Origin of the sequence: Microbulbifer variabilis, from assembly GCF_020524905.1 — a bacterium.
Lineage (GTDB): Bacteria > Pseudomonadota > Gammaproteobacteria > Pseudomonadales > Cellvibrionaceae > Microbulbifer > Microbulbifer variabilis_A.
This window is the reverse complement of record NZ_JAIVKI010000005.1, coordinates 173,015-227,928: the sequence shown is the minus strand read 5'-3', so window position 1 is coordinate 227,928 and position 54,914 is coordinate 173,015. Positions and strand designations below refer to the sequence as shown.

The 54,914-nt window shown below is 49.7% G+C and carries 58 protein-coding genes and 1 tRNA gene (1 of these 59 cut by a window edge); 30 read left to right on the top strand and 29 right to left on the bottom strand.

What is annotated here, in order from left to right:
• Nucleotides 1–104: 104 nt before the first annotated feature.
• Both LC073_RS08845 and LC073_RS08840 read right to left on the bottom strand, forming a co-directional pair.
• A complete protein-coding gene (locus tag LC073_RS08845) occupies nucleotides 105–383 on the bottom strand; it encodes a hypothetical protein (RefSeq protein WP_226646202.1) in 279 nt (92 codons plus the stop codon).
• A gap of 111 nt (nucleotides 384–494) precedes the next feature.
• Entirely contained in the window at nucleotides 495–941 is a 447-nt protein-coding gene (locus tag LC073_RS08840; RefSeq protein WP_226646200.1) for a 5' nucleotidase, NT5C type, read from the bottom strand.
• A 944-nt stretch (nucleotides 942–1,885) separates the two neighbouring features.
• On the opposite strand from LC073_RS08840, the gene csrA reads away from it, so the two are divergent.
• Nucleotides 1,886–2,074, top strand: coding sequence for a carbon storage regulator CsrA (gene csrA, locus LC073_RS08835; RefSeq protein ID WP_226646198.1), 189 nt, complete (start codon nucleotides 1,886–1,888; stop codon nucleotides 2,072–2,074).
• Between the two features lie 79 nt (nucleotides 2,075–2,153).
• Here the strand turns inward: csrA and LC073_RS08830 are convergent, their stop codons facing one another.
• From LC073_RS08830 to LC073_RS08800, 7 genes are all read right to left on the bottom strand, one after another.
• A complete protein-coding gene (locus LC073_RS08830) occupies nucleotides 2,154–2,585 on the bottom strand; it encodes a GIY-YIG nuclease family protein (protein WP_226646196.1) in 432 nt (143 codons plus the stop codon).
• A gap of 163 nt (nucleotides 2,586–2,748) precedes the next feature.
• On the bottom strand, nucleotides 2,749–2,988 hold the full coding sequence (locus LC073_RS08825; RefSeq protein ID WP_226646194.1) for a hypothetical protein: 240 nt from the start codon (nucleotides 2,986–2,988) through the stop codon (nucleotides 2,749–2,751).
• Nucleotides 2,985–3,494 (bottom strand): type VI secretion system amidase effector protein Tae4, encoded by a 510-nt coding sequence (locus tag LC073_RS08820; protein ID WP_226646192.1) that lies wholly within the window; start codon nucleotides 3,492–3,494, stop codon nucleotides 2,985–2,987. The genes LC073_RS08825 and LC073_RS08820 overlap by 4 nt, the downstream gene beginning before the upstream one ends.
• Before the next feature lie 567 nt (nucleotides 3,495–4,061).
• Nucleotides 4,062–6,836 carry a valine--tRNA ligase gene (locus LC073_RS08815; RefSeq protein WP_226646190.1) on the bottom strand — a complete coding sequence of 925 codons (2,775 nt, stop codon included), beginning with the start codon at nucleotides 6,834–6,836 and terminating at the stop codon, nucleotides 4,062–4,064.
• Nucleotides 6,837–6,983: 147 nt separating this feature from the next.
• Nucleotides 6,984–7,832, bottom strand: coding sequence for a hypothetical protein (locus tag LC073_RS08810; protein ID WP_226646188.1), 849 nt, complete (start codon nucleotides 7,830–7,832; stop codon nucleotides 6,984–6,986).
• A 15-nt stretch (nucleotides 7,833–7,847) separates the two neighbouring features.
• On the bottom strand, nucleotides 7,848–8,279 hold the full coding sequence (locus LC073_RS08805) for a DNA polymerase III subunit chi (protein WP_226646185.1): 432 nt from the start codon (nucleotides 8,277–8,279) through the stop codon (nucleotides 7,848–7,850).
• Between the two features lie 89 nt (nucleotides 8,280–8,368).
• Entirely contained in the window at nucleotides 8,369–9,835 is a 1,467-nt protein-coding gene (locus LC073_RS08800) for a leucyl aminopeptidase (RefSeq protein ID WP_226646183.1), read from the bottom strand.
• 188 nt (nucleotides 9,836–10,023) lie between these two features.
• Between LC073_RS08800 and lptF the strand changes: the two genes are divergently transcribed.
• Nucleotides 10,024–11,154, top strand: a complete 1,131-nt coding sequence (lptF, locus tag LC073_RS08795) for an LPS export ABC transporter permease LptF (protein WP_226646181.1) — start codon at nucleotides 10,024–10,026, stop codon at nucleotides 11,152–11,154.
• Nucleotides 11,147–12,208, top strand: a complete 1,062-nt coding sequence (lptG, locus tag LC073_RS08790; protein WP_226646179.1) for an LPS export ABC transporter permease LptG — start codon at nucleotides 11,147–11,149, stop codon at nucleotides 12,206–12,208. Before lptF ends, lptG begins: the two co-directional genes overlap by 8 nt.
• A 5-nt stretch (nucleotides 12,209–12,213) precedes the next feature.
• Here the strand turns inward: lptG and LC073_RS08785 are convergent, their stop codons facing one another.
• From LC073_RS08785 to LC073_RS08775, 3 genes are all read right to left on the bottom strand, one after another.
• A complete protein-coding gene (locus tag LC073_RS08785) occupies nucleotides 12,214–12,705 on the bottom strand; it encodes an RDD family protein (RefSeq protein WP_226646177.1) in 492 nt (163 codons plus the stop codon).
• Nucleotides 12,706–12,781: 76 nt separating this feature from the next.
• Nucleotides 12,782–13,204: a hypothetical protein gene (locus tag LC073_RS08780; protein WP_226646175.1), complete on the bottom strand. Its 423-nt coding sequence runs from the start codon at nucleotides 13,202–13,204 to the stop codon at nucleotides 12,782–12,784.
• Between the two features lie 492 nt (nucleotides 13,205–13,696).
• Nucleotides 13,697–14,386, bottom strand: a complete 690-nt coding sequence (locus tag LC073_RS08775) for a class I SAM-dependent methyltransferase (protein WP_226646173.1) — start codon at nucleotides 14,384–14,386, stop codon at nucleotides 13,697–13,699.
• A gap of 83 nt (nucleotides 14,387–14,469) precedes the next feature.
• On the opposite strand from LC073_RS08775, the gene LC073_RS08770 reads away from it, so the two are divergent.
• The 4 genes from LC073_RS08770 to LC073_RS08755 all read left to right on the top strand — a co-directional run bounded on the left by LC073_RS08770 (nucleotide 14,470) and on the right by LC073_RS08755 (nucleotide 17,857).
• Nucleotides 14,470–16,104, top strand: a complete 1,635-nt coding sequence (locus LC073_RS08770) for a GMC family oxidoreductase (protein WP_226646171.1) — start codon at nucleotides 14,470–14,472, stop codon at nucleotides 16,102–16,104.
• Nucleotides 16,101–16,904 carry a putative RNA methyltransferase gene (locus tag LC073_RS08765; protein ID WP_226646169.1) on the top strand — a complete coding sequence of 268 codons (804 nt, stop codon included), beginning with the start codon at nucleotides 16,101–16,103 and terminating at the stop codon, nucleotides 16,902–16,904. Before LC073_RS08770 ends, LC073_RS08765 begins: the two co-directional genes overlap by 4 nt.
• Nucleotides 16,905–16,977: 73 nt before the next feature.
• Entirely contained in the window at nucleotides 16,978–17,433 is a 456-nt protein-coding gene (gene tadA, locus LC073_RS08760) for a tRNA adenosine(34) deaminase TadA (protein ID WP_226646166.1), read from the top strand.
• Nucleotides 17,420–17,857 (top strand): ion channel, encoded by a 438-nt coding sequence (locus LC073_RS08755; RefSeq protein WP_226646164.1) that lies wholly within the window; start codon nucleotides 17,420–17,422, stop codon nucleotides 17,855–17,857. Before tadA ends, LC073_RS08755 begins: the two co-directional genes overlap by 14 nt.
• A gap of 12 nt (nucleotides 17,858–17,869) precedes the next feature.
• On the opposite strand, the gene LC073_RS08750 is transcribed toward LC073_RS08755, so the two are convergent.
• Nucleotides 17,870–18,646 (bottom strand): glycosyltransferase family 25 protein, encoded by a 777-nt coding sequence (locus LC073_RS08750; protein WP_226646163.1) that lies wholly within the window; start codon nucleotides 18,644–18,646, stop codon nucleotides 17,870–17,872.
• A gap of 662 nt (nucleotides 18,647–19,308) precedes the next feature.
• Between LC073_RS08750 and LC073_RS08745 the strand changes: the two genes are divergently transcribed.
• Together LC073_RS08745 and LC073_RS08740 are read left to right on the top strand one after the other, a co-directional pair.
• Nucleotides 19,309–20,508 carry a multidrug effflux MFS transporter gene (locus LC073_RS08745; RefSeq protein ID WP_226646161.1) on the top strand — a complete coding sequence of 400 codons (1,200 nt, stop codon included), beginning with the start codon at nucleotides 19,309–19,311 and terminating at the stop codon, nucleotides 20,506–20,508.
• A gap of 112 nt (nucleotides 20,509–20,620) precedes the next feature.
• Entirely contained in the window at nucleotides 20,621–21,265 is a 645-nt protein-coding gene (locus tag LC073_RS08740; RefSeq protein ID WP_226646159.1) for an SGNH/GDSL hydrolase family protein, read from the top strand.
• 84 nt (nucleotides 21,266–21,349) lie between these two features.
• Here the strand turns inward: LC073_RS08740 and LC073_RS08735 are convergent, their stop codons facing one another.
• Entirely contained in the window at nucleotides 21,350–21,853 is a 504-nt protein-coding gene (locus tag LC073_RS08735; RefSeq protein WP_226646156.1) for a lactoylglutathione lyase family protein, read from the bottom strand.
• 94 nt (nucleotides 21,854–21,947) lie between these two features.
• Between LC073_RS08735 and LC073_RS08730 the strand changes: the two genes are divergently transcribed.
• Both LC073_RS08730 and LC073_RS08725 read left to right on the top strand, forming a co-directional pair.
• A complete protein-coding gene (locus LC073_RS08730; RefSeq protein WP_226646154.1) occupies nucleotides 21,948–22,817 on the top strand; it encodes a LysR family transcriptional regulator in 870 nt (289 codons plus the stop codon).
• Nucleotides 22,818–22,852: 35 nt separating this feature from the next.
• Complete coding sequence (locus LC073_RS08725; protein WP_226646152.1) at nucleotides 22,853–23,710, top strand: nucleoside deaminase; 858 nt, start codon at nucleotides 22,853–22,855, stop codon at nucleotides 23,708–23,710.
• A gap of 41 nt (nucleotides 23,711–23,751) precedes the next feature.
• Here LC073_RS08725 and LC073_RS08720 read toward each other — a convergent pair whose 3' ends face one another.
• Nucleotides 23,752–24,654, bottom strand: coding sequence for a LysR family transcriptional regulator ArgP (locus LC073_RS08720; RefSeq protein WP_226646150.1), 903 nt, complete (start codon nucleotides 24,652–24,654; stop codon nucleotides 23,752–23,754).
• 101 nt (nucleotides 24,655–24,755) lie between these two features.
• Here LC073_RS08720 and LC073_RS08715 point away from each other — a divergent pair, with 101 nt between their 5' ends.
• Nucleotides 24,756–25,394: a LysE/ArgO family amino acid transporter gene (locus tag LC073_RS08715; RefSeq protein ID WP_226646148.1), complete on the top strand. Its 639-nt coding sequence runs from the start codon at nucleotides 24,756–24,758 to the stop codon at nucleotides 25,392–25,394.
• A gap of 130 nt (nucleotides 25,395–25,524) precedes the next feature.
• On the opposite strand, the gene LC073_RS08710 is transcribed toward LC073_RS08715, so the two are convergent.
• The 3 genes from LC073_RS08710 to LC073_RS08700 all read right to left on the bottom strand — a co-directional run bounded on the left by LC073_RS08710 (nucleotide 25,525) and on the right by LC073_RS08700 (nucleotide 28,855).
• A complete protein-coding gene (locus LC073_RS08710; protein WP_226646146.1) occupies nucleotides 25,525–26,616 on the bottom strand; it encodes an acyltransferase family protein in 1,092 nt (363 codons plus the stop codon).
• 315 nt (nucleotides 26,617–26,931) lie between these two features.
• The gene (locus LC073_RS08705; RefSeq protein WP_226646144.1) at nucleotides 26,932–27,816 is read right to left on the bottom strand and encodes a DUF4396 domain-containing protein; all 885 of its coding nucleotides are present in this window, start codon (nucleotides 27,814–27,816) and stop codon (nucleotides 26,932–26,934) included.
• 13 nt (nucleotides 27,817–27,829) lie between these two features.
• Entirely contained in the window at nucleotides 27,830–28,855 is a 1,026-nt protein-coding gene (locus LC073_RS08700; protein ID WP_226646142.1) for a patatin-like phospholipase family protein, read from the bottom strand.
• 571 nt (nucleotides 28,856–29,426) lie between these two features.
• Between LC073_RS08700 and LC073_RS08695 the strand changes: the two genes are divergently transcribed.
• A complete protein-coding gene (locus tag LC073_RS08695; protein WP_226646139.1) occupies nucleotides 29,427–31,373 on the top strand; it encodes an aconitate hydratase in 1,947 nt (648 codons plus the stop codon).
• A gap of 71 nt (nucleotides 31,374–31,444) precedes the next feature.
• Here the strand turns inward: LC073_RS08695 and LC073_RS08690 are convergent, their stop codons facing one another.
• On the bottom strand, nucleotides 31,445–32,389 hold the full coding sequence (locus LC073_RS08690; RefSeq protein ID WP_226646137.1) for an alpha/beta fold hydrolase: 945 nt from the start codon (nucleotides 32,387–32,389) through the stop codon (nucleotides 31,445–31,447).
• 176 nt (nucleotides 32,390–32,565) lie between these two features.
• Here LC073_RS08690 and LC073_RS08685 point away from each other — a divergent pair, with 176 nt between their 5' ends.
• A complete protein-coding gene (locus tag LC073_RS08685; protein WP_226646134.1) occupies nucleotides 32,566–33,285 on the top strand; it encodes a helix-turn-helix transcriptional regulator in 720 nt (239 codons plus the stop codon).
• A gap of 198 nt (nucleotides 33,286–33,483) precedes the next feature.
• Here LC073_RS08685 and LC073_RS08680 read toward each other — a convergent pair whose 3' ends face one another.
• Nucleotides 33,484–33,960: an NYN domain-containing protein gene (locus LC073_RS08680; protein WP_226646133.1), complete on the bottom strand. Its 477-nt coding sequence runs from the start codon at nucleotides 33,958–33,960 to the stop codon at nucleotides 33,484–33,486.
• 769 nt (nucleotides 33,961–34,729) lie between these two features.
• On the opposite strand from LC073_RS08680, the gene LC073_RS21665 reads away from it, so the two are divergent.
• The 4 genes from LC073_RS21665 (at nucleotide 34,730) to LC073_RS08665 (ending at nucleotide 36,320) form a co-directional block, all read left to right on the top strand.
• Nucleotides 34,730–34,864 (top strand): hypothetical protein, encoded by a 135-nt coding sequence (locus tag LC073_RS21665; protein WP_264190468.1) that lies wholly within the window; start codon nucleotides 34,730–34,732, stop codon nucleotides 34,862–34,864.
• Nucleotides 34,865–34,908: 44 nt separating this feature from the next.
• Nucleotides 34,909–35,148 carry a hypothetical protein gene (locus LC073_RS08675; RefSeq protein WP_226646132.1) on the top strand — a complete coding sequence of 80 codons (240 nt, stop codon included), beginning with the start codon at nucleotides 34,909–34,911 and terminating at the stop codon, nucleotides 35,146–35,148.
• 326 nt (nucleotides 35,149–35,474) lie between these two features.
• Nucleotides 35,475–36,020: a hypothetical protein gene (locus LC073_RS08670; protein WP_226646131.1), complete on the top strand. Its 546-nt coding sequence runs from the start codon at nucleotides 35,475–35,477 to the stop codon at nucleotides 36,018–36,020.
• 30 nt (nucleotides 36,021–36,050) lie between these two features.
• Nucleotides 36,051–36,320, top strand: coding sequence for a hypothetical protein (locus LC073_RS08665; RefSeq protein ID WP_226646130.1), 270 nt, complete (start codon nucleotides 36,051–36,053; stop codon nucleotides 36,318–36,320).
• 74 nt (nucleotides 36,321–36,394) lie between these two features.
• Here LC073_RS08665 and LC073_RS08660 read toward each other — a convergent pair whose 3' ends face one another.
• The 6 genes from LC073_RS08660 to LC073_RS08635 form a co-directional block, all read right to left on the bottom strand.
• A complete protein-coding gene (locus LC073_RS08660; protein ID WP_226646129.1) occupies nucleotides 36,395–37,045 on the bottom strand; it encodes an MAE_28990/MAE_18760 family HEPN-like nuclease in 651 nt (216 codons plus the stop codon).
• A gap of 76 nt (nucleotides 37,046–37,121) precedes the next feature.
• Entirely contained in the window at nucleotides 37,122–37,859 is a 738-nt protein-coding gene (locus LC073_RS08655) for a DUF262 domain-containing protein (protein WP_226646128.1), read from the bottom strand.
• 244 nt (nucleotides 37,860–38,103) lie between these two features.
• Entirely contained in the window at nucleotides 38,104–38,601 is a 498-nt protein-coding gene (locus LC073_RS08650; RefSeq protein ID WP_226646127.1) for a macro domain-containing protein, read from the bottom strand.
• Nucleotides 38,577–38,858, bottom strand: a complete 282-nt coding sequence (locus LC073_RS08645; RefSeq protein ID WP_226646126.1) for a DUF6881 domain-containing protein — start codon at nucleotides 38,856–38,858, stop codon at nucleotides 38,577–38,579. Before LC073_RS08645 ends, LC073_RS08650 begins: the two co-directional genes overlap by 25 nt.
• A 13-nt stretch (nucleotides 38,859–38,871) precedes the next feature.
• Nucleotides 38,872–39,207, bottom strand: coding sequence for an HYD1 signature containing ADP-ribosyltransferase family protein (locus LC073_RS08640; RefSeq protein ID WP_226646124.1), 336 nt, complete (start codon nucleotides 39,205–39,207; stop codon nucleotides 38,872–38,874).
• Between the two features lie 629 nt (nucleotides 39,208–39,836).
• Nucleotides 39,837–39,923, bottom strand: a tRNA-Leu gene (locus tag LC073_RS08635).
• A gap of 178 nt (nucleotides 39,924–40,101) precedes the next feature.
• On the opposite strand from LC073_RS08635, the gene queA reads away from it, so the two are divergent.
• The 4 genes from queA (at nucleotide 40,102) to secF (ending at nucleotide 45,395) form a co-directional block, all read left to right on the top strand.
• Nucleotides 40,102–41,175 carry a tRNA preQ1(34) S-adenosylmethionine ribosyltransferase-isomerase QueA gene (gene queA, locus LC073_RS08630; RefSeq protein ID WP_226646121.1) on the top strand — a complete coding sequence of 358 codons (1,074 nt, stop codon included), beginning with the start codon at nucleotides 40,102–40,104 and terminating at the stop codon, nucleotides 41,173–41,175.
• The gene (tgt, locus tag LC073_RS08625) at nucleotides 41,172–42,308 is read left to right on the top strand and encodes a tRNA guanosine(34) transglycosylase Tgt (RefSeq protein WP_226646119.1); all 1,137 of its coding nucleotides are present in this window, start codon (nucleotides 41,172–41,174) and stop codon (nucleotides 42,306–42,308) included. The genes queA and tgt overlap by 4 nt, the downstream gene beginning before the upstream one ends.
• A gap of 205 nt (nucleotides 42,309–42,513) precedes the next feature.
• A complete protein-coding gene (gene secD / locus LC073_RS08620; RefSeq protein ID WP_226646117.1) occupies nucleotides 42,514–44,382 on the top strand; it encodes a protein translocase subunit SecD in 1,869 nt (622 codons plus the stop codon).
• A gap of 11 nt (nucleotides 44,383–44,393) precedes the next feature.
• Nucleotides 44,394–45,395 (top strand): protein translocase subunit SecF, encoded by a 1,002-nt coding sequence (gene secF, locus LC073_RS08615; protein ID WP_226646115.1) that lies wholly within the window; start codon nucleotides 44,394–44,396, stop codon nucleotides 45,393–45,395.
• 138 nt (nucleotides 45,396–45,533) lie between these two features.
• Here secF and LC073_RS08610 read toward each other — a convergent pair whose 3' ends face one another.
• The 3 genes from LC073_RS08610 to pyrC form a co-directional block, all read right to left on the bottom strand.
• Nucleotides 45,534–45,728, bottom strand: coding sequence for a hypothetical protein (locus LC073_RS08610; RefSeq protein WP_226646113.1), 195 nt, complete (start codon nucleotides 45,726–45,728; stop codon nucleotides 45,534–45,536).
• A gap of 184 nt (nucleotides 45,729–45,912) precedes the next feature.
• Nucleotides 45,913–46,587, bottom strand: a complete 675-nt coding sequence (gene rnt / locus LC073_RS08605; RefSeq protein ID WP_226646111.1) for a ribonuclease T — start codon at nucleotides 46,585–46,587, stop codon at nucleotides 45,913–45,915.
• Nucleotides 46,588–46,676: 89 nt separating this feature from the next.
• Nucleotides 46,677–47,708, bottom strand: a complete 1,032-nt coding sequence (gene pyrC / locus LC073_RS08600) for a dihydroorotase (RefSeq protein ID WP_226646110.1) — start codon at nucleotides 47,706–47,708, stop codon at nucleotides 46,677–46,679.
• A 320-nt stretch (nucleotides 47,709–48,028) separates the two neighbouring features.
• Between pyrC and LC073_RS08595 the strand changes: the two genes are divergently transcribed.
• The 8 genes from LC073_RS08595 to LC073_RS08560 all read left to right on the top strand — a co-directional run.
• Nucleotides 48,029–49,249: an argininosuccinate synthase gene (locus LC073_RS08595; protein ID WP_226646109.1), complete on the top strand. Its 1,221-nt coding sequence runs from the start codon at nucleotides 48,029–48,031 to the stop codon at nucleotides 49,247–49,249.
• A gap of 199 nt (nucleotides 49,250–49,448) precedes the next feature.
• A complete protein-coding gene (gene ccoN / locus LC073_RS08590) occupies nucleotides 49,449–50,903 on the top strand; it encodes a cytochrome-c oxidase, cbb3-type subunit I (protein ID WP_226646108.1) in 1,455 nt (484 codons plus the stop codon).
• An 11-nt stretch (nucleotides 50,904–50,914) separates the two neighbouring features.
• On the top strand, nucleotides 50,915–51,532 hold the full coding sequence (gene ccoO, locus LC073_RS08585; protein ID WP_226646107.1) for a cytochrome-c oxidase, cbb3-type subunit II: 618 nt from the start codon (nucleotides 50,915–50,917) through the stop codon (nucleotides 51,530–51,532).
• 18 nt (nucleotides 51,533–51,550) lie between these two features.
• Complete coding sequence (locus LC073_RS08580; protein WP_226646106.1) at nucleotides 51,551–51,784, top strand: cbb3-type cytochrome oxidase subunit 3; 234 nt, start codon at nucleotides 51,551–51,553, stop codon at nucleotides 51,782–51,784.
• Complete coding sequence (gene ccoP, locus LC073_RS08575) at nucleotides 51,784–52,692, top strand: cytochrome-c oxidase, cbb3-type subunit III (protein ID WP_226646105.1); 909 nt, start codon at nucleotides 51,784–51,786, stop codon at nucleotides 52,690–52,692. The genes LC073_RS08580 and ccoP overlap by 1 nt, the downstream gene beginning before the upstream one ends.
• Before the next feature lie 141 nt (nucleotides 52,693–52,833).
• Nucleotides 52,834–54,252, top strand: a complete 1,419-nt coding sequence (gene ccoG / locus LC073_RS08570) for a cytochrome c oxidase accessory protein CcoG (protein ID WP_226646103.1) — start codon at nucleotides 52,834–52,836, stop codon at nucleotides 54,250–54,252.
• Nucleotides 54,253–54,335: 83 nt separating this feature from the next.
• On the top strand, nucleotides 54,336–54,860 hold the full coding sequence (locus tag LC073_RS08565) for a FixH family protein (RefSeq protein ID WP_226646101.1): 525 nt from the start codon (nucleotides 54,336–54,338) through the stop codon (nucleotides 54,858–54,860).
• On the top strand, nucleotides 54,857–54,914 hold the start of the coding sequence (locus tag LC073_RS08560) for a heavy metal translocating P-type ATPase (protein ID WP_226646098.1). It continues 2,387 nt past the right edge of the window; 58 of the gene's 2,445 nt are visible here — the first part of the coding sequence; the start codon lies at nucleotides 54,857–54,859; its stop codon lies off the right edge, out of view. The genes LC073_RS08565 and LC073_RS08560 overlap by 4 nt, the downstream gene beginning before the upstream one ends.

The following is a 54,914-nucleotide window of genomic DNA, read 5'->3' as shown; positions in this document are numbered from 1 at the left end:
AGGCAGAAAAAATGGAGATAACTATGTATAGAAAGTAGGATTTCGAGTAAAAAATAGGCACTTTTAGCTATAGGAAGCTTGATACAAGGCTAAAGGCTGATTTTTCAGAGGATCCCTAATACAGTTTTTTCAATAACGTTAGTAGATCCTGCAATGCTTAGCTTAGCAAAATCACAGTCTTCATAAGCAGTATATGAGTCTCCCACTTTAAGTCGAACGTTAATTACAATGGAGTCCGATTCCCCTTGGCCAAAATACTGAAAGCTGTTAATTAATCTCCTTTTATAAGATATATTTTTAATTTCTTCCATAAAGTATTTTCTAATCGAGTTTTCGAGACAGTTAATGCTTATGTCTCTTAAACCTATTTCAACCTCTTCCATATCTTTTCCTTTCTATACTTCGATAAACTGAGGCCCTAACGACCACAACAGGCGCAATTATTATGTATAGCCGCAGGCGATGTGAGATAATTTTCGCTCTGATTGCGTTTGTTATGTGTTATCAAGAACATTGCTTAATACGGCACTCCAATTAGGGAATATACCTTGACCGAAATGAATCAATCTGCCTTCGAAATGCTCTTGTCCCCTACCACTAGCATGATCATCAATTAGAATATCACCCTTGAGCAAACCTTTGTTGCTGCACATTATTAAATTCTTAGTTAGATCATAGTCAAATTTATCTTCAACCCATATCCGCTTTTCTGTATAGGACAGTGGATTTCTAGTAGATGGGGCAGTAAGAATATATAAATCAATATGAGCTTCAGATCTCAATCTTTCAATTGATTCAATTGCCCCATTTATTGGATCTAAATCTTTGAAGAATCCAGGTTTGCTTTGTGGAAATTCTACCTCAGGACTCTTTTCTTTTTCTGATGCTATTGTTGTAGTGTAATCACAGAGAACATCATCCATATCTACGTAAATTATCATTCGTACTCTCTTGCCACATAACAGTGTATTCAAAAGCAGCCGCATTATATCACCAGTCAATATATTCCAAGAGGGAAAAATCCTTCTCGTCAGAAAAAAACATATAAACCAGTATGTTAGCCTACACCGGTGAAATGTTACTCTAGTAGATATATTGCGGCTGCATTATATCTCGATATTTCGCTGCTTATGATCAAAGGCAGCAATCATTCATAAGCAACAATTTAACGATCTTTTTGCTGTGAATATGTGCGGCTGCTCTTAATCTTCGAAATGGAGATTAAGAAAATGCAACAGAATGTATACAAAATCAGCAAAGTGAAGCTGCTAGGGAGGATCTATTGTTTCTGGGTTCCAAAGTGAAAGGCAGTGAGGGGTACCAGTCTTAGCGGCCATTTTTATGCGCAACCGAAATTTTCAAAGCGTGAATCACCAAAATATAGGCACAAAAATAATCTTATTGGATTTTATTAAGTTTGTTTTAGTGTCAAAGCTGCGTAAAATCGGTGGATATTTATCGATATTTGAGTCGTCATTGAGTTGCCTTGTGAAGGCCGATGAGCAAGGCGGTCCAAGAGCTTCAAGAACCCCAAGATTTTTTTAAAAGAACCATTCCCTCAAAGGAGAACGGTAGTGTGACCTAAGAGTAAGTAAAAGGCGCTGACCCAAGGTGCGCTAACACCCGGGGCCAGCTAACCAAATTGATACTATGACTATCAAAATGGCTATATGGATCATACGCTAGAAACCCGCTCGTCTTCAATAAAGTGGAGTCCATTCAGTAGTTTGGGGCGTGTCCCTTGGCTCTGGAAGCGTTGCGTCTGCCTTTTCTACCTCTATGCCTACCGTTCTCGCGCCCCACCTGACACTTCCTTAACAGTTACTTTCAAATCCTTCCATTGAGGGAGGTCTACGTATGATTTGAGTATTAATAGGAAGCAAATATGTTGATCTTAAAGCGCCGGACGGGTGAAAACTTACGGATTGGAGCGAACGTCTCAATTACGGTATTGGAAGTTAAGGGTAATCAAGTAAAGATAGGCATACGTGCTCCAAAATCTCTACCCGTTCACCGTGAGGAAATCTATAGACGTGTCCAAAAGGAGAGGGTGCTGGGGGAAGGAGTTGGTTGAGATTATTTAACGTCGCTAAGATACGGCGTGCGTTGGCGCGTTAAGTCCACGGGGCTTGTTAATAAGAGTGTTAACGCCGTTATGATCGGCGCAGCTTTGCTACGCCCGGCGCCGAAGGCGCATAATTGATGACCTTTTCAGCTGGAAATCTTGCACAGAAGTACTGCTTAAATTCATTGCTTGTGAACCGCTGATTGACAATTGACCGGTGCGCCCTCCACCGATTAAGTACAGGAAAACCTGACTCTACAGTTTTTTTCACCCAGCTCACCTCAGATTCGAGAGATTCATCCTCTGTAGGCTTAACATCTACAATCTCGAATTCGGGATCACAGCCTTCAGAATATAAAAGAAATAAATAAACTTTAATATCAAATGTTTTAGTTTTGGATAAAGACTTTTTAGCTCTACGTATATGTTGCTTTTTCCTCTTTTCAAAGTCTTCAGTCTGACCTACATATACAGGTACACCATCTCTAGGATCTTTAATTCGATATGTTATATATTCCATACTTTAGTCCGTGGTCTTGCTCACGTTTTATAGGCACCTCCATGTTAGGCTGAAACCTAACTATACAATGTGTCTACTAAACGTGAGTAAGCCTTACGCATAACGCCCGCAGCAACGACAGGCAAAATTGGCGCGGGCTTGCAGAATTCGCTCAGAGCCAAGATCAACCTTTGGCATTTCTACTTAGTAGAAAACCCATAATTAGCCATATGGAGAATGACACGAAGGCAAATAGTGGCAAAGTTGTTCCCATTATAAAGCCAGCATTTTCAATGCGTTGATCTTCAGTTAAAAAACTCCTTGTTAAAGAATTATAGCTAAAGGAAAATATTAAAAAATTTATTACCAACAATAAAATTGAAATTAAACCAGACACAATCCATGGATGATTTCTAATGCTCACTTTACCTCCCAAAACCAAATTTCTTTGGATTTATTTAGATCAGAGACGAACCCAAATAGTTCAATTACTGACCTATAAAGCATGGTGCCACTCGTAATTTTACCATCTTTCCAGAGGTCGATATGATCACCGCTCCTGCTTTCAAAGCTCTCACTGCCTCGCTGCCAGTAATCTTTGAAAAAAACGATTCCGTTTTTTCCATTAAGATCACTTTGAAAAGATCCAGGTGATATTTTCTTGGCTTTTTGCAAGCCAGGTAGCGGAGACGTTTTTAGCCAATTGGCGAGTTGTTCGGCAAGTAGTGCGTGCCTAGACCCTGTGTGAGACCAGCATTTATTACCACTAAAGCCATTGAGCGAAGCCCCAGCCTTGATAAGCGCTTCACTTAGCATAATTGCGCAGTAGTCACTAAATGGAGTAGATATTGTCTCCTGCCTGTTGTAGCAGGTTTGTTTAATCACATCCTTTTGTGGATAGCTGTTCCACAACTTCTCAAACGTAAGCATTTTTTCTCCTTATGCTTTCAGTTTACTGGTCCATTGACATTTATAGTCTAATCATTCTGACCACTATTATCATGATTACCACCCTGGAATCAATCTAACGAAGAGGTGCGTAAAAACTTTAAGGGATGAATAAACTACATACAAGACTGAACTATTGTCCCAAATACAAAATGACCACTTTCCCCAATTAATAGACTTTCTCTAACTCACTATCGTACCTAGAACTTTCAATTAATCGGGATCTCTATAAAAAATAACCGTCAAGCCGATTGAAAATCATATTGATTTCTTATCAGGTACTTAGGAGAGTTGAAAAATGGAGTGGTGCTTGAAGCGTTTTAGCGCGCTTTAGGTCGTATACCACTTGGGTATAGCTGATTTTGGAGCTGACAACCCCATAGGCGACGCAGGTACATTGAGCGCATACTCGGGTTTTGAAGTTGTTGGAAAATCGAAAGGTACTAGGGGAAGAATGGGTAGTTTGATTTATATCAAAAAAAGAAAAGGGGGCAGAGCCCCCTTTTTTAAATCAGATCCGCTCTTTAATGGAGCGGATTACCAGAACCATTAAAGGTTACTGATTTCCTCAAGTTGCTGTTGCAAACGCTCTTGGGCACCTTTCATTTCTGCAAGCTTGTCCTTCTCCTTGGCAACAACGGCTTCGGGGGCTTTGTCTACAAACTTGGGATTGTTGAGTTTGCCTTCAACTCGTGCGAGTTCTTTGGAAAGTTTATCAATCTCTTTTTGTAGACGGGCGCTCTCGGCTTTAACGTCGATGAGGCCGGCCATGGGTACCAGCAATTCCATATCGCCTACCAGGGCTGTTGCGGAGGCTGGTGCAGCTTCTCCACTTTCCAGCCAGGTGATTTCTTCTAGGCTCGCCAGTTTGATTAGCAGGCTGCGGGCTTGCGCCAGCAGTTCTTGGTCACGGCTGGAACCGCCGCGCAGGATAAGTGGGATTTTCTTCGCCGGGGAAATATTCATTTCACCGCGAATATTGCGCACGCCTTCGATAACCTGCTTCAACCAGGCAACAGCCGCTTCCGCTTCCTCGTCGATCTTGCTGTTATCGGCTTCAGGGTACTGCTGCAGCATAATGGTGTCACCGTTGGAACCGGCGAGGGTTTTTACACGCTGCCAGATTTCTTCGGTGATAAACGGCATCAGTGGGTGAGCCAGACGCAAAATGGTTTCCAGTACGCGGATCAGGGTACGGCGAGTGCCCTTCTTCACTGCGTCGGAGGCGTTGTCGTCCCACAGTACCGGCTTGGACAGTTCCAGGTACCAGCTGCAGTACTCGCTCCAGATAAAGTCGTACAGGGCCTGGGAGGCGAGGTCGAAGCGGTAGGTGTCCATGGCTTCGTGCACGGTGATTTCGGTGCGCTGCAGCTGGGAAATAATCCAGCGGTCGGCGATGGTCAATTCATAGTCGCTGCTGTTGTCCTGGCCACAGTCCTGCCCTTCACAGTTTTGCAGCACGTAGCGGGAGGCGTTCCAAATCTTGTTACAGAAGTTGCGGAAGCCTTCGATACGGCCCACATCAAACTTGATGTCGCGGCCGGTGGATGCCAGTGAGTAGTAGGTGTAGCGCAGGGCATCGGTACCAAAAGCGGAGAAACCTTCGGGGAAGTCCTTACGGGTTTGCTTTTCGATTTTCTCGCGCAGGTGCGGCTGCATCAGGCCGCTGGTGCGTTTCTGTACCAGGCTCTCCAGGTCGATACCGTCGATCAAATCGATGGGATCGATCACGTTGCCCTTGGATTTGGACATCTTTTGGCCGTGGTTGTCGCGCACCAGGCCGTGCACGTACACGGTGTTAAACGGTACTTCCTTCTTGAAGTAGAGGGTTAGCATCATCATGCGCGCGACCCAGAAGAAAATAATATCGAAGCCGGTGACCAGTACGGAGCTGGGGTGGAAGGCTTTCAGTTCTTCGGTATCTTCTGGCCAGCCCAGGGTGCCGAAGGTCCACAGGCCGGAGGAGAACCAGGTGTCGAGTACGTCGTCGTCCTGGCGCAGGCTGATGTCGGCGCCCAGGTTGTGCTTCTCGCGCACTTCTTCTTCGCTGCGGCCAACGTAGACTTTGCCTTCGTTGTCATACCAGGCGGGGATGCGGTGGCCCCACCACAGCTGGCGGGAGATACACCAGTCCTGGATATCGCGCATCCAGGAGAAATACATATTTTCGTAGTTTTTCGGTACGAATTCAACGCGGCCATCTTCAACGGCGGCGATGGCTTCATCGGCCAGGGGCTGGGTTTTTACGTACCATTGATCGGTGAGCCAGGGCTCGATCACGGCACCGGAGCGGTCGCCATGGGGTACCTTGAGGGTGTGGGGCTCTACTTTTTCCAGCAGGCCGAGGGCGTCCAGGTCGTCGACAATCTGGGTGCGCGCAGCAAAGCGCTCCATGCCGCGGTATTTTTCCGGCACGGCGTCGTTCAGGTGGGCGTCGGCATCGAGGATATTGATCATCTCGAGGTTGTGGCGCTGGCCCATCTCGTAGTCGTTGAAGTCGTGGGCCGGGGTGATTTTTACACAGCCGGTGCCGAATTCACGGTCGACGTATTCGTCGGCAATAATCGGGATTTCGCGATCGGTCAGGGGCAATTTGATGGTCTTGCCGATCAGCTGCTGGTAGCGCTCGTCTTCCGGGTGTACGGCCACGGCGGTATCACCGAGCATGGTTTCCGGGCGGGTAGTGGCAACTACCAAGTGGCCGGAGCCGTCGGAGAGCGGGTAGCGGAAGTGCCACAGGTGACCCTGCTTTTCTTCGTTTAATACTTCCAGGTCGGAAATCGCAGTGTGGAATTTCGGGTCCCAGTTCACCAGGCGTTTGCCGCGATAAATTAGGCCGTCTTCATATAGTTTGATAAAGACTTCCTGCACCGCTTTGTAGAAGCCGTCGTCCATGGTGAAGCGCTCGCGGGACCAGTCGGGGCTGGCACCCAGGCGGCGCAGCTGGCGGGTAATGGTGCCGCCGGACTCTTCCTTCCACTCCCAGACTTTCTCAATAAACTTGTCGCGGCCCAGGTCGTGGCGGGATATGCCTTCGGCGCCTAGCAGGCGCTCTACCACCATCTGGGTGGCGATACCGGCATGGTCGGTGCCCACTTGCCACAGGGTGTTGTCTCCCTGCATGCGGTGGTAGCGAATCAGGGCGTCCATGATGGACTCCTGGAAACCGTGACCCATATGCAGGCTGCCGGTGACGTTCGGCGGCGGGATCATAATGGAGTAGGGCTTGGCTTCTGTATCGCCGGAAGGCTTGAAGTAGCCGTTCTCCTCCCAGGTTTTGTACCACTGCTGTTCGATGGCGTTGGGCTGGTATGTTTTGTCCATGCGGGTGGGAAACCTTGTGTTAACTGACTGCGGGCGCAGCATTTTGGCTCAGGATAGTCTGGCGATTGCTCTGTCTGCGCGGAAAAGGCGGCAATTATACCGCCGGGGGTAGGGTGGGCAAAAGGCAGCTTTGGGGCTAAATCGCACTCAGTCCCAAATCCCCAGGTCGTCGACCACTTTTTCTATCTGGGCACGTAGCTGTTTTTCCAGCTGGGGAAGCTGCTGGGCTACCAGTTCTTCAATCAGGTCGCTGCGCTGGCGATCCTTTTCCGAGGGCTCCAGTTTTTCTGTGGGGCCCTCTCGCTCTGCGATCGCCTGGGCCATCACCAGTGCCTGGGTGCGGGTGCCTGCACTGGCGGTTTCGATCGCTTTGGGCTTGGGTTGGGCCGGCTCCGCAATTGCGGGGATTCGTCCACCGGTCAACCGCGAGCGGATATGGGCGGGCAGGAACGGGTTTTCGGGGGCAGGGGCAAGACGCTCCTCTGAGGTCTCAGCAGCATCAGTGGTATTTGGCTCAGTGTGTCCACTGTCCAGCTGGGTGTCATTGCCTGGCTGATCATCGCTCTCATCCAGCAACTCTACCATTGGGGCTTTTGCCTGGGGCTCGGCGGTCTTACCTGGCAGGTCCTGAAGGGGGCGCAACAGGGCAAGATCTGATTCCGCCAGCTGCACTTTATGTTCACCGGTAAGAGTTTCATCGACCGGGGAAAATAAAATTGGCAAATCCTCTTGTTCCAGGAACTCCTCCTCTGAGTCGTCTTCCATTGTGGGGGGAGTCGGGGATTTCGGCTCGACGGATAACAATGGAATATCTGCGAGAGAAGTGGTTTTTTGTGCTTGTGGCTTGGCCGGACCTGCTATCTGATTGAGCAGGGGAATTGCATCGAGATCGTCACTGTTAAGGAGGTCGTGCAGTGAGTTCAGTTCGTCGAGAAGCTCGCTGGACTGTTTGCGTGGTTGTCCGCGCTGCTTGTGCTTGTTTTTTCGACCGGACATGGTGGTAGCCAGTGATTACATGCTCTGGTTGATCTTGTGGGATTGTAACGGATATCCGCGATCGCGGAAGTGACCAAATCGCGATCGTGAGCGCTGCAGGGCCGTTGTTTCCTGAACAACGATTTCGGCGAGGCGCTCGAAGCGGCTGAACCAGTTGGGAACTTTGCTGCACAGGTTGATCAGTAAGCCGTGGTGCGCCTGTGGATCTTCGCCGCAGTTGATTTCGATCACGGCGAGCTCGCCATCAGCTTGGTTGGCGTGGGGCAGGAAACTGTCCTCGCGGAAGGTCCACAGCAATTGATCGAGATGTTCGGCACGCTCTTGGTTGTCGATCGCAATCAGAACCCGCAGGCCGTTGCGATAGGCCTTTTCCGCCAGGCGACAGGCGAAAATATCCGCTTGCTGGGGCTGGTCGGAGGAGAGAATGTAAAAGTCGATTCGGGTCATGCTGGCTTATATTTGTACTGAGACGACAACGGCCCGCGAGGGGCCGTTTCGACAGCCGCTGGGGGGCGGCTATTGTGCGCTTTTGGCAGCTATTTTCCCAGCAGGTATTCCACCAGGAGCGGTACTGGTCGGCCGGTGGCACCTTTGCACGCACCGGATTTCCATGCGCTGCCAGCGATATCCATGTGTGCCCAGGTGTACTCCTCGGTAAAACGGGACAGGAAGCAGGCCGCGGTAACAGAACCGGCATCGCGTCCGCCAATGTTTTGCATATCGGCAAAGTTGGAATCCAGAGCGGGCTGGTACTCATCCCACAGTGGCATTTGCCAAGCGCGGTCGCCACTTTTTTCGCCAGCTTTGAGCAGGTCTTGGGCGAGTTCTTCGTTATTGGCGTAGAGGCCGCTGGCGTGATGGCCGAGGGCGATAACGCAGGCACCGGTGAGGGTGGCGATATCGATTACTGCGCGGGGCTTGTACTTGCCGGCATAGGTAAGCGCATCGCATAGTACCAGGCGACCCTCGGCATCGGTGTTTAGAATCTCGATGGTCTTGCCAGACATAGACTTGACGATATCTCCGGGCTTGCTGGCTCGGCCGCTGGGCATATTTTCCGCGGCGGCAACCAGGCCCACCACATTGATGGATGGTTGCAGTTCCAGTAGGGCGTTCATCACACCGAAAACACTGGCGGCGCCACCCATATCGTATTTCATTTCATCCATGGCCTGGCCGGGCTTGATACTGATACCACCGCTGTCGAAAGTGATGCCTTTGCCCACCAGCACAATAGGTTTCTCACTGGTTTTACCGCCCTTGTAGTTCATGGCGATCAGAGCCGGGGGCTGGTCGCTGCCCTTGGCCACGCTGAGTAGGGCGCCCATGCCAAGCGCCTGCATTTTTTTCTCGTCGAGTACAGTCGTGGTGAGCTTTGCATGTTTTTTGGCCAGCGCGCGGGCCTCTGCCGCCAGGTAGCTGGGGGTACAGACATTGCTGGGCAGGTCGCCAAGTTCCCGCGCTACATTGCTGCCCAGCGCCTGGCCGGCACCGATGTCCATCCCCTTCTGGATGGCTTTCAGTTGTTTGCGGTCGGTGGCATGCAGGGTGAACTTAGCCAGGGGGTAGGGTTTGGCGTCTGTAAGGAACTGAGTGAAGCGATAGCAGGCCAATCCAGTGGCCAAGGCAATTTGCTGGGCCTGCCAGGTTTTGTCCGCGCCTTTCACTTCCAGCTCACACAGGTAGCTGGTGGCTTCCTTGAACTTTTTCGCAACTGCGGCACTGGCGCTGGCCAGTTTGCGAAATTCCGCCTGGCTGATATCTCCCTTACCGGTGCGTACCACCAGCACTCGCTCACTGGGGCCGTCCAGCAGATCAATTAACTGAGTGCTGCCAGGCTTTGCGCCCAGGTCGCCGCGCTTGAGAATTTTGCCAATGACTCCCCCTGCGAGTTGATCTAGGTTTTTACCACTGGGGCTTAAGCCATTTTTGGCATCTACCGAAATAATGGAACAGGCTGCGCGCTGCTTGGAGATATCCGAGACCTTTGCGGAGAACTGCATTTTTCGCTTTCCTTAAAATCTGACAATAGATTGCATGGCTCTGAACCGAGACATAGCAAGAATTTTTAGTGATAATGCGTCGCACAAGTGTAACCTGCCCGTCTATGGATTGCTGTACCCGGTAGGAAACTTGTTCGACTGGAGTCCAATTTCATCACACCGCTATCACCAAGGAATTCGTTCGCCCTGTGATTATTTTTCGCTATCTCTGCCGCGAGCTGCTGTTTGCCACGCTGGCAGTCAGCGCAGTTTTGCTATTAATGGTGATGAGTGGCCGATTCGTGAAATACCTTGCGGAAGCCGCCGCAGGGAATCTTTCGGCTGATATCCTTTTCTCCCTGATGGCATTTCGCCTGCCGGGATTCCTTGAATTAATACTGCCACTGGGCTTGTTTGTCGGGATTCTTTTGGCCTATGGGCGTCTTTATGTAGAGAGCGAAATGACAGTGCTGCACGCCTGTGGTTTCAGCGAGTGGCGCCTGTTGTTTTACACCTTGGCACCGGCTATGGCAGTGGCCCTGCTTGTGGCCTCAATGAGTTTGTACCTGACTCCCGCCGGCCGAGAGTATTCCAACCTGATGCTCAATGCGGAAAAGTCCCGAAGTGAGTTTGATCACCTGGAACCGAGGAAATTTATTTCCACCAGTGGTGGCCAGGCGGTGTATTACGCTGAGGCCCTGAGCGAGGATAAGTCCATCATGCTGGGGGTGTTCCTCGCCGAGCTGAGGGCTACAGAAGCAGAAACAGAAGCGAATCACCAGGTGGTTATTCGTGCCAAAGAAGGTGTTCAGCAAATCGATTCCGAGACAGGGCTGCGCTACCTGGTACTGCGCGATGGTTATCGTTATGAGGGAGTGCCGGGACAACAGGAATACCGGCAGATGGCGTTTTCCAGCTATGAAGTATTGATGGAAGCGCCACAGTTACGAAGTCGTTGGCGCGACCAGATGGAGTCGGCCCCCACTCTGCAGTTGTTGGGCAGTGATAACCCCAAGGAGACAGCCTACCTCTACTGGCGCCTGAGTTTGCCGGTACTGGTGCTGGTGGTTGCCGTGCTGGCGGTACCGCTCTCTCGCACCAATCCCCGCCAGGGGCGCTTTATCAAGATGTTTCCCGCGATACTCCTGTATCTCATTTACCTGGTGATTCTGCAGGGGGTTCGTGGGGCTATTGAGGATGGCAAGTTTGCCAACCCTGCGGTGATCTGGTTGGTACACCCTCCTTTCCTGCTGATTGGACTGCTACTCCTGGTGGCGAGGAACTGGCGACCTAAGCCCAAACCATTGCCGGAAGGTGTTAAGGAGTCGGCCGATGTATAAGTTGGATATGTATATTGGCCGTACCATTGCCCTAGCGGTTTTTGTGGTGCTCCTTATCATTGTCGGCTTGGATATCATCTCTGCCATCGTCGACCAATTGGGAGACCTGAAGCGCGATTACGGCTTTAGTCAGGCAATACAATATGTCATGTGGAGACTGCCGGGGCGCATTTATGAGCAGTTGGGCTTTTCCGCGCTTGTGGGCTGTATGGTGGGGCTGGGGACACTAGCCGGTACCAGCGAGCTGACGGTTATGCGCGCCGCTGGCGTATCTATAGGTCGTATCGCTTGGGCAGTGATGAAACCGATCATTTTACTGATTTTTATCGGCTTGGCCCTGGCGGAATTCGTCATTCCCAAAACCAACGTGATCGCAGAGAACAACAAGGCGCGAGCCCTGGGGGAATTAGAGGCGAGCGGACTTGAAAGCGGTTTGTGGTTGAAAGACAGCGGCGAATTTGTGCATTTTAATGCCGCCCTGCCAGATGGTGAACTCTATGGTGTAACCCGTTACCAGTTTGCGGATAACCGGGAGCTGAAGTGGGTGGAGTTCTCTGAACGAGGGCAGTTTCAGGGGGAGCAGTGGCAGCTGGAGAACAGCCGCAGCACCCAGTTCCTGCCGGAGGATACACAGAGTAAAAACCTGCCAACCAGTGTATGGAAAGCTGAGATCTCGCCCGAGTTATTTGCCCTCATCGTGCCGCTGCCTTCGGATCTTTCCCCGCGTAACCTCTGGGACTACGGGACTTACTTAGATCGCAAAGGCGAAGATTCCGGCCGCTACTGGTTGGAGTTCTGGAAGAAAATATTACAACCGCTGACCATTGCCAGCTTGGTTATGGTGGCAATTTCTTTCATTTTTGGGCCCCTGCGCGAGGTAACCACCGGGTTAAGAGTTTTCACCGGGATTATGGTGGGAATTATCTTCCAAACCTTGCAGGGAATTCTCGGTCCCTCCTCATTGGTATTTGGCTTCCCACCGCTGTTGGCCGTGCTCGTGCCCGTTCTTCTGTGTTTTGGCGCGGGCTGGCTATTGCTAAAGCGGGCCCGCTAGGGGGATTACTTTTTTGGCTTGGGCAGCAGGCGTACCTGGGACTCTGAAATCAGGTCATGCCAGCTGGCCTTGTCGGAACGGGCCCAGGCAGAAAAGTAGCCGAGGCCCAGGCAGGCAATAGATAGTGGTGCCACAATGGCGCGCAGGATACATTGGCGCCAGGAGAGCTGCATTCCATCCGGGTTGGCTAGTATCAGACGCCACGCACGCATACCCACAGTTTGACCGGCTACGCGCCAGGACCAGAAAAAGTATCCGGCGATAACCACTAGAGCACCCAGTTGATAAATCGTGCCACCGACACAGGGGCTGTAGTCCAAAGCCTCTGGCTGACAGTTCAACCCACCGAATATTGAAGCCACTGGAAGCGCAATAAACCCGTACACCATCATCAATCCCATCAGGATCAGTAAGTCGTACATCAGGGCTGCAAGGCGTCGGCCGACACTGGCGATTGGAAGTTCGGGAAATGAGGATGGGGTATTTGAGCTGCTCACGGCTATCTCCGCCAAATTTGATTGGCGGAGATTCTAACAAACCTGGAGGAAGGCAAGGACTAGTTGTCTGCCAGGGTTAAAATTCGTACTCGAATGAGACCTTGAATTTGTCGTCGGAAAGGTTGATACCATACTCAACCGAGTTGCCTATTTTGCCCCGATTGGTGGTGTATCGCAGGATACTTTTCTGCACGCTTCGTTTATTGCGCTGCTTGTAGGTATCCAGTCCGATCTTAAAAATTTTGAATAGTGCTTTACCTCCAGTGGTTGGTCGGAATTCACTGGGATTGGTATGCATTTGCAGCCATTGGTAGTTGAGGCGCCGCTGGGTGCTATTCATGGAGTTGTTGCGCAGGTAGTCCGCAGCCTGGAGTAGTGCGGCATTGTCCATGGCGAATGCGCTGTCGGAGAAATACAAATTTTCCGATTGAATGTTCAGGGCCTGTTGAGAATCGGGGATAAAAAGTTCGTCGGCAGAGCAGATACAGCAAGTGGGCAATAGAAATATTCCAACTGCCTTGGGTAAGGATTTGCCCGGTCTGATTCTGAAACTGCAGAGTGCCATTTTTTCTACCCCAGAGTGTTGCATCTCATTTCGGAAGGCCGCAAACGGTCGTTGAATTTATTATGGGATACTCACCTCAAAGCGTTTTCCCATTGAAATTAGGCGGCTTCTGCTACTTCACTTACTGGACAGTCGCAAATTGACGGAAACTTCCCCGAAAGCCGCATGAATTGGACTCTTTTCCATTTTTGTCCAAGCAGTCCTGGGTGTGAGCAGGGGAGCGCCAATGTTTTTTTATTATTATTTTGATATTGATACGCCACAGTTGATGAAAAATTGATCTTGTCTGAAGGGCTGTATTTTACCGAGCTTTAAAAGTGCCTTGTTGGCGTGAGAGCCTTGTTGTCGTTGAAAGCGTCTATGCTGTTAATCTGGCGCTGAAAAGTGGGTGCCCCTATCCCTGTCTTAGGGCTGACGAAACCAGGGCTAAAGACGAAACTGCCCAGCTAGGATTAGCGAGGCCGGCTTGCCGCTGGTGGGATTAATCGGTTCACGCAGGGTTGTGAGCTCTAAACCATGTTCAATGAACAGGTGAACCCAGCTGGATACCGTGCGGAAATACCAGGGGGCTGTCTCCTGAAAATTGCCCTCGATGCCCTCCCAGGAGCCAGGGCGCCAGCCATCCTGGTAATTTTCGGCTTCACAAGAAATTAGAGGATGTAGAGTTTGCACCAGCAGATACCCTTGCGGATTTAGTAGGGAGCAAGCATTTTTGAAAACGACGTTGGTTGATCTCTCTCCAATCAGAGAAAAGTTGCACGCCATTAAATCGAATTTATTCTCAAATGCCTGCGGGTCCAGCTCTTCATAGCTGAGAGTGTGGAAGTGCTGCCGCTCTTGCCCTCGGCGCCTGGCCTCACATATTAAGTCGGCTACGCCGTCGATACCCCAGACCTCTATTCCCTCTGCTGACAGGCGGCGGGATAACCATCCCTCTCCACAGCCAATATCCAGTACGCTAGTGGGGCTATGCGCCAGGATAGTTTCGACAATTGCCTGGTCGGTGATCAGTTTGCGGCTGGGTATTGCCTCTCGATCTATCACCTTGACCCACTCTTCGGCATTGTTATGCCAGCTGTGCAGGACTTTATTGTCACTGAATTCGCAATCCTTCACCTTTACGTTCCCTCATCCCTGTAATTTTATTGAGCTTGAGTGTACCGTCTTGGAAAATTCAGCTGCAAAGGTGCTGAGGTCCCATGTCCACTCAAATGGTGTTTGATTATGTGATCGTAGGTGCCGGCTCTGCCGGCTGTGTGTTGGCCAACCGGTTAAGTGCCGATGAGCAGCACCGGGTTTGCCTGCTTGAAGCGGGGCCGCCGGATCGAAGTCCGTTGATACATATGCCACTCGGCATCGGTATGCTGCTGCCGGGGACCAACTATAACCTGCATCATTACACGGAGCCTCAGGAACACCTGCACGATCGACGCCTGTTCTGGCCTCGCGGGCGAACCTTTGGTGGCAGTAGTTCCATCAATGCGATGATATATATCCGTGGTAATGGCGAGGACTACGATGGCTGGGAGGCCGCAGGTAATCCCGGTTGGGGCTGGCGAGATATCCTGCCGTATTTTCTTATGGCCGAGGGCAATGAGCGAGGCAGTGATGCGCATCACAGTGGCTTCGGCCCCCTAACGGTCAGCGATTTAAAATGGAAGACAGAATCGGGGCATGCATTTTTGCGTGCGGCAGAATCTGCTGGCCACCGGCTTAATAATGATTTCAATGGCAGTCAGCAAACCGGTTTTGGCTTTTACCAGGTTACCCAGCGCAGAGGCCGGCGCTGTTCAGCGGCAACAGCCTATCTACACCCGATAAAAAAACGCCCCAACTTGCATATTCGCTCTCGTAGTTCTGTGGCCAGGTTGATATTAAAGGGTGACCGGGCTGCGGGCGTAGAACTGATCAATGGAAAGAAGATCCATGCCAACAAAGAGGTTCTGCTCTGTGCCGGTGCCATACAATCTCCACAGATCTTGCTGCTGTCAGGCATTGGTCCGCAGGAAGAATTAAGCAAATTCAATCTAATCTCGCAGTACCACCTGCCAGGAGTGGGTAAGAATCTACAGGATCACCTGGATATCACGCAGGTCATTGAGGCTTCGGCACCGGTGAGTTTCTCAGAGGCTCCATGGGAAAAGGTTAAGAAAGCTCTGCGTGTACCTGAGTGGTTTTTCTTTAATCGGGGACCTCTGACCAGCAATGTGGCTGAAGCTGGTGGCTTTGCCAGCTCCTCTCTGGCCAACGGTCGCCCGGATATTCAGTTTCACCTGACTGCAGCGCCGCTGTTTAATCACGGTTTCAATAAACAGCCGGGCTATGGTTACTCTCTGCATGCCTGTGCTCTGCGGCCTAAGAGTCGCGGTGAAATTACTTTACAGAGTGATGATCCTAAGGACTTACCAAAAATTCAGCCGAACTATTTGTGCGAGCCTGAGGATATGCAAGTGATGATGGAGGCCTTTGACATGGCCAGGGATATCCTCAATCAGGAGGATCTGCTGCGCTATCAGAAGCGCACTTGGCTACCTGAAGAAAAACTCACCAGTGAGGAAGACATCAAACATTACATTCGTCAACGCGCAGAGTCTATTTATCACCCTGTTGGCAGCTGTCGAATGGGCGATGATGATCTCGCTGTAGTCGATGCGCAGTTAAAAGTACACGGTGTGGATGGACTGAGGGTTGTGGACGCCTCCATAATGCCGGCCCTGATCAGCGGCAATACCAATGCGCCGGTGATCGCTATTGCGGAGAAGGCTGCAGATTTGATTTTGCAGCGTACTTCTCCATCGATGATGAAGAATACAGAAGCTCAGGAAGTTGAATGATCTGGCAATGTCCTCTCTGCGCAAAGCCATTGACGTTGGGTAAAGATACCTGGCACTGCAGTAACCGGCACAGTTTTGATCGCGCGAGGGAGGGTTATGTTAATTTGTTACCCGTCTATCGTAAGCGGCGTAAGGACCCGGGCGATTCCACTGAAATGCTACATGCGCGTCGCCGTTTTCTCAGGGCGGGTTACTATCGCCCACTGGTGGACGCGATTACGGCATTGTTACCCTACCAATCTGGGCGCCGGCTTTTGGATATTGGCTGTGGGGAAGGTTACTATTTGCGCCAATTGGAGTCTGCTGGGTGGCACGGCCATGCGTTGGCCGGGATAGATATCTCCAAGTCCGGTGTCCGCATGGCTGCCAAAGCGGATAGCGGTGCACAGTTTGTTGTATCCAGTAATGCTAACTTGCCGGTGGCCTCGAATAGCGTGGATCACCTTTTACGTGTTTTCGCACCTGCACCAGATAGTGAGATGCTGCGGGTAATAAAAGAGGGGGGACACTTTCTGGATGTCTCCCCAGGTCCCGATCACCTATGGACTTTAAAAGGGCACCTCTACCGGGAACCACGCAAACATCCAGCGCCAAAACTGGTTGAGGGTTTGTATCCTGAGGTCGACATGCGCTGTTGTTTTCCTTTTGAATTGCGTGGACACGAAGCGATTGCGGACTTTTTGGCTATGACGCCTTTTGCCTGGAAGGGGAATAGAGAGGCGCGCGCAGAGTTGGAGCGGCAGGGTAGCCTGGTGCTTGAGGCGGATTTCATCCTACGCCGCTTTGTCAGAAGAAAATAACCTGGGAAAAATGATAAAGCTGTACTTTGTGAGTGCGCTGGTACTCGGTGTAGTAGAGGTCTAAGAAAGAATTATGGCGACACCTAAAGACTACGCATTTATGCGCAGAGCCCTGGAATTAGCGGAACTTGCCGCAGAGCGGGGAGAAGTGCCTGTGGGGGCCGTGTTGGTGCGGGATGGCAAGATCATTGGCGAGGGCAGCAACCGTCCTATTGGCAACTGCGATCCCAGTGCCCATGCGGAAATTGTCGCATTGCGTCGCGCAGCGGAGGCTGAGCAAAACTATCGTCTGCCAAATACCACGCTCTACGTCACAATTGAACCCTGCACTATGTGTTTTGGAACTTTGATGCATGCGCGAGTCAGTCGCTTAGTCTTTGGTGCCAAAGAGCCGCGTGCGGGAGTGGTTGAAAGTCAGATGAAGCTGGCAGAGGCCGGTTTTTTTAATCATAAAATCTCTGTGGAGTCTGGGGTAATGGCTGAAGAGGCGGGGAGGCTGGTTCGCGAGTTTTTCCATGATCGACGCTGAAATGACTTTCGCATTTGTGGTGAACACTATGATCGTTGCGATTGTGGTGTTGATTCACCACGAGGTACTTAACGCCCTAGTGCACCTTGGGCGTTGGCTGCCTGTGCGACACAATTTGGCTATCGTTCTCGGGGTTTTTGGTGCGCTACTGGCTCACATCGCAGAAATCTGGCTTTTTGCCTATGGCTATTACTTTATGGTGAATTCGCCCTATTTCGGCACTCTGGAAGGTAATTTCAGTGGTAGCTTGATCGATTGTGCTTATTTCTCATTTACCACTTATACCTCTCTGGGTTTCGGCGATATTGAGCCCCACGGACACTTGCGCTTTACTGCCGGCCTTGAGGCTCTCACTGGGCTGGTAATGATCACCTGGACAGCCTCTTTTATGTTCCTGAAAATGCAGCGGTTTTGGGATATTTAAGCCCTCGTCATCTTAGAGTTTTATTCGGGCCGTGCGTCCGAGGCGCTGCTTTGGTTTCTCTGCCGGATAAAATTCTTTTTTATAACGGTACAAGTAGATATGACGCTGAATACTGCGCCAAAATTTGCCAAAGGGGTGTAGCCAATAAAGCCACCGGGCAACGCTGGCTTTGTGAACGTTAGATTTTACGATGCTAGAAGTATGTTCGGTTTCCCACAGTAGGTGGGGTTCGACACCATAAAGCTTCAGGTCAAATTGCCAGAAGTGGTCAAAGACTTTATCTATAGGTTCGAAAATTCGATTGGCGTAACCGAGCACCTTTTCCATCCCTCTGCGATTGATCAGGTAACCCTGGGCTCCGCACCAGCCCCGCTCTGGTCGAACCAGCTTGTGTACGCCGTCATTAAGGCACCGGATGATCTTGCGCTTTCTCACTTTTAAGCCCATTAAACGGACCATCTCTACTTCTGGGGACAAGCGCTCCAACTCCGCCAGCACTCTGCCAAAGTCATCTTCTAACAGAACGTCGTCTTCGAGTATGCAAGCTCGCTGTAAGCCGGCTTGATAGGCCTGACGAATCGCACGAAGATGGGCCAGATAACAGCCGATTTCGGAGCTCTTTAGTTCGCACAAGTGGCGCCAGCGTGTGATGTTATTACAAATGACTTCATCGGCCTCAAGCTTGGGTATACCTCTGCGGCCATCGACGCCCGCGATTTGGCTGGCACGCAGACGTTGGGATTTGAGTGCGCTTAATAATTGATTTATTGGCTCCCCCTCTGGATACATAGTGATCACCCAACAGGGGGTGTGGGCTATAAAAAGAGGGATCTTTTGTTGTCTACGGTTGAGCGTGGGTCGGCTACGTAGTGGGAGCCGGGAGGTAAGCCGGTGGCGAGATCGAAGCGGCAATCGTTCTACATTGACCGCGGCCAATGTCCTGCTTGAGCCAAACTGACTCCTTCGACGCTTTTCTAGTGCCACTGCTTGAAGCCTACCTGTAACTGATTTCGGTGACTGTTAGAAGCTAGGGACTTGGAAGGTAAGTTAAAGTGCCTGTGCATGTGTCCATCTCATCATGTTCCTAGTGGAGTGAATTTGAGTGGGCATATCAATAGGACCCCAGAAAAACAGTCGCAGAGATACCATCTGAATTTGCCCGGTTTTCCGCTTTTAAAGCACTATCTCCCTACACCCTTGCCATAGGAAGCGTTGCATTTGTGAATATTAATGTCTGACTTCAAAGTCGACGCAGCCGGTGGGAACAGAGGTCGGTTTTTGATTGTATAAAGCTGTGTTCGCATCTAACACATAGAGAAGGGTATTCTTCATTTCCAGTGGGAGTGCTGAATGAATCAAAAGGAACTTTACCAGCAGAAATAAAAATATTTTCAGGTCGCTACTTCCCTATGTTTCTGAAAATTCTCTGAGCCTGATATTTGGAATCTTTTATGAAGTTGGATTTTATTAAGATGGCGCTCATTCTAGGCTTGTTGAGCTGTGTGGGGCCCGTTGCTATCGATATGTATCTACCGGCCCTGCCGGATATTGCCCAGGATTTAGGTGCGCCTGTGGAGGCTACACAATATACCCTGATGTCCTATTTTGTCGCTTTCGGGGTGTGTCAGCTATTTTATGGCCCAGCATCAGATATGTTCGGCCGAAAGCCTCCACTGTATTTTGGTTTGGTCCTTTTTACCCTGGCTTCTGTTGGTTGTGCTTTGGCCCCTTCAATAAAGGCCCTGATTGTCCTACGGTTCTTGCAGGGGGTTGGTGCCGCTTCCGTAATGTCGATTCCAAGGGCAGTGATTCGGGATTATTACACTGGTACTCAGGCCACTCGTTTAATGACCACGGTGATGTTGGTGATCTCCATATCGCCGATGCTCGCTCCATTGATCGGAAGTACTTTGATAGTTCCCTTTGGTTGGCGCAGCGTATTTCTACTAATTGCCCTGCTGACCCTTGCCAGCTTATTCCTGGCGGTAACCAGCTTGCCTGAGACCCTCCATCGGCAGCACCGTGTGCCATTTCGTTTTAGTGCCATGCTCGGGGCTTTTTCCACTTTGTTGCGTGATCCAGTGTATGTTGGCTTGACTTGTATTGGCGGTTTGGGCATCGCTAGCTTTTTCTCTTTCCTGGCTACGGCCTCTTTTCTATACACCGACTTCTACGGATTGACACCGACAGAATTCAGTCTTGCCTTCGCTTTAAATGCGCTGGGTTTCTTTACCTCAAGTCAGTTCGCTGCAAACCTCGGCGCGCGTTTTGGCTCTGTAGCCGTGGTGAAGTGGGCTACTGCAGGTTTTGCTATCGGCTCATTGACGATGTGTATGGTGGTCTTTTCAGGCTTTGACCAATTTGGGTTGCTGGTGGCTATGTTGTTGATTTGCAACATATTCCTGGGGTTGGTGATTCCTACCTCTATGGTTTTATCCCTGGAAGAGCATGGGCCCATTGCCGGCACGGCTGCCGCTCTGGGGGGGGCCTTGCAAATGTTGCTTGGGGCTTTGGCAATTGTTGTAACCAGCTTGGTTTTTGATGGAACACCCTTGCCGCTAACAGCAGCGATTGCTGCATGCGGTGCCAGCGCGTTGATCATCTCCCGCTTGACCTTGCGGGGAGTCGCTCACTTGGCGGTGCCATACTAGTGCTTGGATTTGATTAGAGTTGGAATTTAGTCAGGGTTTAGTGGCTTTACTCATAATGTCCAAGGCTCACTCTGGAAGCTAATTCCCATAATTCAAAGAAGGAAGTCGGCAGATGCATAATATTCTGGTTTATTCCGATAGTGTCTCCTGGGGCATCATTCCAGATACTCGCCAGCGGATGACTTTTGCCCAGCGTTGGCCTGGCGTTTTGGAGTTTCATCTCAATGAAAACCACCATAATGTGCGAGTGATTGAAAATTGTTTGAATGGGCGCAAGACGGTTTGGGATGACCCATTTAGGGAGGGCAGGCGGGGTGTCGATGGATTGGCTCAGGTCATTGAAATGCACTCTCCGCTAAAGTGTGTCATCTTGATGTTGGGTACTAATGATTTTCAGGATACTCACGATAACAAGGCCTGTATGTCTGCTCAGGGCGTGGCCAAACTGGTGTCAGTAATCCGGAATGCTCCCATAGAGCCTGGCATGCCAGTACCTCAGGTCCTTATTATTGCCCCTCTGACGATCAGTAATCCCTGCGGTATTATTGGTTATAAATTTACCGGCGCTGAAAAGCGGTGCGTCGGTTACGCCAAGGATCTGGAAAAAGTCTCGCATGATTTGGGAACTCTATTCTTGGATGCAAATAAATGGGTGAAAGTCAGTGAACGGGATGGTATTCACCTGGATGAGGATCAGCACTTGGTTCTGGGCAAGGTGGTTGCTGATTATCTTTCGGAAAACAAAGTCTTGAATTAGCCTTGGCAATTGTTTGGATAAGTCACCGAGTCAAATAGCCAATACTATTGGCACCGGAAGCGCCGGTGCCTGTCTTCGCCAGGATTAGTTGTAAGCACCGCTGCTGTAAACCAGCTCATAGCTGTGGCTGTAAAGCTCTAGAATATTGCCAAACGGATCTTCCATATAAATCATGCGGTAGGGCTTTTCCCCAGGATAGTAATAGCGAGGCTTGGGCATACGCTTTCTGCCCCCTGCGGCAACAATACGTTCGGCCAGTTCCTCTAGATTGGGGTCTTGTACACAGAAATGGAATACCCCAGTTTTCCAGTATTCAAAATTATTCTCTGGGTTTTCTTGATTGGGAAACTGGAATAATTCAATCCCTATACGGTCCCCGGTAGAGATGTGGGCGATTCGGAAACTGCCCCATCCTTTACCAAAAACGTCAGTACACATGTCGCCAATGGCGCTGTGGTCTTCCTGAATTGCTGTTGGCGGCATAATCAGATACCACCCCATCACCTCAGTGTAAAACTTTACTGCGGCCTCTAAATCCGGTACCGAAATACCGATATGGGAGAAACTGCGGGGATAAATGCCATTCATTTTTTTGGCTCCAGTGCTTAGGGTGGAATAAAGTTACACTCTAGAGTCGATTACATATAATTATCATTAGTGATTTTTTTTAGTAATTTTTGTAATGATTAACCCAGTATGGCTACGTAGTTTTTGTACACTGATAGAGGTGGGGCACTTCACTCAAGCGGCGGAGCGCCTGCATATGACGCAGTCTGGCATAAGTCAGCACCTCCGTAAGCTAGAGGAATTTCTAGGGGTGGCTCTGATTCAGCGGCAGGGCAGGCAGTTCACCCCAACAGAGGCGGGAAGAAAACTCTATGGTGAGGCTCATGAGATTGTGGAGTCTCTCTCAACTCTGTCGCAAAGACTGGGGGAGGACCCTGTCTACGAGGGTTTGGTGCGTATTTTGTCTCCTGGGAGTGTGGGACTGAAGTTATATCCCAGGTTCCTTAAAATACAGCAGGGCCACCCTAAGCTCATTATCGACTATCGATTTGCACCCAACCGGGATGTCGAAAGATCTCTTCTGGAATACCGTTGTGATATGGGTTTAATGACGAGCCCATCAGCGCTGGATGAGATCGCCAGTCAGCCGGTGGCAAGTGAGGCATTGATATTGGTGACTCCGGTTGCAATAAAAAATACTGACTGGTCAACTTTGTTGAAACTGGGTTATGTTGGCCACCCTGATGGTGCTTATCATGCCAGTTTGCTCTTGGGAGCCAATTATCTGGAATTTCAACATGTCGATATGTTTGCACTGAGGGGCTTCTCTAACCAAATTAGTTTGATTCTTGAACCGGTAAGTCTGGGACTGGGTTTTACGGTATTACCGGAACATGCGGTAAATGCGTTCGACAGGCCAGAATTAATCCGGTCGCACCGCCTGGAAACGCCAGTTAGCGAAACTCTTTTCTTGGCGACACGCCGTCATAGAGCTTTGCCGGCAAGGGTAAAAAACCTGATCGCTATGGCCCGGGAATGGCTTTGACCCGGGAGTGGCTTTGACCCGGGAGTGGCTCTGAAATGATGAGCCAATTGAATATGCGACATGGGTTAGTTTTCTTTTTTTTTATAGTCTTTTCTTCCCTAGGGATTTCTGAAGAGATGGTGGAATCTCCTATCCAGCGGGAGAGAGACGCTATTCTAATGTTGTTAGCATACTCTACTGCCTACTTAAATTGGGTTTCACCACAAGATCAAAATAAACGGGGTTATAACATTGCGGCTGTTTTATACGATCCTCAACAGGAGAAAATTGTGGGGGTACAGCGCAATGCTGTGGATCTGTGTGGAGATAAAACCCAGCATGCGGAAGTTAGGCTAATACAACAGTGTATAAATACAGACTGTAGGGGGAAGGGTAACCACTCTCTGAAAGGCACCACTATTTATACTACATTGGAACCCTGCATGATGTGTGGAGGAATGATGGTCTTCCTCGAAGTTTCCAGGGTGGTTTTTGGGCAGGCCGACCAAAAATTTGGTAAGAATATTGAGCGGCTTCAACAGAATTTCAGGACTGACTGTGAATATATGGCACAACCTGAAGAGCCATCCGTGAATAGTTGTAAAGTCGATATTCCAGCAAATTATCGGGCGCTTAAGATTCTTGTAGAACCCTCTCAACTATTAAAAAGGGCTCAACTAGATGGGGCTTTTGCGATTCACCAACTGCTATTAGGTAGTGCAATCACTGAATTTTTGATGAGTGTAGAGGCCCACGAAATCTTTCAAAAAGCCCATCAACAACTGAAAAGTTATAAGCCTAAATATCGGGAAAATATGTCTATATTGATGCAAGCACATCAATTCCTAGAAAAGTTAACCCGTGCTCCAGGTGAGATAGATCGCTGCTTTATGAAGCAGTCCCACAATCACTAAATATTTTATTGGAACTGCCAGTATCTTCACCATGTAACCAATTACTGGTGCAGCGCTTTGTGTGCATATTCAGCGAGAGTGTGAGTGATTTCTTTAATCAATTTGGATTTCAAATTCCAAACATGCCAGTACAGTGGAATTTTCAAGTGCTGATCTGGAGTCAGCTTGATCAGCTTCTCTTGCCTTAACAAATCTTCCACCTGAATATCTGGAGCCATTCCCCAGCCTAATCCCAAAGTGAGAAAATTGAGAAATCCCTTGGAAGAGGGGATCTCGTGGGATGGGTATTGGCCGGCCTCTATCCCCCAAAATTGCTGCAGATAGCGGCTTTGCAGCTGATCTTTGTAGTTAAATTCAACGGCGGGGGCATAGCGAAATTCATCCACGTCGACTGGGTCGGAGAAGTAGTGCTCTTTAAAAGCCGGAGTGCACACTGGGTAGTAAGCCATGTGCCCAAGCAGAATGGACTGGCAGCCCTGCAGGTTACTGGTTACCGAACTGATGCAGCCAATAACCTCCCCATTCTTCAATAGCTCCAAGGTGGCATCTTGATCATCGACCTTTAAGTCTACGAGCAGGTGGTGGGAGCGGATGATGGGGGTTACCGCTTTCAGGAACCAGGTATCCAAGCTGTCTGAGTTCAGGGCGATGCGTACCTTGTTTTGGTTACTGTAGCGGGTTTTGCTGCCCTCCGGGTCTATGTCTGTCAGCAACTCGTGCTGCAGGAGGTGCATCTGCTGGAAATAACCCAGTACCTTGAGGCCGGCCTCGGTGGGTCGCAGTGGTGTTGAGCGTATCAGTAGGGCCTGACCGACCTGTCCTTCCAAGGCTTTGATCCGCTGGGATACCGCAGACTGGCTCACGTGAAGGAGCGCCGCGGCCTTATCAAAACTCTGTTCTTCTACCACGAAAGCAAAGGCCTGAAGTTGTTTAAGATCTAACATAAGATATTCTTATGAGGTATCAATATAATTAAATTTACTTATTTTAGCCGGCCTCTTAATCTCTCGCCACTTTTCGACCCGCATACCGCGGGCAGACCCCAATGACCTCAGGAGGCAACGTGTTTTCGGGTTTGCTACTGGCCCCTCTGACAAAGGGCTTTATCACCACTATCAGCTTGATCATGGCAATTGGTGCGCAGAATGCGTATTTACTGACACAGAGCATTCGTCGCCAGTACCACTACAGCATCGCCGCGCTGTGTATCCTGATGGATATTGTTCTAATCAGCTGTGGTGTTTATCTGGTATCACACCTGGCCCAGGCTGAAGGAAACTGGATGGTCTGGCTGACCTGGTTGGGAGTCGCTTTCCTGGTTGGCTACGGCGCTATGGCATTTCGTTCCGCCTTTACCAATAAGGGACTGGAGGACAAGAAGGAGTGGGTTAAATCCAGGCGTTCTGCCCTCATCACCGCCGTGGCACTAACCTTGCTAAACCCCCATGCCTATGTAGATACGGTTGTGTTGATTGGCTCGGTCGGTGCCCAATACGCAGGGGAAGGTACTTTATTCTTTGTGATTGGTGCCTGCAGTGCCTCTGTCCTTTGGTTCGCGCTGTTATCGGTTGGTGGCAGTATGATGCAGCCGCTGTTTAAGAACCCAAAAACCTGGCGAGTGCTGGATGTATTGGTGGGTATTATGATGTGGTCGATTGCTGCAAGCTTGCTGTGGGCACAGTAGAAAGTCAGATTAACCGAGCGGTGACTGGTAATTTTTATAAGCTTCCCACTCTGATTCATACATGCCTGGATAAAACAGGCATGTATGAATAACCTCTAGTTTTCCACCACAGATAAGCGGAAAACCCCGTTTAGGCAATCGCCATCTCTCTACTTTCTGTCCTTCTACTTAAGTGGCGTCCCATATTGATGGCTGGCTTCTCAATCAGTTTGTACACCAGGCTCCCCAGGACAATACTCACGAGGGTCGTGGCCAACATATAGACCTCTACAGAATAAGTAGAAAATGCCTGCGCCCAGGACTGCTGTATTGTCCAGTTCAGCCCGCGCATCACAATGGGGTGGAACAGATAAACCGAATAACTAATGGTCCCTAAAGCCACTAGGCCACGCCATGGCTTAAAGGGTACTAGTAGGACAACAAAGAAAATAGCCAAAGCAATTAAGTGAGGTAGAGCAAAGCGCAATGGATTGTCACCAATGGGTTTACCAAGTATAAAAAGAAATAAAAACATTAATGGAATTGAAAAAGTGCCCGCTATAGCAAAAAAGGCATAATAATAATGTGTTTTTCGCATATAACAGTGTTGGATCAAGGTTCCACAAAACATGACAGCGATACAGAAAGGCAAATAGGTAATTGTTGGAGCCAGTTCCGGTAGGGGAATAGATAAAATATTTAAGAGCTGCCAACCTACGAATAGAGATAGTGCACCCCAGCAAAAAAGTAGTAAGATCAGGGGGTTAGCCAGTTGACGGTTAGCAAAAATTAGCGCACAGAGACCATAAAAAATTAATTCAACTGTCAGTGTCCAGTAAAGCCCTTGCACGTTATCAAACCCCATCAATCCCTGTAGCATGGTCGTGTTTGCGACAATAGTGGTTGTGGGATACATCCAGTCACTAATCAGCCATGTCAGCCCCACAGCCAGAAATAGGGATGTCCAGTATGCTGGATAAAGGCGGAAAAAACGACGAATGGCAAACTTCTCTAAAGAACTTTTAGTTCCCGAAAGGCTGAAAGGAATCACAAATCCAGAGATTAAAAAGAAGCAGATTACTCCTATTCTGCCAAAGTCTAACTGGCTGATAAATTCAGTCAGCTCGGTACCGTGCTGGGCGACACCGGGGTTTCGTATAAAAACTTCGCTACTGTGTTGCCAAACAACAAGAATTGCTGCGAGACCCCGCAGAGCATCAAGATTAAGTAAGCGGCTATTCATAGATTTGCTGTATTCCTTTAATCAGCAGTTTGAAATCCGTAGACTCGGGTATTTGGTTTCATTAATTCGGGAGAATTTGAAATATGTGGCTGCCACTAAGGGCAAATCGCAATTTTTTAAACATAAGACACGCCATTATACGGCGTATAATGTCTGGGATCAGGTCGCAGAGGCGAGTTTCATTCCTATAAAGTGCGAAGTCCTTAAGCTCAATAGAACGCAATACATTTTCCTGATTTTACCATAAATCTTTAAATCTGTGGATAACCTGATTTTAGCTTTTCGACCTTTTAGCGCTGATTATTAAATAGTCAATCAAAACTTCAAGGGTACAAAGTGATTAGTCACCAATATTGCAAGCAAAAGAAACAAGAAGGTTCCCACTATCCAAATACTAGAGACAGCAATGGGTAGTGAACGCATTATCATTCCATGATCCTCATGACCTATTTGTATAGAATGGGGAGGAGCGGGCTCAGTTGGCTTGTTACTGGCACCATGATTATCCTCTGGTGAACAGAAACCCAGGCATGGCGCAGGCCCATCTCGCCCCGGCAATGTCATACAACCGTGCTTCAAATGGTTTTTAACAAGCCAATAGTTGATTGGATAAGCAATGACACCACCGACGATACTTGCAAGGCTCATACGAAACCAAAACGTGGCCTTGCTAGGGTCTTCCGATTCAGGCCATAGAGAAGCCAGGATCACCATGGTCGGAATCATTCCGCCCATCACCATATTCATAGAAACGGTCTCGGCGAAGAAGGTTTTGCGCACTGCCCTTAGATAATTTCCCTGATACATACCAAGCATCATCATCGCCTGAAAAATAAACAGTCCACAAATAAAGCCGGCAATATACTCAATGGTGGCATCCCAGCCATTGGTGAGCCCAAAGAAGGGGACGATGGACGCAGCAATAACAATGCCGGTGGCATCCCCGGCCAGGCAATGCATTTCACTATTAACGCTTTGTTTCCAGGTAGCGCGTGTAAAGGCATCGTGCCCACCAGGAAAAGGGCGTCGACAGGTTAGTAGATAGAGGAAGAGTCCGACAACACCTGTATATACAACAACCAATATCCACGCCATACGCTGCACCCAGCTGGTTGGTGTATTGGTGATCGAATCCCAAATGACAAAGATCACGCTCATAGCTGAGAAAATAAACCAGACAAGCATTGCTCCATTTAGCATGCTAGAGTCCCCTCTAAGGATTATGCTGATATTTATGAAAGCCTTGAGTACTTGTCAGTATCGTAGCAATTTCATCTAGCTCTTTATCAAAATACCTTGCATTCATTTCTCCGGAATTCTTTAGCTTTATCAGATTTTTTGGTGATGCGTTATCCATCGCTGGGGAGGCATCATACAGATTTGGCTGAATCCGGTAGTACTTGGTGTTTTCTACGGTGGATGAAATTTGTTTCAGGTAATAATGAGTTAATTGAGCTCCGCCATTCAGAGCGATATCGATAGAGGGCCTTGCCCAGTTAAAAATGCCCCAGTCTTTCACCTCTTTGTATTTATAGCTTATTAGTTGTTTACCAGTACCTAGAGATACAATGATCATATCTTTAATTCCACCCACATCGCTGAACTTAATGGCCTCTGAATAGGCACATAAGGCTGGATCACTGGCTACCATTCCACCATCTACCAGGATATATTTTTTATTTGCAGGTGGTAACGAATAAATGCGTGCGGGTTCAAAGTAGGTTGGTGCAGCGGTACTACCTCGTAATAAGTCTCTTACCAAGAAATCCTCATTTTTCACTATGGCACAATGTTGTCTAAATATGATTTGCTCTCGTTTTTTGATGTCATAGGAGACGAAACAAGTGGGTTTTAATAGTTTACTTAACTTTGTTTTGCCAAAGTGCTTCTTTAGTACCTTTTCCAGTTCATGTGTGGAGTACTTTTCTCCCCTGAGTAGTCTCCATTTATCCAGGTAGGGCCAGATTCCAGTATCAAATACCTTACCTCCTTCTTTGAGGTAAATATCAACGGCTTCCTGTGCTGAGAATTTTGGTCTTCCCTCTTTGTTCGGGCAGATATATGCCGCGCCTAATATTGCGCCGGTACTTGATCCTGCAATTAGGTCAAAAAAATCCCCTATCCTGGCGTCCGAGTTACCTGATTTCACTTTCAGCTTATCTTCAAGAGAGACCAATATTTCACCAGGTAATATCCCCCTTATCCCCCCTCCATCAATAGATAGGATTCTGATCGCCACTGTTGACTCCCCTTCGCTTCATTGAATGCAGGTAACTGTAGAAAGATAGCACTCGAGTTGGTAATTTAAGCTTTAAATGATGAGATTTATCAATGCACTTCAAAGGAGGTCGCTGATATCAATAAAATACTATGTTAACTGTTTCCTTGTTAGTGAAACTTCTCATTAAATAATTCTGGTAGAGATGGTGATAACAAAGAAAATTGATGCGTGGATAAAGTCGAGTAACTGATAATTATCTGGGAGTTTTAAAGCACATATACTTAATTTTCTTAAGTTGTACATTCTCAAAATATAAAATTCACCAAAAAACTCGTTCTTAAATGGATGTGCTTACTGCAGCAAGACTATAAAGAAAATCTGATATTTGTGGCGTGATAAGACTTGTATATTTCCCTATTGCAAGAAAGTTCAAGGGTATCAGCCAGACGCCCGATTATCTTTGTAAATATATAGGAGCAGTTAGGCGCACATAATAACTATCTTGAGCCGGGCTACAATAAATCAGGTCCAAGAAAGCACCGAAAGGGGAGCTTCCCGGGCTAAGGAACTTCCTATAAGGGTACCCATTATGGCTATGAACCTCGCACAGAAACTGATCAAGAGCCATCTGGTGAGTGGTTCATTGGAACCCGGGACTCCAATAGAGATAAAGATTGATCAGACGTTGGCTCAGGATGGCACCGGTACTCTGGTAATGTTAGAGCTAGAGTCGCTCGGTTTATCACAAATCAAGACTGAGCTCTCCGCGCAGTATGTAGACCATAACCTACTACAAACGGACTTCAAAAATGCCGATGATCACTTGTTCCTACAAAGTGCTTGTCGCAAATTTGGACTGTGGTTTTCGCGTCCCGGTAATGGTGTCAGCCACCCAGTGCATATGGCCTGCTTTGATATCCCCGGCAAGACGTTACTTGGCGCCGATAGCCATACGTGTGCAGCCGGCTCTATGGGTATGCTGGCCATTGGTGCCGGTGGCCTACAGGTGGCAATGGCCATAGCTGGGGTTCCCTTTGCACTAAAAATGCCGAAAGTGCTGGGCGTAAGGCTTGAGGGAAAATTACCGCCCTGGGTCAGTGCCAAGGACATTATTCTGGAAATGTTACGCCGGCAAACCGTCAAGGGCTGTGTGAATAAGATTGTCGAGTATCATGGCCCTGGCCTCGCTCATCTGACCGCGATGGACCGCCATGTGATCGCCAATATGGGGCAGGAGATGGGTACCACTGCCAGTGTCTTTCCCGCCGATGAAGCTGTGAAAGCCTTTCTCAAACAGCAGCATCGGAAAGGCGATTATGTAGAAATGAAAGCAGATGAGGGTGCGAGCTATGACGAAGAGGATACCATCAATTTATCTGATCTTGAGCCACTAATCGCCTGCCCATCCAGTCCAGATAATGTGGTAACCGTACGTGAGGTGGCGGGCCGCCCGATTTATCAGAGCTATATAGGCTCCTCGGCTAACCCCGGGCTGCGTGATTTCGCCATAGCAGCGCGCATCGTTGCAGGTCGTCGCTTAGCCGACGAAGTCTCTTTTGATATCAACCCAACCTCGCGCCAATTACTCGAAGAGCTTAGCCGGAGCGGTGATCTCACAAAATTACTGGAAGTGGGTGCCCGTTTGCACCAAACAGGCTGTGGCGGCTGTATTGGTATGGGGCAAGCCCCCGCCACTGGCCGTATCAGCCTACGTACTGTGCCACGTAATTTCCCTGGTCGATCCGGCACAGCAGATGACCAAGTCTATTTATGCAGCCCTGAAACCGCTACTGCCAGTGCATTGAAAGGCGTGATCACCGATCCTCGTGACCTGGACATGGACTATCCCAGCTTTAATGAGCCGGAATACCTGCCAGATATAAGACCATTACTCCAGCCACCCCAAGAAATCCCAGTAGCTGTTGAGCTGATTAAAGGTCCGAATATCAAACCGTTACCAAACTTCGATAAGCTGCCGAATGTTTTAACGGGCCCGCTATTATTGAAAGCGGGTGACAACGTTTCTACCGATGAAATACTGCCCGCCGGAGCTGAGATTTTACCTTTGCGCTCAAATATCCCCGCCATCAGTCGCTACACATTTTCTCGTATCGATGAAAATTTTTACCAGCGGGCAATGAAATTGAATGGTGACTGTTTTGTTGTAGGAGGTGAAAATTACGGACAAGGTTCCAGCCGAGAACATGCAGCAGTAGCTTCGCGTTTTCTTGGGGTAAGATGCATCATCGCAAAAAGCATGGCTCGTATACACCGCCGTAATCTTATTAACTTTGGTGTACTGCCACTGCTTTTTGAGAATTTAGAGGATTATGCTCGACTTGAGCAAGATTCAATTCTTGAAATTGACAAGCCAATAGCACAACTGAAGTCTAACAATTCAATAGAGTTGCTGATAAAGTCCTCTGGAGAGAGCATTAATTTACGTAGTGATTTGTCAGCGGATGAACTCGAAGTGCTAGAGGCTGGCGGTATGATTAATCAAGTACGAGAAAAGTATCTGAGTAACGGGAAGTAGTAAATTTAACTGCATCCATAAATTACTCAGATAATTTCAGTGTTATTTTTGATATCAAAGTGGCCTTTTCCCTAGGTAGCATCCTGTTGTCCTAACCACTTTAAAATTATCTGATTTGTTTCTTCAGGTTTTTCCTGTTGAATCCAATGGCCGCAGTCGAGGCAGATTATATCAACATTGGGAACGAACTCTTTTAAGTTTGGAGCCTTAGGGATCAAGTCTTGATCGCCGTAAATCATAAGTGCTGGCTTTTGGATGATTGGGTCTACGTCTGCCAGAATCTGCCAATTGCGGTCTAAATTTCTGTACCAATTTATGCTGCTCGTAAAGCCTGTTTTCTCAAACGCCACAATAAAAACAGCCAGCTCACTTTCACTCATTAAGGGCTCGCCAAGTGGCGCTTCTGCTTTAGCGAGCTTGATCATCATCATTCCAGGCTCTGGTGCTACTGGAGGTACGTTCTTACAGAATATATTGCGAAGGAACTGGGAAGTATTTGCGTCTAACACGGTGTCCGCAACGCCTGGCTGTCGGTTAAAATGAACGATATAATAGTCGCTCCCTAGAAATTCTTCCATGAAGTCGACCCAAGGTTTCTCTGTGCGTGCTTGGTAAGGTAAGGCCATATTTATAATTTTATTGACCCGATTTGGATGCAATAGCGCAAGCCCCCAAACCACCATTGCACCCCAATCATGGCCGACAAAGGTAGCATCTTTGTATCCGTAGTGATCAAGAAGTGCAACAAGGTCACCCGACAAGTTTTCAATGTCATAGTCAGTTACATCGACAGGACGGGTTGAATTGCCATAACCACGCTGGTTTGGAACGATAACGTGGTAGCCGGCTGCGGCAAATACAGGCAGCTGGTGACGCCAAGAATAGGCATGCTCTGGCCAGCCGTGACAAAGCACAATTGGTTTTCCCTTATTCTGTTGGCCTGCTTCAAATACTTCTAACTCGATACCGTTGATTGAAATAAGGGTGGGCTTGGGGAAATCGGTTGAATTAAACAATTTAGTTCTCCTTTTTAAGGGGGCAAGGGACGCCTTATGTACCAGCTAACCACGTTATTTCCCAGGGGATTACAGGTTTAGTTTGTAATTCCAGGACCCCATTGCTGAAATATACGTCTATAGACTAAAGTCTAATAGTGCCAAATACTGGCACCATTTAATGTTATCCTTACAAAATGAGTGTTCGCCTCCGACAAGACGCCATTGTGCGCAGCCTTCGCCGAAAAGGTACTTCTACAGTTGCTGACTTAGCAGAAGAGGTCGGCGTATCAAGGCGCACGGTGTTGCGTGACATCAGCGCCCTGCGCGATGAAGGCTTTATAATTCATTCCGAACCTGGTCCCGGGGGCGGCCTGCAATTAGACCCGCAATCGGTCCAAACCACAGCGCGCCTCTCGGTTGCCGAGGTTTTTGCGCTTCTCATCAGCGTTGCAACAATGCGCGCAGCCGGAAGTTTGCCCTTTTCGGGCCTTGCAGACGCTGGGCTTGCCAAAATAGAGAAAGCTTTGCCACCGGATAAGATTCGTGACTTACGTCGGTTCCTGGATTGTTTATACATTGGTAAGCTCTCACCACAGGTAGACATATCAAATATCCAAGAAATGGAGCCCGCACTACTACCCACTTTCGAGACAGCTTTTCTCCAACGACTACCACTAAGTTTCCAGTACTGTGATGCAAAGGGGGCTATAACCAGCAGAGTTGTCGAGCCACAAGCTATGCTGATTTTATCACCACTATGGTATTTGGTAGCTTGGGACCCTGTACGCAAAGATTTCCGTCATTTTCGAATGGACAGAATCAGTAACCCGGAATACCTTAAGGGCAAAACATTTCGGTGGCGACATGTCTTATTCGAAGATGACGTCTCTTCAGTTCGTCATTTACCACGTTAGTCTTTGCGAGGTTACAAAAGCTGATCTTTGGGATCTGGATACAGTTTTGTTAGAGGGTGCAACATAGTGTCTTTAGCTAGGTTTCTTACTCAGAGCCTAAAGAGATATCAATATGCGATTAGTGTATTGGTTCAACCTGCTTAGCATCTGATTCAATATGGGTGGCTAAAACAAAAGTATTTTACTTTTCGCCCATGTTTATTTGAGTAAAAGCTTATTGTCAATTGGAATAAATTCACTTGACGCATTAAACAATGAGGCGGCTGTCAACTCTGGTACGCCATATACTTCAACCTTCTTGCCCCGATCTAATCTGAGTTTATGAGCAAGAATATCAAAATCACCATCACCTGAAACCAAAACTATTGTATCTACCAAGCTTGAATATTCCATGGCATCAATCGTTATCCCCACATCCCAATCACCTTTTGCAGAACCATCCGACCGCTGGGTAAAAGGTTTTAATCGTACTTCAAAGCCAATAGATCTCAAGATATTTTGAAATTCATACTGTTTTCTATCGCCGCGTTCGATGGCGTAAGCCACTGCCTTTACGACTTTTCTTCCATTAGTTACCTCAGACCAAAACTTATTGTAGTCAAAGTTTCGTTTATAGATTTGCCTGCAGGTATAATATACATTTTGTACGTCAACAAGGATGGCAATCTTTTCCATTTGAGAATCCAATAATTTTAAAAGCCTAGTGCTAAAACAGCGATGTTGAGTGCACTTTTTTAGGTGGACACTTTATGTTGCTAGCCTTAGATTTTCAAGTGACAATTGTTAGTCAATACTAAATCTTGAACGTTCTGGATTATAAAAACAGGATGTTAAGAATGACAGCCTGCATCGACAAGGTGATGATACATTAATTCAGTGCTGTATAAACCGAACATTTGGAATAACTCCTACAATTATTGAATAATTGTGCTGATCGATCAGTTCAGCGCTATCTATTTGCCAATATAAATCACGATATGCTAGTGAGTGATTAAATCCATTTTTGTATGGCTGCTCATAACTATGTTTTTGGATGATGTTATCTTTTTAATGAATAGAATATTGTTGAATTGATTTCAGTCTCCATTAATTGCTAGTAGTTGGTTCAAAGTCGGATTTCTGAATGGTCAATTTCAGTGATTTTATTTTCGGATTTTTCCTCATTTTGACTAATCTCAGTCTTTTTAGCGACTCATTTAAGCCTCAAAAATTTCTAAGCTTACATTTGCGATAACTGATTGATTTTTAGTCTATTCAGCCCTCATTAAGGATGTTGTGTCCATTGTGGGTTGACAGACCAGGAACACTATATCTTATACTGTATTTATATACAGTATATAGGTTGAGTTAGTCATGGGAACCAGAAGCATCATTTTCGACGGAGAGCCTATTCAGATGCCGTTATCGGTCGGATTATGACAACCGACCAATGTACGCTATCTGTATGCTGAACTATACGAAGTACGTACGCAGCTTTTCGGTTTCTGTAGGTGTGAATCTGCGCAAAGAGATGGAGCTGACCCTGACGCAGATGCGAGAAGTTGAGCGTAGTATGGATTGGTTGGCAGCCCCTGCATAAGGATGTAAGGGCTTAAGCAGTTATTACCGATTAGGAGAGAGATCATGGGAAGAAAGATCAATCGATTCGCAATTTTTGCTGAGCGGATTCATTTAATGAATGGTGGTGCAAAAAGTTATAGAGGCTCTGCACCAACTGACGAAGCGGCAATGGAGCTAGCGGAAGAAATTGCTAAATCTGAAAAAGCAGAGTTTTATTCATGGTTGCAAATTCTTGATATATCGACCGGAAGATTTATCGAGTATTCAATAAAGAGAGGTGGGGTGTTAGAGGAAAGGGAATAGCTTGTTTTATAAAGAGGATTTTTGTGCTGAGGGCATTCTGCCATCTTTTGGGTCGGGGATAAGTCAATGAAATTTGGATATCTTAGTATGTAAAAATTCATATTTAGTCTCATTTATTATGTGCTGATTGAGGTTCTCTGCATTGCTTATCATGGTATAAGTCCTTTTTTAAGTCTTTATCTTTTCTAGATCCAGCACCTACTACACTCTTGGCCAACCAGACCAGCCTTTTATTCGCACTGTGTTATCGCGCGGGGTAGGGGTTCCAGCCCTCGACCGTGAGGATTTACTTTGGCAGCAAAGCGACTCAGTGCGGCAAAAGGTGGATGCCAGCGCAGACTGGAGCCGGGAAACCCATGGGGGATATTCGTGAGAATTCATTGCGCCGTATTATTGAGTCCGCCGAAATACAGACAAGCTGTGACAGCGAGCACCGCCAAGCCCGTGAGCATTCCGTGGAAGAAGTGGCCGGGGTAAAAATAGTCGAAGCCCTGGGCGCTTTGCGCCTTTTGTCTGGTGGCAGCTTTAATATGTCTGCGCTGGATAATTTAAACCTGACAACTGCAAGCGACCTCAACCACTCAGTGGGCCGCGACCTAAAAGAGCAAATAGGGAATATTCGCGAGTCAGTGGCTAAGGTTCGCCAAACCATCAAAGTAAAAGACGGCGGCAAAGTTTGGTTAGGTAGTGAATCTTTAAATGTACTGAAGGTATTAGAGGATTTGATCGGCGTAGTGTCGGCCCCTGCCGGCACCCTCGCGACGCACCCACACCCAGGTAATAGGCAAAAGCCAACCCAAGAGGCGGCAATTAATGGGCACAAGAGTAGTACGGATGGTTTGAAATCTCAGCTTAGCGCGGTTCGGGCTTAAGCGGGTTATACACTTAAAAGGAGAGAAGTTATGAAAAGAAATAGTAACAGGTTTGAAATTTTCGTTGGTGGTGTTCATTTACTGAATGGCGGTGCAAGCAGCTTTAAAGCTGCTGCACCCACCAGAGAAAAAGCAAAGGAGCTGGCGGAAGAGATTGCTAAGTCAGAAAAGGCGATGTTTTATCGCTGGTTGCATATTTTAGATTCTGAGGCAGGGCGGGTTGTCTGCTATTCAATAAAGTTGGGGAGGGTGTTGGAGGAAAGGAAGGTCTTGTCATGCCATGGACGGGTTGCCTCATAACTTATATAAACTTTTTATGAGGAGCGTATACATGTCGATAGAATAGATAATATTTTGTATACGCTCGCCGGATATTACGCAGCTTTATATGCCTCAGTGAGACAGGAGTTTTCCAGTAAACTTTTGAAGGTTCCCATTAGACCCAGTACTTCATCAGCCATTTCGATAAAATCCTCCGTGTTAATTTCAATTGACTCGCCATGTGCTACGTAATTTCTTCTGCCGACCAACTTTAAATCTATTAATTTTTCTTTTGATTCATACAGCTCATAATTTAAGCCTAGGCACCACATAATTTCTTTTAAAACAGTTGTTGAGAGGTTGGATTGAGTGTCAACAACGTTCTTAATTGGTATTTTTGCTCTCGTGGATTGATTTTCAATAGTGTAGCGTGTTACTTCATCGAACGCTGAGTATTTATTTGAGTCGCTCGCTTTATCTATTTTTCCTCGAACAAGAAGAGTTATAAAGTTGCTCCTAAGTTCAGATATGTTGTGTCTTTGTGAGGCAACATACTCTAAAAAATAAGTCCCTGATTTTTTAACGAACCCCTCCCAGTGTGCATACAGCAGGGCTATTCCGGATCGGCAAAGGACCCTTTTTCTTATGTTGGATACAGACGGTTCTTCGATAAGGTTCTTTAGTTCTGATATCTCTCTCAATCTCCAGACATGATCTTGTCCAATTCGATCAACGAGATCTTCTTTTGTTCTAATTGCCGCCATTAAAAACCTCTCTGCCGAATGGCAAAATTCTTGGTAATCGACGTGTGGCAGTTATCCCAGATCCTGACCAGTCCGTTTAGCGATTATTGCTCCAAATATTTTTAGCTTTTTCACGTATGTTGGTAATTGAATTTCCAGCATTTAAATTGTAACCAATACCGTAGGCAACTACTTCATACTGAGATAGTAAAAAGCCGCCCGTAAATTTTGTTTTCTCAGTGCTGTATCTCTTGAAAGATTCCTCAGAAAGAGAGCCTTGAAGTAGGTCAAATGTTTCTTTGAATAATTGTTCCCACTGAGTGCGATCAAAGCTTTCATTTGTTGCGATTATTCTCATTTTTTCAGTAATAAATATACCTACGTCACCTAGTTGATCCAATTCATTCTCATCAATACAAGAAAAGATCAAAAATCTTAGTGCTAGCTCAAGGTCATAAGACTCTTGAATAGGTCGATCGCTGAGCGAAATACACTCTTGAAATGCTGGGTAAGAGGCCAATGACTTAAGCCATGTATAAAATTCTTTATTTAACATTACTAAAATGCAATTTCTGACTTCTTGCGGGCTTAGGTCTGTTCCTCCAGTATTCAACCTTTGAAATAGGTCATACTTTGAGGTCTCATCGCTCTCCTTAAGAATAATGCTAACATTAATTTTAGACCTTTTTATGATAAGTCTAAGTTCTTGTGTGAAAGAGGAACTTGAGTTATCAGGACTATTCCACATTTTACCATCCAAGCTCGGTAAATATTTTGTTCCTGAAAGGGTAAGAGGAGTTACGTTGTTAGAATTTTCATCCTTTAGGATGCCCATTCACTTATAGACATTGCGTATCCGTCAGTCCTTATTTCTCTTCTTTTTTCATTAACTTCTTCAGTTAGTGACATTGTCATTCCCTTTTTTTATATAAAAATGCGTTGGATTTTGTTGTCTATGCAGGGCGCTCATCTGAGTTTGCTGGAGTAGTTGTGGTTAGGGAGAGTTATGATTTTTACTCACTCTTAAATCATTGCGTTTTTAATCGTAGTGTTTATTCATTGCTGTTTAGATTTAAAGGTTATTCAAAATCATAAACAAAAACTTCGATGCCTTTCGATGTCAAAGAAGTATTTATAATAGGTTCTATTTGTTCCCATTTTCCGCCCGCAAGCCCGCAGCCAATTCTAGGCATATGAACAGATGCTGATTTTTCCAGTGCATAATCTGCGACTAATGTAAGGCCCTCTCGAACTGAATCATAACGAACAGGTGCAGGCGCTGTTTTGTTCCTAGGTGAGCGAACACCATGTTGGCCGATGATGTTTGCCACAGTTAGAGTTTCAGTTACTGCAACGAACTGAACATCACCAAGTTGTGGTTTTGTATTTCCATCAAACCAAGCTTTGTATTGGCTTTCAGGTTCTTTCCATCTTTTGCTAATCGCCAATACAAATCCACGCCCCCATTTTCCCAAGTCATTGCATACATGGGTAATAATCGCGTGCCCCTCAGTTTGAGGGGCGGTGGCATCACCTTTTACATAATGTATGCTCACTTTCCTGTAGCTTCCTTCCATTTGGCTTCAAATTGCTGAGGAGTAATGGTTTTTATATCAAACTCGGCCTGATTGGCAATTTCGGCTATAGGTGGTACTGCTGCAATTCCGAGTCTTGTTGTTTTTGATGAGGCTTTTTGGGAGGCAAAGCCTAGTGATCCATCTTTGAATATTTCTACTTTTCGAGTTTCAAAGCGATCGCTGTTGAGCTCACTGTAGAATTCTACTGGGCAGTTTTCTGGGCTGTTATGCCACTTTGAATAAATATAAGAAGACATGAGTTACCTCGATTTAGTTTTTCCCGTGGCCGGTCAGCCTTTCGGTAATGTCCAAGGGTTTTAAGTTTGGTATCAAGTGGACATGCTTTCGCCCATAAATGACGCTCAGCCCCTTCACATTAATATTGATGTGATGAGTGAAGCGGTGCCCCGCCCATGGGATATTAAAAAATATCATAGATAGTTGCCCCGGCCTTTTGCTGCCAGGAGTTATATCACTAAGGTATTGGCCAGCGCCGAAGCGTGCATCTTTTGGGTTGTTTGCCTTTAATGAAGGGCGAATGGATTTACTTTTAAGAATGCCAGAATAACCGGCTTCATTTGTGTAGTGATAAAGGATTCTATCCATAGAAAAGACCTTAGCGTTCGTTGCAATTACTTTTTGGTACGAAAGTGCCGCTGTGCATGCTGAGCCGTGTACTGACCCAGACTCAGATATTGTGATGCTTTTTGGTTGGCTTGCGAAGCCCTTAATAGTTGGGAAGTGCTACTTCAGTGGAGGGGGATATGTGGAGGTATCCCTTTTCATTTTCTTTCATTCCTAATTGACGGAGGTTTGGAGATAAAAGCTGGAAGAACCCCCAAAGAATTTTAGGATTTTTTGCGGCTTCAACCTCTTTCGATTGTTTTTCGATCACTCAAAATGGCCGCCGGTCACTCCCCCCCACGCCTGCCGATTTTGGGCGTTCTTTTAGTTGATGAAGTGACACAAGCGGCCAGGGCCTGAGCTGGTACGGGGTTAGGGTAAGAACTGGATTTCACACTTTGAAGAGTTTTGAAGAGAAGTGAAGAAGAGTTTCATCTAAGCCGGGGGCGGATAACCGGGATCCACAGGTGGGTCAAATGCGGGCCAAAAAATTTCTATGTGGACACAATGTGGACACTTTGGAGCTTTTAAGCGCCATTCTTCAAAATTAAGGGAAGGTAAGCCAAAATTAAAAAACCCGCGAAAGCTAGCGCTGACGCGGGTTTGAGAGATGGTACCAGAGGCCGGACTCGAACCGGCACGCTTTTAAGGGCGGGGGATTTTGAATCCCCTGTGTCTACCAATTTCACCACTCTGGCACTTTCGCTGCTCGACCTTGGGGTCGGTGCGAAGAGGGCGTGATTATAGCAATGCTTTGGCCGGGGTCAACCAGTGAATTCAATAACTTAGCGCATTTTCTGTCGCTCCAGTTAACAGCTCCTAAAATTTCCTATAACCTTCGCGACCTCTCCATAGCTTCTAAATTTCCAGGATTCCATGCAGCGTCAGGACTTTGACTTTCATCTGCCCGATGAGCTGATCGCACGCGCACCTACCGAAGAGCGCCGTGGCAGCCGTCTTTTGTGTCTGGATGGGCCCAGCGGGGCCATCGTTCACCGGCAGTTCCCAGATATTCTCGACCAGGTACAGGCAGGTGACCTGATAGTCTTTAACGATACGCGGGTGATTCCGGCGCGTTTGTTCGCGCAAAAGGAGACCGGCGGTAAGTTGGAAATACTGGTGGAGCGGGTGCTCAACGACACTGATATCTGGGCCCATGTGCGCTCCAGTAAGTCGCCCAAACCCGGCTCCAGTATCGTTCTTGAAGATGGCACTCGTATCGAGGTCACAGGCAGGAAGGATGCGCTGTTTGAGTTGTCCTTCCCGAAAGAAGAGGGTGTGCTGGCGATTTTGGATCGCCTCGGCCGTATGCCGCTGCCTCCTTATATTGATCGGGAAGACGAAGCCAGTGATCGCGAGCGCTACCAAACCGTATACGGCCGCAAGGCCGGTGCCGTGGCAGCGCCGACAGCGGGGCTGCACTTTGACGATGAAATGATGGGTGCGCTTCGGGCTAAAGGAGTCGAGGTTGCCTTCGTTACCCTGCATGTGGGTGCCGGAACCTTCCAGCCGGTGCGCGTGGACAATATTTATGAGCACCAGATGCACAGCGAAGTGCTGGATGTCTCCCAGGGTGTCGTAGATGCTGTAGCCGCTTGCCGTGCTCGCAATGGCAGTGTGATTGCGGTAGGTACCACCAGTGTGCGCGCATTGGAGAGTGCGGCGCGCAGTGGCCAGTTGCAGGCCACGGTGGGGGAGACCGATATCTTTATTTATCCCGGCTATGAATTTCAAGTTGTGGATAAGTTGGTCACCAACTTCCATCTGCCGGAATCCACCCTGTTGATGCTGGTGAGTGCCTTCGCGGGGTACCAGCATACGATGGCCGCTTATAAGGCCGCTGTTGAGGAGCGTTACCGCTTCTTTAGTTACGGCGATGCCATGTTTATTACCCGTGATCCCAATGCCGTAAAAGAAGAAGTAGCACCAACGAAAGGAGATACCCAGTGAGCCGCGAATGTTTTATGCAGTTTGAAGTGGATACCACTGATGGCAAGGCCCGTCGTGGCCGCTTGCGTTTCCCTCGTGGCGTGGTGGAAACCCCGGCGTTTATGCCGGTGGGTACTTACGGCACTGTTAAAGGTATGTTGCCGAGGGATATCGAGGGCATCGGTGCGCAGATTATTTTGGGCAATACCTTCCACCTGATGCTGCGCCCGGGTACCGAAGTAGTTAAAGCCCACGGCGATCTGCACGATTTTACCCAGTGGTCCGGCCCGATCCTGACCGACTCCGGCGGTTTCCAGGTATTTAGCCTGGGTGAGCTGCGCAAGATTACGGAAGAGGGGGTTTCCTTCCGCTCGCCGATTGATGGCAGCCCGGTATTCCTGGACCCGGAAGAGTCCATGCGCGTTCAGCGTGACTTAGGTTCCGATATCGTCATGATCTTTGATGAGTGCACCCCTTATCCGGCCACTACCGATGAAGCGCGCAAGTCTATGGAACTTTCCCTGCGTTGGGCGGAGCGCTCCAAGAAGGCCCACGGTGATAGCCCGTCGGCGCTGTTCGGTATTGTGCAGGGCGGTATGTACCCGGAGTTGCGCGATGTGTCCCTGCGCGGCCTCACCGAGATTGGTTTCGATGGTTATGCCATTGGCGGCCTGTCTGTGGGTGAGCCGAAAGAGGAGATGATCAAGGTCTTGGATCACCTGGCACACAAGATGCCGGAAGACAAACCGCGTTACCTGATGGGCGTGGGCAAGCCGGAAGATATTGTCGAGGCGGTGCGTCGCGGTGTGGATATGTTCGACTGCGTTATGCCCACGCGCAATGCGCGTAACGGCCACCTGTTTACCTTTGAAGGTGTGGTGAAAATCCGCAATGCCAAGCACCGCCACGATACGGGCCCCTTGGAGGAAGAGTGCGATTGCTACACCTGTGAGAATTTCTCCCGCGCCTACCTGCATCACCTGGATCGCTGTGGTGAAATTCTCGGTGCCCAACTGAATACGATTCACAATCTGCGCCACTACCAACGTCTGATGCAAAAGCTGCGCGATGCAATTGCCGCCAATGCGCTGGAGGATTATGTCGCGGAGTTCTACCGCCGCTTGGGCCGTGAGGTGCCGCCGCTGCAGGCCTAGTCCTGTCGCACTTTTATCCTATTTGGGGCGCAGTCGAGCGCATCGCTGTGCCCCCGTCATTTGTTCAGCCCCCTGATCTCCGTATAATCGCCTCCACCTTTGTCGGGAGCCCGGCACCTTGCAATCCGCTCGCTGTGCCCACATATCCAGGCAAATTGCCAAGCTTTACCGGCCCTCGGGGTCACACTAGAACAATGAGAACAGCATGAATCGCTACCCGATCTGGAAGTACTTTCTGATTCTCGCGGTTGTGGCCTTCGGCCTGATCTACGCCGCGCCCAACCTCTATAAGCCGGACCCTGCGGTGCAGATTTCCGGGCAGTCCAGCGCCATGGTGATGGATGAGAGCGTCCTCACTAAGGCGCGCAAAGCCCTGGATGATGCAGGCATCCAACACTTCGGCGGAGAGGTGGGTGACAAGGCGATCCTGATCCGTCTTGACTCGATCGACCAGCAGTTGCCCGCCAAGCGCGCTATTCAAGAGGCATTGGGGCACAGCGATTACGTGGTGGCTCTGAACCTGGCATCCACAACCCCCAAATGGCTCAGTGATATCGGTGCGAGCCCCATGAAGTTGGGTCTCGACCTGGCTGGTGGTGTGCACTTCCTGATGGAGGTGGATACCAACACCATCGTAAAAACCAATATGGAAGGCTACGCGCAGGATGTGAAAACCAAGCTGCGTGCGGCCAAGGCCCGCTACCGCAGTGTGGACCTGGTTGATGATCGCGAGATCGTGGCGCGTTTCCGCAACGATGAGTTGCGCAGCCTGGCCCTGTCCACTATGCGCAAGGAATTCCCGCAGTTACAGCTGAGCGAATCCGGCAGCGGCGAGAACCTGGAAATTCGCGCTACCTTGTCCGAGCAGGAAATCAAGCAGCTTGAAGACTACGCCGTATCCCAGAACCTCACCACCCTGCGCAACCGGGTGAATGAGCTGGGTGTGGCCGAACCGATCGTACAGCGCCAGGGGCGCAACCGTATCGTGGTGGAGCTGCCTGGTGTTCAGGACACCGCCGAGGCCAAGCGGATTATCGGTAAGACCGCCAACTTGGAATACCGTATGGAGGCCAGCCCCGATGAGCTGGTCACCAATAAGGAGTACTTCGAATATCGCGGTGAGCGCCAGCAGCAAATGTACGGTGGTGCCTGGCTGGAGCGTAAGATCATTATCAAGGGTGACAGCGTTACCAATGCTCGTGTTGGCTACGACGAAAGTGGTCTTCCCCAGGTAAATATCACCCTGGATTCCCGCGGTGGTGAACTGATGCACCGGGCTACCTGGAAAAATGTTGGCCGCCGTATGGGTACTCTGTTTATCGAGACCCGCTTTACCCCGCAGACCAAAATGGATGCTGAGGGTAACCAGGTTACCGAGCAGGTTAAGACCGAAGACAAGAAAATTATCAGCCTTGCCACAGTGCAGAGCGCCCTGGGTAAGCAGTTCCGTGTAACTGGACTGGATAGCCCGGCGGAAGCTCAGGAATTGGCCCTGTTGCTGCGTGCCGGTGCCTTGGCTGCGCCCATGTACTTTGTGGAAGAGCGAGTGATTGGTCCATCTTTAGGTGCGGATAACATCAAGGTGGGTGTGCAGTCAGTGCAGATCGGTCTGCTCGCGGTGATTATCTGTATGCTGATCTCTTACCGGCTGTTTGGCCTCGCCGCCAATCTTGCCCTGGGAGTTAACCTGATTCTGTTGGTGGCAGTGATGTCGATTCTCGGTGCCACCCTGACGTTGCCGGGTATTGCCGGTATCGTTCTGACTGTGGGTATGGCGGTGGATGCCAACGTACTGATTTTCTCGCGAATACGGGAGGAACTCAGGAATGGGATGCCGCCCCAGTCGGCGATCAGCGCTGGCTTCGATAATGCCTACAGCACTATTGTGGATGCCAACATCACCACCTTAATTGTGGCGGTCATCCTCTATGCGATTGGTTCGGGTCCGGTACAGGGCTTCGCAGTGACTCTGTCGATCGGTATTCTTACCTCCATGTTTAGTGCCATTATGGGCACGCGTGCAATCATCAACTTGTTCTACGGCGGTCGCCGTGTACAGAAGCTCTGGATTTAAGGAGACTGGCCATGAGTGAGACCAAAGTGGAAAGCGGTAAAATCACCGAGTATATGGGCAAGCGTGTGTATGACTTCATGCGCTGGCGTAAGCTTGCCGCAGCGATATCCATCCTGCTGGTGCTGGCCTCAATTGGGGTGCTGGCAGCCAAGGGCCTGAAGTTTGGCCTGGACTTTACCGGCGGTACCCAGGTTGAAGTGGGTTTTGAAGTTACCCCATTTATAAATGATGTACGCACCCAGCTGGAGGATGCCGGCTATAAAGGTGCGACGGTGGTGAATTATGGCTCCGACAACGAGCTGATGATCAAATTGCCTCCGGAGGTCACTGAAGAAGTCACCCAGATCAGCGCCACCAATCAGGAAGCCACAACGCCCATCGGCAATAAAGTGGTTGAAGTGCTACATGCGGGCAGTGATGGCAACGTCACCCTGCGTCGCGTTGAAATGGTGGGTCCGCAAGTGGGTGCCGAGCTGCGCGACGATGGCGGTTTAGGCATGTTGGTGGCTTTGGCGCTGGTGATGCTGTATGTGACTCTGCGCTTCCAGTACAAGTTTTCTATCGGGGCGGTTACGGCACTGGCACATGATGTCATCATTGTGTTGGGATTTTTCGCGCTGCTGGGACTGGATTTCGATTTGACTGTGCTGGCGGCAGTGCTGGCGGTGATCGGTTACTCCCTGAACGATACCATCGTTGTGGCTGACCGTATCCGCGAGAACTTTCGCAAGGTCCGTAAGGCAGACCCGGAGGAGATTATTAATATCTCCATCAGCCAGACTCTCGGCCGTACCTTTATGACCTCGTTCACCACTTTGTTAGTGCTGTGGGCGCTGCAGTTTTTTGGCGGCGAGCTGATTCACAACTTCTCCCTGGCTTTGATTGTCGGTGTGGTTGTGGGTACTTACTCCTCGATTTATGTGGCCGCAAATGTATTGATGGCATTGCATATCTCCAAAGAGGATCTGATGCCGGCAGTGAAAGAGGGCGCGGAGCTGGAAGAGATGCCCTAATTCGGGATAGCTCTTCAATAAAAAAGGCCGCTAAATAGCGGCCTTTTTTTATGGTCCCGATTTCGCAACCGCTGATGATCAGGTGCTGAAATCGGGGCCTTAAACTGTGGAGCAGGAAATGGAAGCCGTGGTGTAAAGTTAGCCGCGGGGCTTCTTGCCTAGAGTGATATGTTTGGGGCCGGAGGTGTTAGTCTGGCCGCTCACGCCCTTGGGGACCTGTTCAATTTCACCGCCTTTCGCCAAAAAGGCCTGCACCTGCGCCTCAATACTCTCACTGGTCTCTAGAGGTGTGTTCTGCTTGCGACTGGAAGAGGAGGATGCTTTTTTGGCCACGTTGACTGTCCGGTGTTTTGGGTTAGCGAGTCATCATACAGCAAACTGCATAAAAAAGCACCCAATTGTCTAAGTGGCATCCATAGTGCGCAGTTTGCCGCCACGGGAGTGGCTAAAGGAGAAGGGTGCAGAGGGGGGCGGAACGGACTGCTCCGACCACTGACAGGGGAGTGCTCGCAGGAGGCTAGTTGGCCTCCTGCTCCTCGAATTCCGTGCTGGCCACTGGCCAGCCACCCAGTTCCCGCCATTTGTTGACGATACCGCAAAATAGGGTTGCGGTTTTTTCCGCATCGTATTCGGCGGAGTGGGCGCAGCTGTTATCGAATTCGATACCGGCGACCTGGCAAGCTTTGGCTAACACGGTTTGACCGTAGGCAAGCCCGGCGAGGGTGGCGGTATCGAAGCAGGAGAACGGGTGGAAAGGGTTGCGTTTAATACCGGTTCGCTCAACTGCCGCATTTACAAAACCCAAATCGAAGTGGGCATTGTGGGCGACCATAATGGCGCGGGTGCAGTTGTGCTTCTTCACTGCGCTACGGATCTTGCGAAACATTTCCGGTAGGGCGATTTCCTCGGGCCAGGCTTCGCGCTCGGGGGACTCCAGGTCGATGCCGATAAAGTCGAGGGCCGACTGCTCTACATTGGCGCCCTCGAAGGGTTCCAGGTGGAAGCTGTGGGTCTCCAGTGGGAAAAGTTTCCCTTCTTCATCCATATCCAGGATTACCGCCGAAATTTCCAGCAGGGCATCGGTGCGCGCGTTAAAGCCGCCGGTTTCCAGGTCGATCACAACCGGCAGGAAGCCGCGAAATCGCTGGGCAAGTGGGCTCTTTGGTCCTGTGGGTTCTTCCGCGGGGGTCACTTTGGGTCCTTGTAAATCTCAGTTGTGTCGATACAAATCCGGCGAGCAGGGATTCGCGGGCTTGTGACCCGCGAAGGTTCGAGCTGGAATTATACGAGCTTCCAGTTCAGGGTTTCACCGGCGGCCAGGGGGATCAGCTTTTCGCCGCCCATCTCCAGGGCTTCCGGTAGTGCCCAGGGCTGCTTAACCAGGGTAATGGTGCCCTGGTTGCGCGGCAGGTCGTAAAAATCGGGACCGAAATTGCTGGCGAAGCCCTCGAGCTTATCCAGCTTTCCGGCGCGTTCAAAGGCTTCGGCGTAAAGCTCGATGGCAGAGTAGGCGGTATAGCAACCGGCGCAGCCGCACTCGTGCTCTTTCTTGTGATGCGCGTGGGGAGCCGAGTCGGTGCCGAGGAAAAATTTCGGGCTGCCACTGGTGGCTGCTTCAATCAGTGCGGACTGGTGATCGCCGCGTTTCAGGATCGGCAGGCAGTAGAAGTGCGGACGAATGCCGCCTACCAGCATATGGTTGCGGTTGTACAGCAGGTGATGTGCGGTAATGGTTGCGGCAACCCCTTCGCGGGCACTCTGCACGAACTCGACCGCTTGGGCGGTGGTGATATGTTCAAACACCACTTTCAAAGTCGGGAAATCATCTACCAGGCGGGACAGAGTCTTCTCGATAAAAACGTGTTCGCGATCGAAGATATCGATATCACTGGTGGTTACTTCCCCGTGCACGAGCAGCTTCATGCCGTAGGACTGCATTTCTTCCAAAGCCGGGTAAATATTGGCGATATCTGTTACTCCGGAGTCGGAGTTGGTGGTGGCGCCGGCGGGGTAGAGCTTCGCTGCGATCACACCGGCTGCGTGAGCCTGGCGAATGACTTCGGCATCGGTCATGTCGGTGAGGTAAATCACCATCAGCGGTTCAAATGAACGGCCGGTTGGGACATGCTGGAGAATACGCTCCCGGTACGCGGTTGCGCCCTCGGCGTTGGTGACAGGCGGAACCAGGTTTGGCATCACAATTGCGCGGTGGAATTGTCGGGCGGCATCGCCAACGGTGCGCTCCAGAGCGGCGCCGTCACGCAGGTGAATATGCCAGTCGTCAGGGGCGCGAAGAGTGATTTGCTCCGTCATGGTACTCCAGGATATCAATTGCTGTAGAAGAGTCTCTGTGCGGCGCGCATGCTACCCGATGCGGGGTGAAAATGCGATCTGCGGGCCGGTTGAAAGTTAATCAATTGTGTAGACTCACACCTTGGCGCTAGTCGATTGCGAACAGAGGCGCTACAATCGCGCCCCGATAAAGTATGTGGGTATTTATTGTGCCCATAAATACCGATGCTGGGCATACCTCCAAAAATAACCTCCCCCAGAACAATACGAGCTTCACAGAAAGGTGATCCAGGTCGCCGCACTTTGGTCGTGGTGACGAAATCCGGCAGCAGAGGACAGCAATGAGCAAAATCGAGAAGGTGGTACTGGCATATTCCGGCGGACTGGATACTTCAGTAATCGTGCGCTGGTTGCAGGATACCTATGACTGTGAAGTGGTGACCTTCACCGCGGATATTGGCCAGGGTGAAGAGGTTGAGCCGGCGCGAGCCAAGGCTGAAGCCCTCGGGGTTAAAGAGATTTATATCGATGACCTGCGCGAGGAATATGTGCGGGACTTCGTTTTCCCAATGTTCCGCGCCAATGCCATCTACGAGGGCGAGTACCTGCTGGGCACTTCTATTGCACGCCCGTTGATCGCCAAGCGTTTGATTGAGATTGCCAACGAAACCGGCGCCGATGCCATTTCTCATGGCGCCACCGGCAAAGGTAACGACCAGGTGCGCTTTGAGTTGGGTGCCTATGCGCTGAAGCCAGGGATTCAGGTTATTGCGCCCTGGCGCGAATGGGATCTAAATTCCCGCGAAAAGCTGATGCAGTACTGCGAGCAGCACAAAATTCCCGTGGACTTCTCTTCCAAGAAGAAAAAGTCCCCCTACTCGATGGATGCCAACCTGCTGCATATCTCTTATGAGGGCGGCATTCTCGAGGACCCCTGGGCTGAGGCCGAGGAAGATATGTGGCGCTGGAGTGTGAGCCCTGAAGCCGCGCCGGATGAGCCGACTTATATCACTATCGGATTTGAGAAAGGTGATCCGGTCTCTATCGACGGCGAGCGCCTGAGCCCGGCCACCCTGTTGGAAAAACTGAACAAGCTGGGCGGGGCCAACGGCATTGGCCGTCTGGATATCGTGGAGAACCGCTATGTGGGTATGAAGTCCCGCGGTTGTTACGAAACCCCTGGCGGCACGATTTTGATGAAGGCACACCGCGCTATTGAGTCCATCACCTTGGACCGCGAAGTGGCACATATGAAAGATTCCCTGATGCCGCGTTATGCCGACTTGATTTACAACGGCTACTGGTGGTCTCCAGAGCGCCGCATGTTGCAGGCCGCAATTGATGAATCTCAAGCAGTGGTAAATGGTGAAGTACGCCTGAAGCTCTACAAGGGTAGTGTGAGCGCTGTTGGGCGCCGCTCTGCTGATAGCCTTTTTGATGAGCGCATCGCTACCTTCGAGGACGATGCCGGGGCCTACAACCAGAAAGATGCGGAGGGCTTTATCAAGCTCAACGCCCTGCGCCTGCGTATTGCCGCCGGTAAAGGAAGAAAGTTGATTTAGTCGACTTAGTTGATTTAGATCAGCCAAGGCCGGTGAGGGATGCGTTTAAATCCTTATCCGGCCAACAGTGACAGTTGTGTGTATGCCCGTGGCTTCGTAGATAGGTTCACAAGTAGCTTCATACATAACTGCCGCAGACCCAGTGGTGGGCCAGGCCCGCTCAGTGGATCCGAATTTTAAAAGCAACGGAAGTAAAAACATGACGACAACGGTGGCAAAGACCGGCCATGTGCCGGACTATGACTACAAAATCGTGCGCCAGTTCACCATCATGTCCGTGGTCTGGGGCATCTTTGGCATGGGCATGGGCGTATTGATTGCAGCTCAGCTGGCCTGGCCAGAGCTCAATAATTTCTGGCAGCCCTTCTCCCATTTCGGGCGATTGCGGCCACTGCACACCAATGCGGTTATCTTCGCATTCGGTGGTAGTGTTCTGTTTGCCACCTCCTATTATGTGGTGCAGCGCACCTGTCAGGTACGCCTCTGGGGTGGCTGGCTGATTCCTTTCACCTTCTGGGGATGGCAGATCGTTATCATCGCAGCGGCAATTACCCTGCCGATGGGCTTCACCTCCACCAAGGAATACGCTGAACTGGAGTGGCCGATCGATATCCTGATCGCCGTAGTTTGGGTCGCTTATGCGCTGGTGTTTTTCGGCACCATCATGAAGCGCAAGACCTCCCATATTTACGTTGCGAACTGGTTCTTCGGTGCTTACATCATCACCATCGCCGTACTCCATATTATTAATAATTTGGAAATTCCGGTTGCTCCGTTCAAGTCTTACTCCATCTACTCCGGTACCAAGGATGCGATGATCCAGTGGTGGTACGGCCACAACGCGGTAGGCTTCTTCCTGACTGCGGCCTTCCTCGGCATCATGTACTACTTCGTACCCAAGCAGGCAGGTCGTCCTGTTTACTCCTACCAGCTTTCTATCGTTCACTTCTGGGCTTTGATCTCTCTGTACGTATGGGCCGGTGGTCACCACCTGCACTACTCAGCGCTGCCCGACTGGGCGCAGAGCCTGGCGATGGTAATGTCCTTGATCCTGCTAGCGCCTTCCTGGGGCGGTATGATCAACGGCATCATGACTCTGTCTGGCGCCTGGCATAAGCTGCGCACCGATCCGACATTGCGCTTCCTGGTGGTATCCCTGTCCTTCTACGGCATGTCCACCTTCGAAGGCCCGATGATGTCCATCAAGACTGTGAACGCGCTGTCTCACAACACCGATTGGACTGTTGGCCACGTACATTCCGGCGCATTGGGCTGGGTTGCGATGATCTCTATCGGCGCTCTGTATCACCTGGTTCCGGTTCTGTGGAAGCGTCGCGAAATGTACAGCACCAAGCTGATCAACGCGCACTTCTGGCTGGCGACTGTGGGTACTGTCCTGTACATCGCGGCCATGTGGGTAAATGGTATTACCCAGGGGCTGATGTGGCGCGCCTTCAACGCCGACGGCACCCTGACTTACAGCTTCGTTGAGAGTGTTGTGGCTAGCCACCCGGGTTACGTGGTGCGCTGGTTGGGCGGTGCCATGTTCCTGGTAGGTATGCTGCTGATGGCTTACAACGTTTACCGCACGATTACCGAAAAAGTAAACGATACCGAAGCCGATAACACCGTTCGAGCAGTGCCTGCGGCATAGGAGTTTAGATCGTGAAGAATCATGACATCGTAGAAAAAAACATCGGCTGGATGATCTTTTTCACCATTATCGCCATCAGCTTTGGTGCTCTGGTGGAGATTGTTCCGCAGTTCTTTACCAAGGCTAACTACACCCCGCTGCCGGGCCAGAAGCCACTGACCGCACTGCAGCTGGAAGGCCGCGATATCTATATTCGCGAAGGCTGCCACGTTTGCCACACGCAGATGGTGCGTCCGCTGCGCGCTGAGGTGGAGCGTTACGGTCACTACTCCATGGCTCAGGAATCCGTGTACGAGCACCCCTTCCTGTGGGGCTCCAAGCGTACTGGTCCCGACCTAGCCCGCGTGGGTGGCCGCTACTCCAATGAGTGGCAGCGTGCCCACCTGTACAACCCGCGCAGCGTCGTGCCTGAATCCATCATGCCGGCCTACCCCTGGTTGTTCGACAACGTGGTTACCGGTAACTACACCGCACGCAAAATGGAAGCCCTGCGCCTGGTGGGTGTCCCCTACACCGATGATGATATCGCCAATGCGGCCAAACCTTTCGCCGGCGGCAAGGTGAAGGAAATTGATGCTCTGGTCGCTTACTTGCAACAGCTGGGTACTCTGGTCACCCAAAAACGCTAATAGCGAGGAAGGAAACTCGTGACTATCGAAACTTTACGGGAAATCGGACTGGTTATCGGATCACTGGCCTTCCTGGCTATCTGCTGGTGGGCCTTCTCTCCGAAGCGCAAGAAGCGCTTCGAAGAGGATGCCAATTTGCCATTTGCCGATGATGAGCAACAAGCCGACAAGGACGCGTCAGCCGCTCAGAAGGATGAATCCAAATCCGGGCAAAAGCCCGGGACTGAACGAAAACAGGGGCAGGACAAGTAATGAGTACATTCTGGAGTTTGTGGGTTATTGTGCTCACCCTCGCCAATCTGGCGTTGATTACCTGGGTGCTGTTCGCCAACCGAAAAGTGGCAGTGGACGACCAGGCTGAACCGGAAAATAAAACAACCGGCCACGTATACGACGGCATCGAGGAGTACGACAACCCTCTGCCCAAGTGGTGGTTCATGCTGTTTATCGCCACACTGGTGTTTTCAGCGGCGTACCTGGTGATCTATCCAGGTTTGGGTAACTTCAAGGGTCTGGGGGGCTGGTCATCTGTCGGTGCACTGGAAGCTTCCCAAGCAAAAGCCCAAGAGAAGTTCGATGAGCACTTTGGCAAATACCTCGATATGCCCATTGAGGAAATTGCCCAGAGCCCAGAAGCACTGAAAATGGGCGGGCGGATCTTCGCCAACAACTGCGCTGTGTGTCACGGTGCGGATGCCGGCGGTAACTTCGGCTTCCCCAACCTGACAGATAACGCCTGGCTTTACGGCGGCACCCCGGAGAAAATTCTGGAGACTATTAATAATGGTCGTCAGGGCATGATGCCTCCGCAGGGGCCGGTTATCGGTGAAGAGGGTGTGCGCAATGCCGCCGAGTTTGTGCTCTCCCTCAATGGCCTGGAGCACGACAAGGCGATGGCCGCCGAGGGCCAGAAGGTGTTCAACACCGTATGTATGGCCTGTCATGGATTGGATGCCAAGGGCAACCAGGCCATCGGCGCACCTAACCTGACCGATGACTTGTGGCTCTACGGCAGCAACCGCGAGCAGATTCAGCACACCATTCGCGGTGGGCGCTCGAATAAGATGCCAGCGCAGAAGGAGAAACTGCGTGAAGACAAGATCCGCCTGGTGGCGGCCTATGTCTACAGCTTGTCCAAACAGGACGAAGAACAGCAGTAATCGAATAAGGCCCGCCTAATTAGTCGGGCCTTATTTTTATACAAGGAGCTCCGGGTGCTGCAGGGACGGAGATAAAAGCCTCAACATAAGTGGCTACCTGTGCCCGCGTGCAGTTTTTGCCCGTGTGAGAGTGAGGTTTTTGTGAGTGACTTGATTCCCACCCGCGAAGAGCAGGAAGGTAATGGCGAAGTTCGCTACCGCATGCTCTATGAGTCGGACGACAAGATTTATATTCGCCATATTCGCGGTATTTATACCCGAATTCGCAAGTACACAGGCCTGCCGCTGTTACTGGCTTTCTTTTTTATCCCCTGGATCAATATCGACGGGCGCCAGTCGGTCTTTTTTGATCTTCCCACCCGCCAATTCCATATTCTTTGGACAACCTTTGGCCCACAGGATGGCTTCCTGCTGGCTTGGTTGCTGATCATTGCAGCCTTCGCCCTGTTTGCCGTTACCACCTGGATGGGACGGGTCTGGTGTGGTTTCACTTGCCCCCAGACCGTGTGGACCATGATGTTTATGTGGGCGGAGCGGGTCTGTGAGGGCGACCGCAATAAGCGTATGAAGCTGGATAAAGCACCCTGGAACGCAGAAAAGATTTTGCGGAAGGGGGGCACTCATGTTATCTGGTTGTTGATCTCGCTGGCCACGGCCCTGGCCTTTGTCGGTTACTTTTACGGTATACGCGATCTAGTGGTGGATCTGGCTACTTTTAACGCCCATCCACAGGGTGCTTTTTGGGTTGCCTTCTTCACTTTCGCTACTTACTTGAACGCTGGTTTCCTGCGCGAGCAGGTGTGCAAGTACATGTGCCCCTACGCGCGTTTCCAGTCGGTGATGTATGACGAGGACACCCTCGCAGTCTATTACGATGCCAAACGTGGTGAGACTCGCGGACCGCGCAAGAAGAATGTGGATTACAAAGCCGAAGGGATGGGCGACTGTATCGACTGCTACTGGTGCGTACAGGTCTGCCCGGTAGATATCGATATTCGCGATGGTCTGCAGTTTGAATGTATCAACTGCGGCCTCTGTGTCGATGCCTGCAACAGCGTGATGGACAAGATGGGGTATGAGCGCGGTCTGATTCGCTTTACCTCCGAGGACGAGCTGCAGACTGGCAAGACAAACTTTTTGCGACCGCGCCTGTTTGGCTACGCAGTCGTTTTGCTAGCCATGGTAGGATTGTTTTCGCATCAGGTGGCAACTCGCAGCCCTATCGAGGCGGAGATCACCCGTGACCGTGGTGCCCGTATGTTCCGGGTATCCCGCGGGGTGGTGCAGAACGTATACACCGTGAAGATCAACAATATGGATCAGGCGGCCCATGAGTTTACGATCCTTATTGAGGGCAACCCGAATTATGACTATTCGGTGCGCAAGCCGCGTAACATCTACCTGAAGGCCGGTGAAATTTATCCGGTGCCGATTCGGGTGAGTGTGCCCAAGACTCAGCTGAAGGATACCAAGCACGATATCGAAATCGTGGTGCAGGCTGTCGACGACCCGGAGTTGGTCACTAAGCATCGAACGGTATTTATTGGTCCTAAGCAGTAGACGGGACACCGTTCCCGTTGCAAAGTACGGGCCCGCCCTGGCGGGCTCTGCTTTTCTGCACAAAACGGTAATTTGGTAACGCGATGAATGAACCAACGTCGAAACCCTGGTATCGGGAATTCTGGGCCTGGATGGTCCTGGCACCGCTGATTGCGGTGATTGTAGTCTCCTCTATTACGGTCTCTATTGCCGTTCGCTTCGCTGATGATCAAGTCAGCGATACCTACTACAAAGACAGCCGCATGTACCACTTTTCTGCCGAGCAGGACCAGCGGGCCAAAGCCATGGGGCTGGCCGCCCTGGTGCAGTTCCAGCGTGCGGAGGGCAATGTTACTGTCGAGCTCAATGGCAATGCTGATTATCCAGAAAAATTGCTGCTCACCCTGAGCCACCCGGTGGAAGAGGATCTCGATCAGCACATCGTATTATCACAACTCTCAGTGGGGCGTTATTCCGGTGAAGTTCAGGGCGCATTAAAAAGCCGTTGGTACCTGCGTCTGATGCCAGAACTGGACCCGCATGAGCACCAGAGTGCTGAGTGGCGCTTAAAAGGCGAGATCAACTTCGATCTGGGCAATGCGGCGCCCATGAACCCCGGTAGTCAATGACCTCCCCCTGTTATCACTGCGGGCTTCCCGTTCCCGCTGGCAGTAACCACTCGG

Excerpts from the sequence above, each read along its gene's own strand:
- LC073_RS08845 (WP_226646202.1), bottom strand. The coding sequence starts at position 383 with ATGGAAGAGGTTGAAATAGGTTTAAGAGACATAAGCATTAACTGTCTC.
- LC073_RS08840 (WP_226646200.1), bottom strand. The coding sequence starts at position 941 with ATGATAATTTACGTAGATATGGATGATGTTCTCTGTGATTACACTACA.
- csrA (WP_226646198.1), top strand. The coding sequence starts at position 1,886 with ATGTTGATCTTAAAGCGCCGGACGGGTGAAAACTTACGGATTGGAGCG.
- LC073_RS08830 (WP_226646196.1), bottom strand. The coding sequence starts at position 2,585 with ATGGAATATATAACATATCGAATTAAAGATCCTAGAGATGGTGTACCT.
- LC073_RS08820 (WP_226646192.1), bottom strand. The coding sequence starts at position 3,494 with ATGCTTACGTTTGAGAAGTTGTGGAACAGCTATCCACAAAAGGATGTG.
- LC073_RS08815 (WP_226646190.1), bottom strand. The coding sequence starts at position 6,836 with ATGGACAAAACATACCAGCCCAACGCCATCGAACAGCAGTGGTACAAA.
- LC073_RS08810 (WP_226646188.1), bottom strand. The coding sequence starts at position 7,832 with ATGTCCGGTCGAAAAAACAAGCACAAGCAGCGCGGACAACCACGCAAA.
- LC073_RS08805 (WP_226646185.1), bottom strand. The coding sequence starts at position 8,279 with ATGACCCGAATCGACTTTTACATTCTCTCCTCCGACCAGCCCCAGCAA.
- LC073_RS08800 (WP_226646183.1), bottom strand. The coding sequence starts at position 9,835 with ATGCAGTTCTCCGCAAAGGTCTCGGATATCTCCAAGCAGCGCGCAGCC.
- lptG (WP_226646179.1), top strand. The coding sequence starts at position 11,147 with ATGTATAAGTTGGATATGTATATTGGCCGTACCATTGCCCTAGCGGTT.
- LC073_RS08770 (WP_226646171.1), top strand. The coding sequence starts at position 14,470 with ATGTCCACTCAAATGGTGTTTGATTATGTGATCGTAGGTGCCGGCTCT.
- LC073_RS08765 (WP_226646169.1), top strand. The coding sequence starts at position 16,101 with ATGATCTGGCAATGTCCTCTCTGCGCAAAGCCATTGACGTTGGGTAAA.
- tadA (WP_226646166.1), top strand. The coding sequence starts at position 16,978 with ATGGCGACACCTAAAGACTACGCATTTATGCGCAGAGCCCTGGAATTA.
- LC073_RS08755 (WP_226646164.1), top strand. The coding sequence starts at position 17,420 with ATGATCGACGCTGAAATGACTTTCGCATTTGTGGTGAACACTATGATC.
- LC073_RS08750 (WP_226646163.1), bottom strand. The coding sequence starts at position 18,646 with ATGTATCCAGAGGGGGAGCCAATAAATCAATTATTAAGCGCACTCAAA.
- LC073_RS08745 (WP_226646161.1), top strand. The coding sequence starts at position 19,309 with ATGAAGTTGGATTTTATTAAGATGGCGCTCATTCTAGGCTTGTTGAGC.
- LC073_RS08740 (WP_226646159.1), top strand. The coding sequence starts at position 20,621 with ATGCATAATATTCTGGTTTATTCCGATAGTGTCTCCTGGGGCATCATT.
- LC073_RS08735 (WP_226646156.1), bottom strand. The coding sequence starts at position 21,853 with ATGAATGGCATTTATCCCCGCAGTTTCTCCCATATCGGTATTTCGGTA.
- LC073_RS08730 (WP_226646154.1), top strand. The coding sequence starts at position 21,948 with ATGATTAACCCAGTATGGCTACGTAGTTTTTGTACACTGATAGAGGTG.
- LC073_RS08725 (WP_226646152.1), top strand. The coding sequence starts at position 22,853 with ATGATGAGCCAATTGAATATGCGACATGGGTTAGTTTTCTTTTTTTTT.
- LC073_RS08720 (WP_226646150.1), bottom strand. The coding sequence starts at position 24,654 with ATGTTAGATCTTAAACAACTTCAGGCCTTTGCTTTCGTGGTAGAAGAA.
- LC073_RS08715 (WP_226646148.1), top strand. The coding sequence starts at position 24,756 with ATGACCTCAGGAGGCAACGTGTTTTCGGGTTTGCTACTGGCCCCTCTG.
- LC073_RS08710 (WP_226646146.1), bottom strand. The coding sequence starts at position 26,616 with ATGAATAGCCGCTTACTTAATCTTGATGCTCTGCGGGGTCTCGCAGCA.
- LC073_RS08705 (WP_226646144.1), bottom strand. The coding sequence starts at position 27,816 with ATGCTAAATGGAGCAATGCTTGTCTGGTTTATTTTCTCAGCTATGAGC.
- LC073_RS08695 (WP_226646139.1), top strand. The coding sequence starts at position 29,427 with ATGGCTATGAACCTCGCACAGAAACTGATCAAGAGCCATCTGGTGAGT.
- LC073_RS08685 (WP_226646134.1), top strand. The coding sequence starts at position 32,566 with ATGAGTGTTCGCCTCCGACAAGACGCCATTGTGCGCAGCCTTCGCCGA.
- LC073_RS08680 (WP_226646133.1), bottom strand. The coding sequence starts at position 33,960 with ATGGAAAAGATTGCCATCCTTGTTGACGTACAAAATGTATATTATACC.
- LC073_RS21665 (WP_264190468.1), top strand. The coding sequence starts at position 34,730 with ATGCTGAACTATACGAAGTACGTACGCAGCTTTTCGGTTTCTGTAGGT.
- LC073_RS08675 (WP_226646132.1), top strand. The coding sequence starts at position 34,909 with ATGGGAAGAAAGATCAATCGATTCGCAATTTTTGCTGAGCGGATTCAT.
- LC073_RS08670 (WP_226646131.1), top strand. The coding sequence starts at position 35,475 with ATGCCAGCGCAGACTGGAGCCGGGAAACCCATGGGGGATATTCGTGAG.
- LC073_RS08665 (WP_226646130.1), top strand. The coding sequence starts at position 36,051 with ATGAAAAGAAATAGTAACAGGTTTGAAATTTTCGTTGGTGGTGTTCAT.
- LC073_RS08660 (WP_226646129.1), bottom strand. The coding sequence starts at position 37,045 with ATGGCGGCAATTAGAACAAAAGAAGATCTCGTTGATCGAATTGGACAA.
- LC073_RS08655 (WP_226646128.1), bottom strand. The coding sequence starts at position 37,859 with ATGGGCATCCTAAAGGATGAAAATTCTAACAACGTAACTCCTCTTACC.
- LC073_RS08650 (WP_226646127.1), bottom strand. The coding sequence starts at position 38,601 with ATGGAAGGAAGCTACAGGAAAGTGAGCATACATTATGTAAAAGGTGAT.
- LC073_RS08645 (WP_226646126.1), bottom strand. The coding sequence starts at position 38,858 with ATGTCTTCTTATATTTATTCAAAGTGGCATAACAGCCCAGAAAACTGC.
- LC073_RS08640 (WP_226646124.1), bottom strand. The coding sequence starts at position 39,207 with ATGGATAGAATCCTTTATCACTACACAAATGAAGCCGGTTATTCTGGC.
- queA (WP_226646121.1), top strand. The coding sequence starts at position 40,102 with ATGCAGCGTCAGGACTTTGACTTTCATCTGCCCGATGAGCTGATCGCA.
- secD (WP_226646117.1), top strand. The coding sequence starts at position 42,514 with ATGAATCGCTACCCGATCTGGAAGTACTTTCTGATTCTCGCGGTTGTG.
- secF (WP_226646115.1), top strand. The coding sequence starts at position 44,394 with ATGAGTGAGACCAAAGTGGAAAGCGGTAAAATCACCGAGTATATGGGC.
- pyrC (WP_226646110.1), bottom strand. The coding sequence starts at position 47,708 with ATGACGGAGCAAATCACTCTTCGCGCCCCTGACGACTGGCATATTCAC.
- LC073_RS08595 (WP_226646109.1), top strand. The coding sequence starts at position 48,029 with ATGAGCAAAATCGAGAAGGTGGTACTGGCATATTCCGGCGGACTGGAT.
- ccoN (WP_226646108.1), top strand. The coding sequence starts at position 49,449 with ATGACGACAACGGTGGCAAAGACCGGCCATGTGCCGGACTATGACTAC.
- ccoP (WP_226646105.1), top strand. The coding sequence starts at position 51,784 with ATGAGTACATTCTGGAGTTTGTGGGTTATTGTGCTCACCCTCGCCAAT.
- LC073_RS08565 (WP_226646101.1), top strand. The coding sequence starts at position 54,336 with ATGAATGAACCAACGTCGAAACCCTGGTATCGGGAATTCTGGGCCTGG.